The following is a 57,671-nucleotide window of genomic DNA, read 5'->3' as shown; positions in this document are numbered from 1 at the left end:
ACCCAATAGCCCCTCATACCGCAAGTGTTTACCTGAAACACAGCACCGTAGCGGACACCATTGGATACGCGGTCTTCGGTTCCAGGTTCAAGGAGATTGCCTTCGTTGAAAGAGGCGTGGAAATCTCGCTCAATGAGGTTGAGAGTAAGACACTGCTGGGTTTGCGCTACTGCCATCTCATCAAGAATGAGTTGAGCGGTGACATAAGGCGCCGCTACCTTGCCGCGCTGCGATCCGTTCAGGCTCAAGCAGTGGCTGATGTCCGCACGCACAACGCATCCATCAAGAGGCCCATTCCATCACAAATAGCACGGCTCGACTTTGACTATGCCGACAGCACTTCACTGCTGCCGGAACCGACGTTCAACCGCTCGGGAACATCAAAAGAGGAGGCCGTGACACTGCTGACGGCCGTTGCTGTGACAAACGTTATTGCTCCTTTCGAAATCACAATTTCGAGAGACATCGAACAGGCGGCGCTGGAAGAACTGGCCTCGGAGATGGGACTAAGACGGCAGTTCGGTTCCGATGTCCTAGAAGCCGGCAAACGTGCCCAAGGCATCCTGCGATACAGCCAGAATCTGCAATGGGTCAAGGTCGGGGCTTTGGTGGCCGGTACAGCGGCATTGGTCGTGGGAACGGGCGGGCTTGCCTTGGCAGCCGCCCCAGGCCTTGCAGGTGCAGCTGTTATCACAAGCGCTTTGGCCAGCTTTGGTCCCGGCGGGATGATTGGAGGGCTGATAACAGCTGGAGCCCTGGTGGGTGGCGGCGGGCTATTGGTCGGTTCCGGAGGCGGAACCATGGTGACCGGTCTCGCAGGGGACGAGACCAGCGTCGATCAATTTGAAGGATTCCTTGCCCTGCAAATGGCCGCTGTAACACTGCGGCAGCAACACAAGATCGACAACCATCCCTCCGTGTGGCAGTTACTGACAGAGATTGAAACCAGGGTCAGCCGGCAGCATGAACGTCTTGATGAAATTTCTGACCCAAAGGCCCCGTCTGTTACAGCCCTTGCCAAGAAACGGATCATAGTGAAACGGGCGCTCAAATACATGAGTGACAATGGCTTGGAACCAGGTGATCCTGAGATGGCTGAACCGGACAGCAACCCCATTGAAAGACGCGGGGCAAGGTTTATCCCCCAATTTCAGCGCACCAAGTAATATTCCCCTTCTCCAAGCTTCCTCCAAATTCAATTTGAACTTGGAGGAAGCTTGGAGAAACAACTTCGCTACCAATAGCGGCAGGCAAGTTGCGGCTGAAAGGCGAGTGCCGTCGTCGTACTTTCCTCAGAACCTCTCGGAAAGGATCTCGTCCACTCCGTCCTGGTCAAAGCTCTGGGGATCAAACGCTTCACCCTCTTCAGGCCCAGCCGTCCCCGGTATTCGCTGTGTTCCTCGTGGGAGGGATTGCTGACGGCCTCCACCATGGATTCCCAACCCCACACCCCGCCGCCATCCTCGGCAGGCCCGGCAGCCTCGTCAAGCGGCATCGGATCATCGAAATCAAACTCGGCCAGCGTCAGGTCGGAGCGGACCAGCAGTCGGCGCCACACGTGCGGTTTGGAGCCCTTCAGCATGACCTTCAGCTGCAGGATTTCCACCTTGGAACTATGTATGTATTCAAAAACGATACATTAATAACTTTTTGACTCAATGTACTCACTATCGAGTGCATTAGGATGATATTGTGATTGTGTACTTTGTATCGGGTACACAAAGACTCACGCAGCAAGGAACTCTGATGGTGACTACGCCAGCAACAGCCAGACTTGGTGCTTCGATTCGCAGCCGGCGAATCACCTTAGGCATGTCACAAGTGGAACTCTCAGAGCAGCTGGGCATCTCGCGGTCAAAGATCAGTGCCATGGAAAACGGTCGTTTCGGCAGTGCCAGGCTACTTTTTGAGGTGACTGAGGCCATTGGGCTCGACATATTCATGCTTCCCCGCGAAGACAGAAACGCTCGCGAGATACTTCAGGTCCAAGAGCATCAGCAAAGCTCGACCAAGGGAACTCGATTGAGGCGTTCAACCGATGGGTGACACCCTTGAGGTCTGGTTCAACAACGTTCATGTGGCCGAATTGACTTCGGATGGCCCAGGCGGCGGCGCGTCACTGACATACGCTTCTCAGGCACTGAAGGACTTTGGCCCCGGTTTCCCACTCTTGTCTGTGCGCCTGCCCGTCAGACTCGAAATGTACCCGGCGACGCAAACGCGAGCCTTCTTGGAAGGGCTGCTCCCTGAAGACCAGATCCGCGCGCAATTTGCCAACGCGGCCCGCGTAAGTACCGACAACACCTTTGAGCTGCTGCGCGCTTATGGATTGGACTGCGCCGGAGCCATCCAGATTGTCACCCCCGACTCTGCGGACACTTCAAGAACGCCGGGTGTCCGTTGGCTGAGCAGCGATGAGCTCGCTGAGGTCGTTTCAGATCTTCCGTCGGCTCCACTTGGTATTTCCGCTGCCCCCGGCGTCCGCTCCAGCTTGGGCGGGCTTCAGGGAAAGCTCGTGGTCGTCGTCGAAGGCGACCGTATTGGAATCCCACTTAACGGGCAAGCCTCGACTCACATACTCAAGCCCGCCAGACTCACCGAGAAGGGTCAGGAGCGTTGGCCTGGCATCGCCCAGCTGGAAACCATGGGACTTCGCCTCATCAAAGCTGTTGGCGACGCTGGGGGTTCCGTTAGAGCCTCGGATGCTCGGGTTATCGACATTTCCGGACGATCTGGCCTCCTTGCTACCCGGTTCGACCGGAAAAAAGATGAATCAGGGCTGCTGCAACGTATTCATCAAGAGGATTTCGCTCAGGCTCTCGGTATCAAGGAAAAATATCAGCAAGATGACCTCACTGCTCCCCGGCTTCTCGACTTTGCCACGTTACTGAGGGTCAATGCAACGACTCCTGCCGTTGCATTGACCCAGTTGCTGGAAACGGTGACGCTCAACGCCGCCATCGGCAACTGCGACATGCACGCAAGAAACCTGGCACTGCTTCTCGACAACGGAATAATCGGCCAGACACCAGCCTACGATGTGGTCCCCACAGCAGTCTGGCCCGACCACAACCGAGAATTGTCCCTGCGCGTTGGCGGCGAAGCCTTTCTTGACGACCTTAGGGGCGAGCACCTCCTCGCCGAGGCGACAAGCTGGGGCATGCGACGCCCCCTTGCGAAGAGGATCATCAACCGCGCACTGTCAACGCTGGAAGAAGCACTGCCCACAGTCCGGCAGGCCGCAATCGTCGAGGACTGGGATCATCCACTTCTGGATTCCGTGGTCGACGATTCCCTTGTCCGCATAGAGAGCCTGCAGGTTCTTTAGCCAACCCACCCCAGCGCAACCCCAGTTTGCGCTGGGGCTGGGGGCCCGGCGTCGTACCTTAACCAACCAGGACTGCCTCTACCCATTCCGCAGCCTCCGGTCCGGCGAGCGCCCACGCCGTTGCCAGTGTTAGTCTGCCGGGGTGACGAAGACACTGACATGGAACTACGTGGTCCAAACCATGGGCATGGACAGCCGCCTCCCAGCCTTGGCCGCCACCGCACTGACCCTTGACAGCCTTGGGCAATGGAATTCCGCTTCAGCCACCGTCAACTATGAAACCGACCAGTGGCACTTTCACGATGGAAAGCACACTTGGTCCCACAGCCGGGAGGACGGCTGGACCATCAGCAACGGCGTGATCACCATCCCGGTGTCCGGCGATCGCGAGGGTTGGAAACCGGAGGCCCTCAAGCTCTTCTTCCCGTCTGAGCTGCCGATTTGGGGCCGTGAATCGGACGAATGGCTGATCGCCGACGCCAGGGCCGACGGCGATGAAGTCCACCTGACGCTGTTGTTCCTGGCCGATCCAGACCTAATGGCCAGTGCCACCATCAGCCGACGCTGGCGCGTGGCCACCGCATTCATCACCCCCTGGGAAGAAATCGAGTTGGCGGACATCATGCCTGCACCGGCAGCCGCGGAACCCATTCAGGAAGCGCTCTTCGAAATGTAGGCTTTTCGGTCACCGGGATCAGTACATGCCGGCGAGTTCCTCGTTCAGCTCGTCCTTGTCGAATGCCTTCGGGTCCAACTTCTCTCCGGGCTCCAGTCCCAGCCATTCCCGGTATTCTTTGTGTTCCTCGTGGGAGGGATTGTTGACGGCCTCCACCATGGATTCCCAGCCCCACACACCTCCGCTGTCCTCTGCCGGACCGGCACCCCGGCCGCCGGTACAGCGCACGGCGGGGACGCCGTCGTCGTGCGGGAGGATCTTCTCCACGGTGATGGCGTGCTGCCAGTTGTCGCCAAAGTCGTAGACGTAGTCCATCTTGTCGTTCTCGGCGGACAGGATCGCGCCGAGGGACACAGCTGCCTCGTCGAGGGGCATCGGGTCGCCGAAGTCGAACTCGGGTCCCACCGGCCCATAGGCCGTCCCGTTCCAGCCACCCACGCGGAACTCGTGCAGGTGGGAATCCGTCCACGCAAACGACACCTGCAGGACACGGTGGAACTCGGCCAGCGTCAGGTCGGAGCGGACCAGCACGCGGCGCCACACGGGCGGCTTGGAGCCCTTCAGCATGATCTTCAGCTGCAAAATGGGCGCCGGGGCGGAGTTTTTCCGCTTGCGGGCTGGCTTCTTGGGCTGCGGCTGCGGCTGCGGCGCCCAAGGATCGTCGACACTGCCGTCCTCCTCAGGGAACGCCCCTTGCAGGACGGCCATGACCGCCGGCACCAGCGCGGGCGGCACCGCAATGACACCGTCCAAGGTGACCAGACCCAGTTCGGCCAGCTCATCCATCCGCTTCTGCACGGTTCTGGCCCCGAATTCGTCAAGGCCCAAGGCCTGCAGTTTGGCCGGGTCCGCCAGTGCGGCCACCGGAACCGGCGCCTGCGCGCACGCCGCGTACAGGATTGACGACTGGGCCATGGCAGCAGGCCTGACCCACGGAGCCCATTCCACCTCGCCCATGACGGCGATGGCCAGGAAGCGGATAATGAAGCCGCCCAAGACTTCACGCCGACAAGGACGCCCGGGCTCCAGAAATTGCCTGGCCAGCACAGTGGGCCACACCTTGGTGGAGCCAATGTCGATGAGCCCGGACGCTTCCAAGGCAATCCAGATCTTTGTCAACAAGGGGACTTCGGTCATGGACTTCACCGTGGGGACGGATTCCGCGGACGCACCGTCACCGCCAAATAAAGGCGCCTGCTCCTGCTTGGCATTGGGCATTGCACCCTTGGCAGCCACGCCCACGGCGGCCGCGGCGCCCTCCACTTCCTTCAACCGCAGTGCGCCCGTGGACGTCACCGTCCTGCCGTCGCCCAGCCACCTCAGAAATGCGTCCAAACGGCGCGAGAGTTCGGTGCCTTCAAGGCTGGCCAGCACCTCCTCCGGCGTCAGATTCGGAGCAACTACGTCCGGCAGCACCCTTTCCGCGCCCATGTGAAACAGCTCGTCGACGGCGTTGAAGTCCTCATCCGTGCCAGTCCAGGCGTCCGTTTTGCCGAGGAATTCGATGTACACGTGGATGGCGTCGAATGCGAAGTCGCGCCAGTCTTCTTCGTCGTCGTGTTCGGAGAGGGCCGCCTCCATGGCCAGCCCAAACGGGATGGGTTGGAACCTGGTGGGCTCCGACGAGGGTGATGCGTGGAAATATGCGGCAACCAGCACCTTGACCGGGCCGAGGAGCACCAGAGCGTCTTCGGCAGGTACGTTCTCCGTTTGTCGGCACCAGTCAACGAACGCCGGGGTGATGGCGTCCACGGCGCGGATTGCCCGCAGCTCACTGACCGAGGTCAGCTTGCGGCTGGTATTTTTTGGGCGTTTGGTTTTCTTGGCCATGGATCCTCCATGTTGCGAGTTGGTCACTGGTCTCGACGGTCCAGTCTAGCTTTTTCGGCTCTTCCACCCCATCCGCCGTCTTCCTTGTCAGACCCTCCGCGTATGAATGGAAGTGAACTCAACGTTGAGGAGGAACCATGACACGGGACCTAGCAAGCAATCTCCATGACCTCGAAGGGCCAGGCGCTTGGTTCCCGACGACGCCGGTACGCGGTGCGATACCGGGTTGGTATCCAGGCCTGTTGGACGCCGTGGCCGGACATGTTTTTGCCGGGCTTGCACGGGCCATTTCCACCGCAAACCAGGAACTTGTTGGCAGCTATTAGGCTATCGGCAAGGATCTCCTTGAGAGGGAAGGGTTGGAGGGATGGGGCGCAAAGGTTGTCTTGCGTCTCTCGGCGGACCTTGGAGAGAAGATCCCGGGCACCCGTGGATTCTCGCCCCGCAACCTGCGCCACATGAAGCCGTTTGCGTAAAACATGGCCCGATTTTCCAATGTTGCAAGCGCAGCTTGCAACATTGCCGTGGAGCCGCCTTGTCCTTCTTATGGAGAGGCTCTCCGACCAAGCAATTACGACTCTGGTACGCAGCGGCCACGGTGGAAATGGCTGGTCCAGGGATGTCTTGGCACACCAAATCCAGACGCGGCTGCACGAACGCTCCGGCCAGGCCGTCAGCAACTTCACGGCGACGTTGCCTTCGCAGGACTCCGACCTGGCCCAGCAACTCACCAAGTACCCCTACGTCTTAGATTTCGTGGCCATGACTGACAGGAGCCGTGAACGCGAGCTCGAGGCGCAGCTGGTCAAGCACGTGCAAAAGTTCCTGTTGGAATTTGGCCAGGGGTTTGTCTTCGTTGGCGAACAAGTTCGACTGGTCATCCGTGTCGAGGAATTCTACGCTGACCTGCTGCTCTGCCGGGCCACGTCCCTTCCGGCCGATATGTCGTTGTGGAACTAAAAGCCGGCAAATTCAAGCCCGAACACCTAGGCCCGCTAAATTTCTATGCCGCTGCAGTCAACGACTTGCTCCGGCTGCCCCGCCAAGCCCCAACTATCGGAATTCTCGTGTGCGGATCCAAGAACGACAGCGCCGTGCGCTGCGCACTGGAAGGTTCGACCCAACCCCTTACCGTGGCCTCCTACCCCTACGAAGCACTTCCTGCTGATGGGCAGGCCATCTGGCCATCTCCGTCCGCCATCAGCGCGGCCTCGGGGAACGACCCCTCGAGCACCCCCAAGACGTAGTACGGATGACTGCTCACCACCAAAATTTTGGGTAAATATGACCTGGTGTCGATTCTCCGCATCGGATGACACGCAGCAGATCGTAGTGTGCTGTTGACCTGTCGCATATAAGCCTTGCGTATTGAGCGTTCGATGTGACAGGGCAGGGATCTTTTTTGCGTTACGGAAGCATTTCTTTTTCGCAACATTCGCACGTCGCGTGCCGTCGCGACCACTTGCCCGCATAGCGTGGAGAAAAGTTCGCCTGTGAACGCTGTTGGGAGCCATCATGGAAGTACTGTTATCTAATTCCTACACCATGGTCTTTGTTGGGACCGTCATGGTCGGCGTACTTATGTTCGCCGTCAGTCTTGTGGCCTTTCTAGCGCTGGCTCTGGTTGCCTTCAGCATCCACGGGCTGGTCATCTTGTCCCGCAAGATCGTCACCTCGGTGTTTTCCCTCGCCGACCTGGCCTCCAAGCAGCCCGCTGCAGCCTCTAGTTCAGCCAACACCAGTGCAGGTTCCACCCGGCCCGCCGCGGTGAATACCGGGACGTCGAAGTCCTCCGTATCCACGGCCACCGCGCCCCAGACCATTTCGGGGAACGTGACTGCAAGCCCAGCTGGCACACGCCCGACAATCCCTGCGGTCCTGTAGCTGCCGTCCTTGTTGCCAAACTGCAATGCAGTCGAACTCCCGCAACGGCATCAACGACACTCGGGGCCAAGGGAACCTCAGACAGCCCCCAAAAATCCTGCTGTTCCTGAAAATGTCGTAAACCGTCCAGTTGGGGTGCCCACAAAAGGACGTAAGCCGGCGAACGACGACCTGCCGGGATCAAGCATTGTGGCTCGGACCAGTGAGGTGGCAAATGGCCTGATGAGGTGAGCCACCAACACCGCGGGGTCTGGTTCGTTATGAGTTCAATGGGCTTGGGTTTTTGACATGGCGGGCCGGGAAGTCTCGAGGTACCCCGATTGGGAGATGATGTACGCGACCGGCCTGACCGTGCGCGAATCAGTCGGCCGTTGCCACCATAAACGAATCACCGTCCACCGGCACCTCCAAATCTGCGAACACTACCAACCCGGGCACCGTGCCGAACATGAAGCAGCCCTCGCCGCTGGGAATCCCGACCGCCCCAGCACTGGATGCGCCGACATCGCAAGGAAGCCCAAGATTTTATAGCCACCCAAGGCTGGCGCAGCCGCGCATAAAACCATTCCCCACCAGGAGGAAACTGGACCATGGGGACCAAAGCTTCTCTCGTTTTCGACCTCGTGACGCCCCAATTTTCGAACAACATCCGATGGGTTAAAAGTCATGGGCAGCGTGCAACGCTCAACATACCGGGGCAATCCAACGCGAGTGTCAGGAAGGAGCAATCCCAGCAAAGGAACCATTGACAGGACTCCCGCTGTGTTCACCGTTACCTGCGTGTTTAGCGGATCTTCAGCACGTAGCTCTTCAGGTCTTTAAGGGTCTGAGCCATGTGGTTGTCCATGGCCACCCGCGCCAACCCTGGCTGACGCTTCGTGAGTGCTTCTAGGATCGCGGCGTGCATGCCAATGGCATTGGCCTGTATCTCGGGGATCCGAGAGGTTTCCATTCGGCGTTTTTCCAGAATCCGGTGCAGCGGTTCAAACAAAACCGCAACAAAGATGTTGCCCGAGGCCTGCAGGATGATGTCGTGATATGCAAGGTCCGCGTCCACGAAAGCCAGCACGTCATTGGCGGCATGGGCTGCTCGCATCCGTTCCAGCTGGCCACTCAACCGCCCGAGGTCCAGGTCCGAGATGCGTGTTGCGGCTAGTTCACAGGCGCCGGTCTCCAGCATGCGCCGCAACTCAATGAGCTGGATTGCCACGGCTGCACCGTCCTGGCCTTCGGAGACAGCCCGGAGAACCGCATGCAGTGAACCCCAGCTGCTGAAGGGATTCACGAACGTCCCCCGACCCCGCTCGACCCGAAGGATGCGCTGCGCCTCAAGCGTTTTCATTGCCTCGCGGACGGTCATGCGGCTCACTTCATGCTGCGAACTCAGTTCCAGCTCACCCGGGACCAAGGAGCCGGGCGGAAACTCGCCAGCGACAATCCTGTCCAGCAAATCATCCGCCACCATTTCGGTCAGCGACTTGCGCGCCATGCTTCCCCTTTCATCGCCTTCATGAAGCTCAAGCTTAGGGGCTTGCCACCGCGGCAATGGCCTCCCCTTGCGAACTTCGTGTGTCTCGTGCCACAATATCAATCATACATAAGATGTCTGACATCTGACATAAGTAAATCCACAATGAGGTGTGAAGAAATGATTCGTGAGTCCGAACTTCTCGAAAAGTACCCTGCCGAGGTCAGCGTGCCGGCAAGTCTGGTAGCAGCCAAGGTCGCCGCCGCCAATCGCGTGCTTATTGTGCTCGATGACGATCCCACGGGAACCCAGTCGGTGGCGGGACTGCCTGTCTTGACCCGCTGGGACGTGGAGGACTTCGATTGGGTGTTCGGGTACCGGATCGACGGCACCGTCGCCAAGGCTGTCTATGTCTTGACCAATACCCGCAGTCTGGACCCCGCCGAGGCACGGGTCCGGAACCGCGAGATAGTGGTCAACGCTCTCACCGCAGCCGGCAAGGCTGGCATCACTGTGGGCTTCACGAGCCGCAGCGACTCGACCCTGCGCGGCCATTTCCCGCTCGAGCCCGAGACGATCGCTGGCACACTGTTGACCGAATCAAGCACCACCGTGGATGGCGTTGTCATTGTTCCGGCGTTTCCCGACGCGGGCCGCATCACCATTGGCGGTGTCCACTACACGCGCGGCGTCGAAGGGACACTGATCCCTGTGGCCGAGACCGAGTTCGCCAAAGACGCGAGCTTCGGCTTCGCCAACTCCTCGCTGGCGGCGTATGTGGAGGAAAAATCCGACGGCCGAATTCCAGCCTCCAGCGTCATCACCATTGACCTGGGCCTAATCCGCCGCGGCACCCCGAAAGCTGGCGCTGCCGCCGTCGCCGACGCGATCGACGGTGCCAGCGACTCCACCCCAATCGTGGTGGATGCCGTCACCGAAAACGACCTGCGCGTGTTGGCCCTGGGCCTGGAAGAGGCCGAACACCGTGGCAAGACCCTGATCTACCGCGTCGGCCCTCCCTTCGTCCGCGCCCGTATCGGCCAGGAGATCCGCGAGCCGCTTGCCACCGCGGAAATCTTCCATGCTGGCCGCACAGTCGCTGCAGGCACCGCTCGCGGCGGACTGATCGTGGTAGGTTCCCACGTCGGGGTCACCACGCGCCAGTTGAAAGTCCTGACCGACGCTCACGCCTCTGCCAGCATCGTCGAGATCGACGTAGAAAAGCTGCTTTCCGACGACGGCGCCGCCCACGTCTCAGAGGTCGTCGCCACGATCGTGGCTGCCTTGGCCAACCGAGACGTCATCATCCACACGAGTCGGCTGCTCATCAAGACCGACGACGCAGCAGCGAGCCTGAAGATCGCCCGCACAGTCTCCGCCGCCGTCGTCGAAGTTGTCAACCGGACGTTGAAGGCCACTCCCCCACGCTTCGTCATTGCCAAGGGCGGCATCACCTCCTCCGATGTGGCCGCACACGGACTGGAGATCCGCCACGCCATTGTCCGCGGGCCCATGCTGCCCGGCATCGTCTCACTGTGGGAGCCAGTCGACGGCCCAGCAGAAGGCATCCCCTACATCGTCTTCGCCGGCAACGTGGGCGATGACCAGTCACTCGCTGACGTCACCCGCAAGCTCAGCAACACGTTCTGAATAACTTACCCATCCCACTGAAGGAGATTTCCATGTCCACCAACTACACAGTCACGGTTCTGGGCTTGGGCGCCATGGGGCTGCCCATGGCCACCCGCCTTGCCTCGGAGCTGACCGTCCATGGCTTCGACATTGCCGAGCCCCGCCTGGAACTTGCCAAGGCCGCCGGCATCGTCACATTCGACTCCGCCCAGGAAGCTGCGCAAGGCGCCGACGCCTTGCTACTGGCCGTGCGCAACAGCGAACAGCTTAACGAGGTGCTCTTCGGCGACAATGGCGTGGCCCCCGTATTGTCCAAGGGCTCAGTCGTCATCCTGACCAGCACCGTGGGCACCGACGCCATCCCCGCAGCGGTGGAACGCCTCGCCGAATACAGTGTGGAACTAGTTGACGCCCCGCTGTCCGGCGGCCCAGTCCGCGCCGGGCTGGGCGACCTGTTGATCGTGGTCGGAGCCACTCCCGAGGCACAGAAGCAGGCAGCTCCCGTGCTGGACCTGCTCGCCTCCACGCTGTCAATCGTCGGCGACAGGCCCGGCGATGGCCAAGCTTTGAAAACCGTCAACCAACTGCTGTGTGGCATCCACATTGCTGCCGCCGCCGAGGCCCTTGCCCTCGCCGATGCACTGGGGCTTGACCAGGCGAAAACTCTCTCCGCTCTTGAAGCCGGGGCAGCCGGCTCCTTCATGCTCTCCAACCGCGGCCCGCGCATTCTTCAGGCCTACACCGAAGAGGGCGCCGAGGTTCTTAGCCGTTTGGACATCTTCGTCAAGGATATGGGGATCGTCAGTAAGGCCGCCCGTGCCGCCCATCTTGCCACCCCTGTTGCCGCGGCCGCTGAACAGCTGTACCTGCTGGGCCAGGCGCAGGGCCTGGCCGCAGCGGACGACTCCGCCGTGATCAAAGTCCTCGCTCCGAAGAGGGCATAAGCCATGGGTACCGTCGCACTCCTTCTGATCGCTTTCGTCGCGGTCATTGTCCTCCTCGTGCTCGTCATCAAGTTCGAGCTCCCCGCGTTCATCTCGCTGCTGCTTGTGTCCATGGGAACTGCACTGGCGACCGGAATCCCCCTAGTCGATGTCGTACCCGTGATGGTTGCCGGCATGGGCAAGGTCCTTGGCTCCGTTGCGATTGTCGTCGGACTGGGCTCCATGCTGGGCCGGCTCATCGAAGTCTCGGGTGCCGCCGACAACCTCGCGCACCGGTTCACAGCCATCCTTGGCCCCAAGCGGGTCATCGTCGCGCTCACGATCGTCGCATTCATCCTAGGCATTCCCGTCTTCTTTGACGTCGGTTTCATCATTCTTGCGCCCATCGTTTTCGCCTTTGCGAAGATCGCCAACATCCACCCGCTGAAGATCGGGCTCCCCGTTGCAGCAGTTCTCCTGACGGTTCACGTTGCCGTGCCACCCCACCCGGGACCGGTCGCCGCGGCTGGACTGACAGGCGCGGACGTTGGGCTCCTAACGATCTTCGGCCTGTTGATCTCCGCTGGCGTGGGCGTGGTTGGCTTCTACGCTGCCAAAATGTTCAAGGTTAACAAGATCACCCTCGGCAACTCACCGGCCTCTGAGGCACTTGAGTCAGAAACGATTGTGCCCAAAACAGACGAAGCGACGCTGCCCGTCGGCACTGGCGCCACGGCCGTCCAAGTGCGCAGCAACGTACCCAGCGCCCTGACCGTCATTGTCCTTATCCTGCTGCCGATTGTGATGATCATGATCGGTTCCACGATGACGACCATTCTGTCCGAAGGCAACGCGGCGCGAGCCTTCTTCTCGTTCCTGGGAGCCCCGACGACAGCATTGCTGGTCGGTGTTGTCGTCGCTTACCTCGTCATCGGCCGCAAGGCCGGCTGGCCCAAGAAGAAGACCAGCTTGATCGCGGACTCCGCACTGCCCATGGTTGCCATCATCATTTTCGTCACGGGTGCAGGCGGCGTGTTCGCAAACGTACTCGTTGAATCCGGGATCGGGGCGGCACTATCCAACAGTCTTACCGCCCTCGGGATGCCCGTCATTGTCGCAGGATTCGTGATCGCATCCGCGTTGCGAGCCGCGCAGGGATCCGCCACGGTGGCCATCCTCACCACAGCCGGGCTGCTGAGTGAAGCGATCGCCGCAGGCGGCTACAGCCCCGTCGAAGTGGCGCTCATCACCTTGGCCATCGGTTTCGGTGGGCTCGGCCTCTCCCACATCAATGACTCAGGCTTCTGGATCGTCACCAAGTATCTGGGCCTTTCAGTCGCAGACGGGTTGAAGACCTGGACGGTACTGACCACTATCTGCGGAGTCTCAGGATTCCTGTTGACCTGGCTGGTCTTCCTGATCATCTAATGGCTCTGCAAGAGCCATTTCGGTACTCCAACGCGGGGGCAGCAACCTTACCAACCCACCCATGATGCCGATCCGTCGAGTGCAAACGCCACCAACGTCGAAACTAGAGAGAACCTGATGCCTCGAACGATCGAATAGGTCACTAGGAGATGTCCCCGGCACTGCGCTGCCATGGCGGCGAGTCTACGCATCCCCACGACGTTGGCTCGCCCGGGGATTTCATACGAGCACTGCTCCATGAAATCCCCGGGGCAAGGCCCAAGACTCCTGATATAACGATCTGATAGATCAGCCGCCATCTGGATGATCCAGCCAGTTTCGGACACAAAGAAAATCAAGATATAGAGGATTTCAGTTGGCTGAAAAGTCAACTGACCTTGCGATAATTATCTCGCAGAACCAGTCACTCCACAGCGGTGCCAGCTACCAAAAATGCCTAAAAATCAAGCGACTTGGTTACTGCCCGTCGGGCCGTGACCGCAGTCCTGACGCACTTACTAAATATATCGCCCATCGATTCAGGCTTCACAAACAGAACGTTCAAATAAAAATGGGTGACCCCATGGGAAAAAATAAAATCATCCAATCTGACCCACTCGAAGGCAGATGTGAAATCGGCTTCAGAATCAACGAATAGGGCGGCAAAGCTACGGGCCTGACAACCGACACTTAGCCGACTTTTTACATCATGGAATTCTCGAAACCCATAGAACTCTTCATAAAGCGCTCGACAATTCGATGTGCAACGTTGAAATAAAAGATATCAAATCAATGCTCCGAATCGGCGCATATCCTGCTATGTTGGCGTCGGAGGAAGCCGTGTCCCAGCTCATTTCAACAATCAGTTTCTAAGTCACTCAGAAACCCCACCCCCTAAGAAAGTAGAAGACTCATGCGTGCAAACCTGCTAGAAATTGCGACTCGTGCAGTAACGGATTCCCGGGCCATACCGGCGTTTAGCGTCTATGATTTTACAACTGCCCAGGCTGTAATCGCCGGAAGTGAAGAAGTAGAAAAGCCAGTCATCTTGTTGGTTCCTCCAAAAGCTGCTTCTGGAAAGCCAGGAATAAATTTTATCCGTGCATTGCGCCAGTTGGCCGACAGAGCAACAGTAGAGGCCTGCATTCAGCTCGACCATGCCACAAAACTGGACGTGATTCGAGATTCAGTCGATGCTGGAGTTGACGCTGTGCTGGCTGACGGGTCAGCATATTCAATAACTAAAAATGCTCAATTTGTGAAAAATGCAAGACTTCTTATTGGTCCTGATATTATCTTGGAAGCCGAAATTGGGGCCATTTCAGGGGACGAAGACATTTCAAGACAACAAGAAGTCGGAGAAAAGACCGATCCAAAGGATGTAGCTCCGTTTCTTGCGATGTCACAGGCCAATCTGTTGGCCGTCGCGGTGGGAAACGTGCACGGATCCTACCAAGGGGTCCCTGCTCTGGACTGGCCGCTCATTGACATGATCAGAAATCACGCAAGTTCCGTTCCCTTGGTATTACACGGAGCCTCTGGCCTTCCAGCATCCGACGTGGCTAAAGCGGGCAGCGCAGGAATAGGAAAAGTGAACTTCAACACTGAACTTCGGTCAGTGATATTTGACTACATTAAGGAAAATTCACATATCCACATGTCCGATGGCATGAACATGCTTTCCTTCCTAGATGGATGGAGTGTCTGCGCACAGCGATTTGCAGCTGAAACACACCGACGCTTAGCTTTTTCATCTACCGGAAACCCGGCTCTTCAGATTTGAGAGTGTCACCAGCGGTTCCGCGTGCAGAGTTCGAGGAGGTTTTTGGGCGTAGGTGAGGGCTCTGGTAGAGATTTGAATTGTCTAGATCGTGCTTTTTTCTACAGCATGGCCCTCATCTTCAACGCTACCTTCCAAGTGCCCTGACCTGACCACTTTCTGCCGCCTTGATAGTCTCGGTCTGGAAGTCACCGGGCAATGTTTCTACCCGGATCGTGCCGTTCTTGCAGGCCGGGTGGTGGAACCGGATGAGTGGTGTAAGAAGTGCGGATCCCAGGACGTTCCGGGGGCCATGTGACCCGCTAGATGGGCCATGAACCCTTCGGCTGGCGCCCGCGACCGTGCCGACCAGGCTCTACCCCTACCGCTGTGACGAATGCGGTCATGTGTGGCGGCAAGACACCTCCAAAGCAGCCGAGCCGAGGGCGAAGCTCTCCCGACGCGGGCTGCGCTGGGCGTTAGAGTGCATCGTCTGCCAACACCTCGCCGTTGCCCGTGTAGCTGAAGGTCTTGGCGTCACTTGGAACACCGCGAACAGGGCTGTCGTGACCGAAGGCTCAGGAGATCCTGACATAACCGATCCTGGCTGTCATAGGTACCTTGGATTGGCGGGGATTTTGGCATCAAGTGTGTGATGAATCAAAGCCCCTGCGTGAGAAAATAGATTTTGGTCGACAGTCGTCGCTGAGAGCAATGATCCTCGGATTCACGCGGAATCGTGCCGCCAAAGTGGTCTCAAACTGCAATTGACCCCACCGGAAGGGTTACGTCCCGTGGAGTGGAGCAACCCCCGTTGGGGATCAATATGGCCCCTGCAAGGGGCGCCGTCACCGTGGGTCCTTCAAGGAAACTCTCACACCCCACTCGAAAAGAAATCACATGATGACCGCTCCTGATGCAAAGAACGGTTCAGCTCCCCTCCACACGCTGACAATGAAAGCCGTCCAGTCAGGCGAAGTCATCTTTCAAAATACTTGGCAGGAATCCGAGCTCATCCAACTGCCTGATGATGAACGGCGTAAGTGGACCGGGCGCCATGACCAGCCGGTATGTTCTCTTGCCTTCAGCAATAGGTTGAATGAGCTTCTTCTCGACGAGCTTGCGGATCTGCTGGCTCCGTGTGGGAATCGAGCCAGGGAGCGCGGATGCCAAGTCGGCAGCTTTCACTTCGGTCAGATTGGCCACAACGTCGAGCACAGCAGCTTCATGAGCAGAAAAAGCGCCCACATCCATACCACGCTTGATAGCGGGTCTTAGCAACCTGTTGAGGACAAATGACTTGTCGCTGAGTTTATTGAATTTCTGCATGTCACCGAGAATGCCGTCCAACAGATCCTGACACCATCCGAGGATGGCATCCGGCAGGAGTGAATCAGCCTCCTCCAACATGCGGTAGTACCGTGACCCATCCGCACCAAACACCGATGTCGGATTGATAGCTCGGTACATGCCCGAGTCGCTGAATCCTTGAGAAACCATGATCGCGTACGTGAAAAGCCTGCACACACGCCCGTTTCCGTTGCCGAATGGATGTATCCACACAAATCGATGGTGTGCGATGGCAACCTTGAGCAGGTCGAAGCTTTGTTTGACCGGCTGGTTCGCGAAGTCCAACAGCTCACTCGTGTCGCCCTGAACTGCAACGGGCGACGGCGAAGTGTGAGTCGATCCACCGATAGCAACCTCGGTTGTCCTGTATGAGCCCGGAGTACTATCGCCCTCCCGCACCAGGCCTTGGACTGCGATCTTGTGAAGTTCCCTGACAAGGCTGTGTGTGATGGGACTACCCGGTTCCACCACCCGGTCGATGAAAGCAGTTGCTTCCTGCAGGTTAAGGATCTCTTGGACACCTTCAGTAGGAGATGACTTGTCTCCACTCGATGACGCAGCTGCTCCCTCGACAGCATCGACGATAGAAGTCCTGTTCCCTTCGATACGCGCACTCATAATGCTCGCCATAAGTTGGAATAGCGACTTCAATTGCGAAAACACCGCTGGATGGGTGGTCCCGCCTCCAAGGTCACTACGCAACCGCTCAAGGTCGATGATGGTTCCGGCCAACGGAGAGCTGAAGGAGAACTCCGGGAATTCAACGCTCTGCATGCCTCGACTTTAGCGCCAACGGCATGACAAGTAAGTCGCACTCATAGATTTCCTTATATATTCGACAGTTTTTGAACATGTACTTGTGGCAACAAGTAAGTTTCCGGTGTTACGGGAAGTAAGCATACGTCCTGTGGGAGTTGCTTCAACCATCCTGGCACGGCCATCGGGCAGCGCTGATAACCCTGCATACCGGTTCACGACAACACTTTGGAGACCACCGGCTGGTACGGTCAACATTGAATCCGAAAGCACGCTGGGGAGAACAATCATGGCATTGGCAGGAACAGGCTTTTCCGAGGCCGACTGGGAGGGCCTGGCCCTTGAGCAGCTTGCCGAGCCGCTGGGCTGGCGCCCCACCCAGGGAGACGAGATCGCTCCGGGCAGAGGAGAGCGCGAATCTTGGTCAGAACTGCTCATCCGCCCCCGCATGCTCGCAGCCCTGCAAATGCTCAACCCGACAGTTCCGCTGCAGTATGTGAAACAGGCGTTGGCGGAAATCACCTCCCCCAAATCCAACGATGCCATCACCGAAAACCAGCGCATCCACGCCTACCTGGTCAACGGCTACAAGCTCAGCTACATCGACACCGACGGCACGGACGTCAACGCCACCATCCACCTGCTCAGCGTCGATCCTGACCAAAACGACTGGCTCGCCGTCAACCAAGTCACCCTGGTGACCGGCGACTACAAACGCCGCTTCGACGTCGTGCTGTATTGCAACGGCATGCCCGTGAGCGTCATCGAGCTGAAGAAGGCCGGCAGTGCACAGGCCAATCTCACCGGCGCGCACGCCCAGCTGCAAACGTACCTGCGCGAATTCCCCATGGCCTTCCGCTTCTGCGTCTTCACCCTGGCCAGCGACGGCATCCAGGCCAAATACGGCACCCCCTTCACCCCGTTCAACCACTTCTCCCCCTGGAACGTGGACGACGACGGCGTGCCCGTACCGCCGGGACTCACCCTGGATGGGGAGGCCGTCACGGAAATGGAAACGGCCCTGCTGGGCCTGTACAACCAGGAACGGTTCCTGCAGCTACTCACCGATTTCACGGCGTTCGACGAAAACGCGGACGGGCTGAGCAAGCGCATTGCCAAGCCCCACCAGTACTTCGCCGTCACCAAGGCCGTGGGTAGCACCGTCCAGGCGGTGGAATCCAACGGCAAGGCTGGCGTCGTCTGGCACACCCAGGGCTCCGGCAAATCCATGGAAATGGAGCTCTACACCAACCGCGTGATCCGCCATCCCCGGCTGAAAAACCCCACCGTGGTGGTCATCACAGACCGCAACGAACTCGATGGCCAGCTCTTCGAGACTTTCCTGCAAAGCCAGCTGCTGCCCGAGACACCCCAGCAGATCCGGCGCCGGACCGAACTCCGCGACGAGCTAGGCAACCGCACCACCGGCGGCATCTACTTCACCACGTTGCAGAAGTTCGGCCGCAGCCAAGCCGAAAAAGAAGCCGGCACAGACCACCCGCTGCTCAGCGACCGCCGCAACATCATCGTGGTGGTGGACGAGGCGCACCGCAGCCACTACGACGACCTTGACGGCTACGCCCGCCACCTCCGCGACGCCCTCCCCCACGCGACCTTGATCGCGTTCACCGGCACACCCATTTCCTTCGCGGACCGCAACACCCGCGACGTCTTTGGCGACTACATCGACATCTACGACCTCACCCGCGCCGTGGAGGACGGCGCCACGGTGCCCGTCTACTTCGAGCCGCGGCTGATCAAGGTGGGCTTGGCCGGCTCCGTGACTGAGGAACAGCTGGACACCGCCGCCGATGACGCCACGGTGGGCCTGGACGTGACCGAGCGGGCGCGCATCGAGGCGAGCGTCGCCGTCGTCAATGCCGTCTACGGGGCTCCGGAGCGCATTGCCGCGCTGGCCGCGGATCTGGTGCAGCACTGGGAGGGCCGCCGGGCCGTCATGCACAAGTTCATCGAGGGGCCCGGCAAGGCCATGATCGTGGGTGGCACGCGGGAGATCTGCGCCAAGCTGTACACGGCCATCGTGGAGCTGCGCCCGGACTGGCACTCCGACGAGCTGGACAAGGGCCGCATCAAGGTGGTCTATTCAGGGGACGCCACAGACGCCCCTCCAGTGTCCAACCATGTGCGCCGTGACTCGCTAAACGCCGTGGTCAAGGCCCGACTCAAGAACGCCGAGGATGAACTGGAGCTGGTGATCGTCAAGGACATGATGCTCACTGGCTTTGATGCCCCACCACTGCACACCCTGTACCTTGACCGGCCATTGAAGGGTGCCCTGCTCATGCAGACCCTGGCCCGGGTGAACCGCACGTTCAAGGGCAAGGAGGATGGCCTGTTGGTGGCTTATGCCCCGCTGGCCGAGAACCTGGCCAAGGCACTGGGCGAATATACGAAATCTGACCGAGACAACAAGCCCGTGGGCAAGGACGTGGACGAGGCCGTGTCCATGACTGTCTCCGTCCTGGGGACTCTGCGCCAGCTGCTGGCTGGTTTCGATTGGAAGGCCGTGCTGCAGAAGGGTGGCCCCAAGGCGTGGATCAATGCCGCCACCGGGGCCACCTCCTACCTGCGCGATCCAGCGACACCGGGGAACGCGCCGTCGGAGGATGAAACGTTGGCCTCCAAGTACAGGAGGTTCAGCGGGCAGCTGTCCCGTGCGTGGGCCTTGTGTTCCGGCGCCGTGACACTGGCCGAGCTGCGGCCCGAAGTACAGATGTACGAGGAAATCCGCGTCTGGATGGCCAAGTTCGACGCCGCCGACCGGCAGGCGTCCGGGGAGCCCATCCCGGAGGAGATCCAGCGCCTACTGGGCGAACTCATCGCCGGGGCTACCGCATCCGGGGAGGTGCTGGACATCTATTCCGCCGCCGGCATGCCCAAGCCGTCGCTGGATGACCTCACCCCTGAGTTCATCGCCAAGACCAAAGCGGCCAAGAACCCGCAGCTGGCCATTGAGGCGCTGCGGAAGCTGGTGGCCGAGGAATCCGTGGTGACCACACGGAACAACATTGTGCGCCAGCGCGCCTTCTCCGAGCGGATCACGGAGCTGATGAAGAAGTACACGAACCAGCAGCTCACCTCCGCCGAGGTCATTGCCGAGCTCGTGGAGATGGCCAAGGAGATTGCCGCCGAGGCCAACCGAGGCAACGCCTTTGACCCGCCCCTGAACACTGATGAGCTGGCATACTACGACGCAGTTTCGGAGAACGACTCCGCAGTCGACGTCATGGGAGAGGGAAAGCTGGCGGAGATCGCCCGCCAGCTGGTGGGCGTCATGCGCCGCGACATCCGGACTGACTGGACCGTGCGCGACGACGTCCGGGCCAAGTTGCGCTCCTCGATCAAACGGCTGCTGGTCATTAATGGCTACCCGCCGGACAAGCAGCCTGAGGCCATCAAGCTGGTCATGGAGCAGATGGAATCCATGGCGCCAAGGTTTGCGGAGGCGCGGGGTTGACGGCGCTCAGCGACAGGGATCAACTGGCCAGCATCGCGGGACTTCGAGTGCAAGGCTTTGAGGGCTTCATCCGGCTCGGAGATCTGGCACTTCAAGACATTCCCGCCGAGTCCGGAATTTATGCCGTCGGGTGGGACCGTGAGGGGCGCCCGTCCACTGTGGCAGATTCAGGATCCCAGCCAACTCCGTCTTGCCTGGAAGCTTATTGAAAGATCCGACCCAGCGGATAAGGAAACAGCTTGGCTCAGGGACTTTAGGCACGAGTTCGGACACTTGCCCCAAGCCAACCTCCAACTCTCACAGTTGCCAGCCTCCGGACCATGATCGCTGACAGCCGCGGACCCGGGTTCCCCGCCGAATGCACCTCGCACTGTCTTGGTGCAACGCCACATCCGCGGTGCACGGTTCTTTGAAGACGCCACGCTGCTACCCGCCTTGACTATCCGGCTCAACCGCTTGACACAGCGGACAGACTGCGAGGACACCTCCCAAAAACCATAGCCAAGGGCACCCCTCGCGACTATGGTGGAGATCACAGTCGGCCGGAGCCTTTCAAACAGGGTCCGGTTGACGGCTACGTTGGGAGGGAACGTAAATATGCCAAAGACGAGTGCCGCCACGAATCGTGCAGGCGGGAAACGGCGAAGGCTTAGATCTCTGGCCTGGATTGCGGCGCTGGCAGTTGGCACCATGCTCTTGCCCGGATGTGCACCCTCCGACGGCGTCCCCACCCTCACTTGGTACATCAACCCGGACGACGGCGGTCAAGCGGACCTTGCTGCGGTGTGCACCACCGACGCCAAGGGCGCCTACAAGATCGAAACTTCCCTTCTCCCCAAGGATGCAGCTGCCCAGCGCGAACAGCTGGCCCGTCGCCTGGCGGCAGGTGATTCATCCCTGGACATCATGAGCATTGACCCTCCGTTCATTCCCGAACTTGCCGAACCGGGATTCCTGGCTCCCGTGCCCGCAGACGTGGCAAAACGGGCATCCAAGAACGTGCTGGACGGGGCCAAGGCAGGAGCCACCTGGAACGAGAAGCTGGTGACTGTTCCGTTCTGGGCCAACACGCAAATCCTCTGGTACCGCAAGTCCGTTGCCAAGGCCGCCGGGCTCGACATGACCAAGCCGGTCACCTGGGACCAGCTCATGAAGGCGGCTGGCGACGAGAAAAAATTCCTCGGAGTCCAAGGCGCCCAAGCTGAGTCCATGACCGTGTGGATCAACGCATTGATCGAATCCGCAGGCGGTCACATCCTCCTGAATTCGGGAGCCAAGGCTGATGAGATCAAGCTGGGCCTGACCAGCCCGGCCGGCAAGGAGGCCGCAACGATCATCGGCAACATCGGCAAGGAGAACCTTGGCGGCCCTGGCCTTCCCACATCCACGGAAAACGACTCCATGACCCTCTTTCAGGGAGACAAAGGGTCGTTCATGGTCAACTACCCGTTTGTTTGGCCCGCCACCAATGCAGCCGTGAAGGCAGGCAGCGTCAAACAAGACGTCCTTGACGACATCGGCTGGACGCTCTACCCGAGGGTGGATGCTGACAAGGACACTGCACCTCCGCTGGGCGGCATCAACTTGGGAGTCGGCTCCCACAGCCAGAACAAGGAGCTCGCCTACAAAGCGATCGAATGCATCACCACACCCAAGAACCAAGCAACCTACTTTGTGACAAACGGCAACCCTCCCTCAAACTCCACCGCGTACGACGACCCCCGTGTGGGAAAGCAGTTCCCGATGGCCAAAACAATCCGTGAATCTCTCAAGCTCGCTGCACCACGGCCACAGACCCCGTTCTACAACGAGATCTCCACCGGATTGCAGCAACGATGGACACCACCGGCCTCGGTGGATCCCACAACCACTCCGCAGGAATCCCAAGATTTCATCCTTGCCGTACTTAGGGGGGACAGGCTGCTGTGAGCACCACCTCAACCAAGGAGTCCAAGTCCGTCGCCCCAACCACGAGGCAGCGCCGCCGGGCCAATCTCAGTGACCGGGCCAAGTCCGAACGCCGGCTGGGCTGGTATCTTGCCGGCCCCGCGTTCATCGTGATGCTGGCCGTGACCCTCTACCCCATCCTCCAGGCCTTCTGGGACTCGCTGTTCTCCCTGCGACTGACCGCCCCGGATGACACGACGTTCATCTGGTTCGCCAACTACATCACGGTCCTTTCAGACCCCATCTGGTGGCGGGATCTGGGCGTCACTCTCATCATCACTGTTGTGACCGTCATTATTGAACTGATCCTCGGCTTTGCCTTGGCGCTGGTGATGGACAAGGCGATAAAATCCCTGCGCGGGCTGCTGCGCACCGCCATCCTGGTGCCCTACGGCATCATCACAGTGGTGTCGGCCTACGCCTGGTTCTACGCTTTCGACATCAACTCCGGCTACATCAACCATTGGTTTGATTGGATACCGGGCATCAGCCCGGACCTGAACTGGTTCGCCGAGTTCTGGCCCTCGCTCTCTGTCATCATGGCATCGGAGATCTGGAAGACCACCCCCTTCATCTCGCTACTGCTGCTGGCGGGACTGGCCCAGGTGCCCAGTGAACTGACGGAAGCCGCCCAAGTGGACGGCGCCACCTGGTGGGAGAGAATGCGCAAGGTCATTGTGCCCAACATGAAAGCCGCCATCATGGTGGCCGTCCTGTTCCGCACCCTTGATGCCTTCCGCATCTTTGACAACGTTTTCATCATGACCAACGGCGCCCACGGCACGGAAGTGTTGTCCCTGCTGGCCTACCGCACCTCCATCTCCCGGCTGGAGATCGGGCTGGGTTCTGCCATTTCAGTACTGCTGTTCGTGTGCGTGCTGATTATTTGCTTTGTCGCCATCAAACTCTTCAAGGTGGATCTCGCCGGAACTCAGGGAGACAAGTAATGACAAGCGGAAAACAAAAAATCACCTGGGCGGTCATCGCCGTGCTGGTGTTGCTGTACGCGCTGTTCCCCGTGGCGTCCATCCTGTCAACATCCTTCAAGTCCCCCAGTGATCTCACCTCGGGGAAATTCCTCCCGTCCTCCGGCGCAGGGACCCTGGATAACTACAAGCAGATCCTGGTTGGCGACGCGCAAGGGCTGTTCCTCTCGGCGCTGCGCAACTCCATTGGGATCGCACTGATCGCAACCTTCATCGCCGTCGTGCTGGCCACGCTGTGCGCCTACGCCATTGCCCGGCTGGATTTCCCCGGCAAAAAGGTGGTGCTGACAACCGCGCTTGCTGTTTCCATCTTTCCCGTTATCTCGATTGTCACCCCGTTGTTCAACCTGTGGCGCAACATTGGCTTGTATGACACCTGGCCGGGGCTGATCATCCCTTACCTGTCCCTCACGCTGCCCATCTCCATCTGGACGTTGGCAGCCTTTTTCCGCCAGATCCCTTGGGAACTTGAGCAGGCGGCTCAAGTTGACGGGGCCACCACGTGGCAGGCGTTCCGCAAGGCAATTGTCCCGCTGGCCGCACCCGGGGTCTTCACCACGGCAATCATCGCGTTTTTCATCGCGTGGAATGACTTTGTGTACGGTATTTCGCTAACCTCCACCGAAACGGCGCGCACAGTTCCGGCAGCGCTGGCATTTTTCACCGGCGCATCCCAGTTCGAGGCGCCCACGGGCGCCATTTCAGCCGCAGCAATTATCGTCACCATTCCCGTGGTCCTGCTGGTCCTGCTTTTCCAGCGCCAAATTGTCTCAGGCTTGACCCAGGGCGCCGTCAAGGGCTGAAACCCCTTACTCACAGAATAGGATCGCGAGCATGGCAGCTATCACCCTCAACAACATCGTGAAGAAGTACGGGGACGGGTTTCCAGCAGTCAACGATGTCAGCATCGACATCGCCGACGGCGAATTCGTCATCCTTGTGGGCCCCTCAGGCTGTGGCAAGTCCACCATTCTGCGCATGATCGTGGGATTGGAAGACATCACGTCGGGGGAACTGCTGATTGACGGGGAGCGCTCCAATGACAAAGCTCCCCGTGACCGCAACCTGGCCATGGTCTTTCAGAACTACGCGCTCTACCCGCACCTGACCGTCTTTGAGAACATCGCCTTTCCGCTGCGCTTGGCCAAGGGCAAGCACAAGGAGGAAGACGTCCAGAAGCTGGTCACTGAGGCAGCAACCATGCTGGAGCTCACGGACCATCTCCAACGCAAGCCGGCCAACCTTTCCGGCGGACAGCGACAGCGCGTTGCCATGGGCAGGGCCATTGTGCGCCAAGCAGACGCGTTCCTCTTCGACGAGCCGCTTTCCAACCTAGACGCCAAGCTGCGCGGGCAGATGCGTTCGGAAATCTCCCAGATGCAGCGTCGGCTGGCCACCACCTCGGTCTATGTCACCCACGACCAAACTGAGGCCATGACGCTCGGCGACCGGGTGGCCGTGCTCAAAAAGGGCGAGCTGCAACAGATCGCTTCTCCCCGCGAGCTGTACGAGCAGCCCGTCAACCTGTTCGTGGCCGGGTTCATCGGATCACCGTCGATGAATTTCCTGCCGGCGAGCTTGGAAGGCAACACCCTCAAAACTACTCTCGGGAACATCGAAATCTCCCCTGAGAAAGCCGCCAAGGGCAAGGACCTGCCTGTGCTGCTGGTCGGCGTGCGGCCGGAGTTCTTCGAAGACGCTTCCCTCGTGGAGGAACACAAGCTGCAATACGGTTCCACCTTCACCGCCGAACTGACGCACACGGAATGGCTGGGCAACGAGCAATACGGCTACATCAATTTCGATCCCGCCCCGGAAGTCCGGGAAATGCTCAACAGCCTGGCACGCGACATGGACGCCGACGAGTTGCGTCCCCAAGTGGTGGTGACGCTGGACGCCGCCAGCAAAATTCGCGGCGGCCGACCGGCAGATCTGTGGCTGGACACCCGGCGGCTGCACCTCTTCGATCCCAAAACAGGGGAGAACCTGACCCTGGATGCGGCCGAAGGGGCCCGCCTGACTGAGGAAGCCAACGCCGAACGGGCCGAGGAAATCGAGTCGGCGCGCCAGGAGGCGTAAGCGGGAACAGGCTTTTCCGAAGCCGGCGGGAAGGGACTGACCCTGGATCAGCTTGCCACGCCATGGGATGGCAGCTCGCCCAGGAAGATGAGATCGCCCCGGCCGGGATGAACGCGAGTCCTGCTCCGAACTTCCGATCCGCCCCGCGTGCTCGCCGCACTGCAAACGCTCAACCCATTTGAGCTGAAGCTTGTCCGAGAACGGCTCCAACCGAGCCCTGTTGCGCCGAGCGTCCGCCCCAAGAAGTCGCCGATCCCTCGCTAAAAGTCCTGATGGCGATGACCGAGCGGTCGAGCGGGGATGTTGACACCCAGAACCTGAAGCGCCTGCTCGGCAACAGAGTGGTGCGGCCGGCTCCTGAGGTCCCCGGCTTTGGGACCCGAACTGGGAAGCCCCCAACTGAAGTTCGGGGGCTTCAGCTGATCTTGGATTTCTTCGTCCGGTCCAGCTATGGCGATTTCTTTCCATCAAATGTGAGCCGGCCTCCGCGCGGACGACGAAAATCAAAGATTCAAGAACTTCCCGGAACTGCACCGGAGGCTTGCCCCCGGATGAAAGTGGGCATTGTGTGGGTCCCCGCCCGCGGGGGATACCGCCCGCTTACGGTACGTTCCTTCTACTACCGTGAGCCCGGCTTCTCACTCAATGCGCGCCGCACTGTCTTGGGGCGCAGTCATATCCGCAGAGCACGTTTCGCTGAAGGCGCCACACTGCTGCAATCGTCCATCTGAGACTCCACTCCGAGCACTTTCACAGTTGTCAACATTGGCATAAACTGTGCGTAAGGAGGTTTGGACACCATGGACGTGAAGGAAATCAAGCCCAACAACAAGAGGATGCCGGGCGAGGGTTCCGTGTCTGCTTGGATTGCGGCACGCGAACCCGCTTTTACCGAAGCTGACCTCACCGATGCCCTCGACGACCAGCTGCGGGGCTCCGGCACAGTCAGTCTCTCGGTACGGGACCGCTCATTCTGGGATGCCAACTCGGGCGTCACTGCCGAAAATGAAGGCGCGGCCGCTGCTGCTGCTGCTGCCAATGTCGTGTCGGTTCTGGTTTCCGACGCGTCTGCCCTGACCGCCGAGGAAGTAGGGCAACAATTGAATTTGTCGTCCTCGACCATCAGGCACTATAAAACCGCGGGGAGGCTCTACTCGTATGAGCGCCAAGGAAAGTTGAACTTTCCAGCATGGCAATTTTCGGTCTCCACAGGCCGAGCCATCCCCAGCCTTGCAGCCGTCCTTGCGGTCCTCCCCCGGGATGCACACCCGCAAACCATTGCAGGTTTCTTTCAAACGCCGCAGCCAGACCTGGTCATCGATGGGCAAGCAACTTCGGCCAAGCAGTGGCTGGAGTCCGGCGGTGACGCGGAGCCGGTTGTTTCAATCGCCAACGACGTCTCATCCGGTTTCTGACTGTGGACCAGTATCCGCCTGCCATCCATGAGTTGCGTGCGCTCGACATCAAGACCCATGCAGTCCCCCAGGGCTCTGTGATGTGGCGAATCCACCAGACCGCGTCCCTCCACACCCTGCCGTGGAACCAGATCCGGACGTGGGGTCCGCTTCCCACGGCACGGTGGGACCCACATCCGCTGCGCCAAGGCAACCATGCACAGCTGGGCGCAGCCTATCTTGGCCGCGACGTGCCCACCTGCCTCGCTGAGACTTTTCAGCTCACCCGTTTCGTCGATGTGGACGCAAACGCACCTTACCTCACCGCCTTCCTGACACGGCAGGACGTGGTCCTGGCGGACTTCACCGGGGAGTGGTTGCTGAAGGCGGGTGGCTCAGCCCAAGTGATTTTCCAGGAAAAGGCACGGACAAGGGCTTGGGCGCGGGCCATCCATGCTGCTTGGCCCGACCTTGGCGGGATCGTCGCCCCGTCGGCTGTCCTCGGCGGACACGACGTGCTCGCGGTCTGGTCCACGGACGCCTTCCCTTCGGCCCCCGAGCTCTCGGTGCCGCTGAACTCCCCAGCCATCCTCGCCGACATTGCGGCTGCGTCTGCCCAGATTGGTTTCGGCAGCAACATCGTCATTTGAGCGCCAAGCCCCCAGGCTGGCCACTCCCGTCAAGCGAAACGTGAGCTGCTGCTCGAAGGCAACGCTCCGGCGTCGTGCGTGGGAAACGATGCAGGCCGCAGCAGGTCAGAAGAGATAGGTCAGGTCCTCATTCAGCTCGTCCTTGTTGAACTCCTTGGGATCCAAGTGCTCTCCTGGAACCATGCCCAGCCAGTCCCGGTATTCCTCGTGCTCCTCATGGGCGGGATCGTTGACGGCTTCAACGACCGTCGACCAGCCCCACACGCCCCCGCAATCTTCGACCGGACCCCGGCCGCGACCACCCGTGCAACGCACAGCGGGGGCGTTCGCATCGGCGGGAAGGACCTTCTCCACCGTGATGCCGTGTTCCCAGTCGTCACCAAAGTCATAGGTGTACGCGACAGTGTCGCGCTCGGTGGCCAGGAGTTCCCCGATGGCGGTGCCGGCCTCGTCCAGGGGCGGGTCGTCAAAGTGGTTCGCCTCGCCCACGACTCCGTAAACGGTGCCCGGATAGCCGCCCACGCGGAACTCATGCAGGTGGTAGTCCAGCCATTCAAAGGACGCCTGGATGATGTGGTGCAGTTGTCCGAGGGAAAGGTCCGTGCGCACCAGCAGCCTGCGCCAGACGGGCGGGCTGGACCGCTTGATCGACACCTTCAGCTGCAGGATCGGAGCCTTGGGGTTGGGCTTGAGCGTGCTGGCGGAGGCAGGGCTGACACCGAAGGGATCGAAATCCTCATCATCGTCTTTCCCGCCTTCCATGCCGTCCATGGTTTCGGCGAGCGCATCCGCCATGCAGATGACCAGCGCCGGAGGCACTTCCACCTGTGTTCCCACCGTGATCAGGCCCAGTTCGGCGAAATATGCCAAGTCCTCCAGCACCAGCGTTCCAGTGTGTTCGTCCTCAACCGGCCCAACGCCAACGGTCAGCATCGTGTGAATGCTCTCCATCTGCGGAGGGGTGTCAGTGGTGGCGGCCACCAAAATGGCGGTCTTGACGGACGCAGCCTCGATCACGGCCGGGTCCCAGAGTTCCCCTGGCTGCATGGACACGGCAACGAACGCCGTGGCGAACGCACGCAACACTTCGCGCCCCTCAAGCTCCGGCTGCTCCAGGAAAGCCTCCGTCCACGGGGTGGGCCATGCCCGGGTGGCCCCGACGTCAATCAGCTGCGCAACTTCCAGGGCCGTCCAGAACAGCGCTAGCTTGGGCTCCTCGTGCATGGACTTCACGCTGCGGACTGCATCGCCGGGCACTTGCCCACCGCCGAAGAGTACTTCAGGCAGGTACTTGTCTGACGGCTTGACCCCCTTGACGCGGACGCCGATGGCAGCCGCGGCTCCCTCAATGTCCTTCAGCCGCAGGGCACCCGTGGAGGTGACATCCTTCCCCGCTCCCAACCAGCCCAGCAGCGCCTCCATGCGGCGTGCCAGTTCCGTTCCGGCGAGCCCTTCCAATTCCTGCGCCGGCGTCAGCTCCGGGGCAATGATCTGCGGGATGCCGCCTTCCTCCGATTCCCCATGGAATAGGGAGTGGACGGCAAGCAGGTGCTCTTCGGGTCCCGTCCAGGCCCCGGTCTCGGCAAGAAACTCGATGTACAGGTGCACGGATTCAAAGATGAAGTCCAGCTCATCTTCGTCTTGGCCATCCACGCCTGCCATCAGCTGCGCAAAGGCAAGCCGGAAGGGAACCGGCTCAAAGCTCGTCACGTCAGACGACGGCGTGGACTCAAAGTAGGCGGCAGCAAGGGTCGCCACGGGTTCCAGTAACGCGAGCCCGGTTTCAGCCGGGAAATCATGCTCTTTCACGCACCAGTCAACAAAGTCCTTGGTGACCGAGCTGGTTGCCCGCTCGGCACGGAGTGCACTGACGGAGGTGCCGCGGTTCTGGGCTTTGCCCGTCCGCGTGGTCTTCTTTGCCATTGCTTCCTGACTTCAGTTGGGGAGCCGTTCACTTTTCCCCACCAACTCTAGCCAAAGTCGCCGCGGCTGCGAAGGACCATGCCCGCTGCTTGGAAAGTCATGGCCGGTGGCGAGTTGGGCGGGCTGGGCTGAAAGCCAAGCCATGGCGAAGACATCGGCCCGGGAACGGGAGTCGTGGGCGGAACTGTTGATCCGGCATCGTCTGCTCATGGTCTTGGGCAAGTGCAGCCCCGCCGTCCCGGGCAGTGAATTTCGTGCGCAACGTGTTGACGCCGGGCAGGAGACTTTGGCTGGTGCGTATCGCCGGGGTTCTTCCCTGCCCGCGCAGGCGTGCGACTTCACCCCATTCATTGCGGGGCCTCCCAGTCAGCCACGCCGAACCACAACGGAATAATCTGAGCGGGGGAAAACGGCTCGACTCCTCTTGAGGCTCGACTGCTGCGAACACTCCACTGCTTGAATCTTCGCTCCGACATTCCGTGGCAAACAGTGAACTCCCAACTCCCAAAAAAATTGGGGATTCGTTGGGGGTTAAGATGAAGTTGCCAATGCCCGCACCAAGTTTCGACGTGGCATTCGATGCCATTGCCAGTGCTGGCGACACCGAAAAGCTCACACGCATTCTTCGCACACCCTTTGACGACTCCGCATATCTGCACTGGGACCAGCTCCGTTACCGGACGCCGCCGGAGGGATGGAACCACGAAGACCGGTGGCTAGGCATCAAATTTCAGCGCCGTCAGCAGCGGCGCGTGGTTGGCTTGCGGGACAAGCACGGAAACCCGTTCTCGTTCGTCCTGACCGACAAAATATTGAAGGCTTGTGAAGAGATTTCCAGCCGCGCCAGCGGGCAGGTGGGAGCAGCGGAGCGTGTCCTGTCAACACAAGGACGCAATCAGTACATCGTAAAATCATTGGTGGAAGAGGCCATTACCTCAAATCAGCTCGAAGGTGCGTCCACCTCACGACGAGCCGCCAAGGAATTGCTGGAAACCGGACGGGCGCCTTCCGACAAGTCCGAGACCATGATCCTTAATAATTATGTCGCCATGGCCCATATCAAGGAGACAGCCGAGGAGCCCTTGACCCCCGATCGGGTTCTTCACCTGCACCGGCTCGTGGCTGAAGGAACCCTTGACGATCCCAATGATGCCGGTCGCTTGGAGACATCCGAACACACTCGTGTTTCCGTCCGGGACCAGGACGTCCAGGTTCACATGCCACCACCCGCCGGGGAGTTGCCGCAACGCCTTCAGGAACTCTCCGATTTTGCCAACGACCAGGACAGCACTACCGGCTATCTGCCACCTCACGTTCGCGCCATCATCATCCACTTCATGTTTGGCTATGACCACTACTTTGCTGACGGGAACGGCCGCACTGCCCGGTCACTTTTCTACTGGAGCATGCTGCAGGAAGGATATTGGCTCTCGGAATATGTGACCATTTCCCGGATTCTTCGGAAAGCGCCGTCCAAGTACGCCATCAGCTACTTGTATACGGAGGACGATGAGAGTGACCTGACGTATTTCATTCACTACCAGCTGGAAGTGTTTCTCCGCGCCCTCAACGACTTGGATGCGCATTTGGCCGCGAAGTCCCAGGAGCTCCGGTCCGTACGGATGGCGTTGCGCTCTGAAGGCCTCAGCTTGAACCATCGCCAAATCGACACTCTGGAATGACTGGCCCGAGACGACTCCCACAGCACGTCGGTTTCAAGCTATGCCCACAGATACCTCATAGGCGACCAAACAGCCAGAAATGACCTGAATGAGCTTGCCGCGCTGGGACATGTCACCCGCATCAAGAACGGGCGTGCCAATACTTGGCAAGCCAACCCCAACTTGCCACACACTCTCGGAATCTAGTGAAGTCCCAACTCCTAAAAAATTGGGAATTCTTTGGGAGTCTGGCGTTGCAGCCTGCCATCCGGCCTGAACACCACTTGCCACACCGTCATCGATGACCGTTTGTCTGCCCCTGCGCCTACCATTGACATTGAGGCAATAGCCAACTTTTTGGAGCGTTTCGTCATGGACTACTTTGCGATCAACTCCCTGCGTGAGAACCACGCTGGATGGTCCCTGTTGCGCGCCCAAAACGCACCCCTGGCCCTGACATTCTTCATGACGGCCTTCACTGACCCCAACCAGCGCAACTTGGGCCGCCAGGACTTGATCGAAGTCCTGGACGATGTTCTGTTCAGCTTGAGGGATTCCCTGGGCGAGGACAGGTTTCCACGCTCAGCGGGGGAATATCTCGATGACTGGGCCGAACCTGGCAAGGCGTGGCTGAGAAAATTCTACGCAGACAACCGGGACGAGCCCGTCTACGACCTCACTGCCTCCACCGAAGACGTGATCCGCTGGGTTGAATCGTTGCGTGGACGCGACTTTGTCCCCACCCAGTCACGCCTGTCCAGCATCTTCACTCTCCTCAAAACCTTGGTCCACGGTTCAGAAACCGACCCCGAAGCACGGCTTGCTGAACTGCAGAGCCAGCGCGATGACATTGATGCGCAAATGGAACTGATCCGTTCCGGCACCGTCCCTGTCATGTCCGGTCCCGAAGCCGTGGACCACTTCCACCAGTTGAGCACCCAAGCCAAGGACCTGCTCTCAGACTTCCGTGAAGTGGAGGCGAACTTCCGCAAGCTTGACCGCAAGCTGCGCGAACAGATCTCCCGCTGGGAAGGCGGCCAGGGCGATCTCCTCGAGTCAATCTTCTCCTCTCAGCAGGACATCAGTGGTTCCCTGCAGGGGCGCACCTTCCAGGGCTTTTGGGATTACCTGATGTCCCCGCAGCTACGCACTGAGTTGCACGAACTCTTGGAACGCGCCACCCAAATCGAAGCACTCGCCACGCAGGAAGGCCTGCAATCCATCACGTCCATGCAGAACGACTGGCTGCCGGCCGTGGAGCAGACACAGTCCACGGTTCGCCAGCTGTCGGCCCAAATCCGGCGCCTGCTCGATGACAAGGTGTTCCTTGAAAACAAGCGCATCATGGCGTTGATCCGCAACATTGAATCAAGCGCCGTCGCTGTCCGCACCACCCCTCCGCAGGGCGCCTTTGCCGACCTGGCTGGACACAACGTACCCGTCTCGCTACCCTTCGAGCGCCCACTCTATGAACCCAGCCGCCAAACACCGATCAACGACGCCGTCGACGTCGCCGAGGACCTGGATGTGGACGCCCACGCACTCTTTGACCAGTTCCATGTTGACCCGCAAAAGCTGGAATCCAACATCGATTCGGTTCTGGCCGACGCTGAACAAGCCACACTCTCTGACGTCACGGACGCTTTCCCGCTGAGTCAGGGACTGGCTGAGCTTGTCACCTATTTCCAGCTTGCCACCGAGTCACAGTCGGCACTCATCGACTCCGGCTCATCCCAAACCCTTTCCTGGACGCTCCCCGACGGCAGCCTGCGGGAAGCCACCGTTGAAAAAATCATCTTTGTGAGGCCATCATGACAGCCGTCCGCGACGACACCCGGGAACCCGATGAAAATCAGGAACCTGCCACACGAACCCCCGACGGGTTGCCCCTTGTTGTCACCAAGCTGTTCAAGGGCGTTGTCTACCGGGAAGGCGATGAAAAACTGTGGCAGCGGCTCATGGAGTTGTCTGCCCAGGCCCGCGACTACGTGGCAGTGCTGGGCCTGGAGCTTGTCCTTGATGACAGCGAAGGCTACGCATTCCTGCGTTCACATCCCGACGCCGACACGGAGCTTCCCCGCCTCATTCCCCGCCGCCAGCTGACCTTTCACGTCAGCTTGCTCCTAGCCTTGTTGCGCGCCCGGCTGGCAGAATTTGACCAACAGAACAGCGAAACCCGGCTCATCATGACCACCGAGCAAATTGCTGACATGGTCTCCGTGTTCCTGCCCGAATCCAGCAACGAGGCCCGAGTACTGGACCAGCTGTCCAGCAACATCAAAAAAGTCACTGAGCTGGGCTTCCTGCGCAAACTCCGGGGCCAGGAACAGACCTATGAGGTGGCCCGCATTCTCAAGGCCTATGTGGACGCCCAGTGGCTCGAAGAGTTCGACGCCCGACTCTCCGACTACCACTCCGCCCTCGAAGGCGACAAAACACCCGGCAGCATGGCAAAGGCGGCCACCACATGAGCGCACAAACCCAGACAGGCCTCTTCAGCCTGGATGACCTCACCGCAGACGACGCCGGCACCCGGCCAGGCTTTCGGCTGCACCGTTTGGAGCTGCTCAACTGGGGCACTTTCAACAGGGACGTTCGAACGTTCCGGCTCGACGGGGAAAACAGTCTGCTCACCGGTGACATCGGATCCGGCAAATCCACTGTGGTGGACGCCATCACCACCCTTTTGCTGCCAGCCAACCGGATTGAATACAACAAGGCTGCCGGCGCGCAAAAGAAGGAACGCAGCCTCATGTCGTACGTGCGCGGCTTCCATAAAAGCGCACGCAGCGGCATCGGAGACGCCTCCCGCCCGGTGGCGCTGCGCGGGCCGGGCACGTTCACAGTGGTGCTGGGCGTCTTCCACAACGCCACCTTGGACAAGACCATCACCTTGGCCATCACCCTGTGGGCCACACAGGAGGCCGGGCAGCCCACCCGCTTTTACTCCATTGCCGAGGGCGAGCAGTCAATCAAGGGCGACTTCTCCGATTTTGGCACCGACCTGGCCAAGCTGAAACGGAGGCTGCGCGCTGACGGCGTCGCTGTCTTTGATGTGTTTGAAAAGTACGGAGCCGCCTTCAAACGCCACTTTGGCATCGGCTCCAACCAAGCCATGGATTTGTTCCACCGCACCGTCTCCATGAAACAGGTGGAGAACATCACCCACTTTGTGCGCACCAACATGCTTGAGGAGGACGATGTAGAAACCCGCGTCAAGAACCTGCTGCACCACTTTGACGATCTGAAGAAGGCCCATAACGCGGTCTTGCGCGCCAAGGACCAGATCCGCATGCTGGAACCGGTCAGGGACAATGCCGCCCGCCACCAGGCCCTCACGGTGGACCACGCCAACTCGCACCAACAGCGCGAACAGCTCTCCCCTTGGTTCACCTCCCGAAAACTGCAGCTCAGCGAAGCGCACCTGCTGGAATTGGAGCGTGCCGCAGCCAAGGTGGCCGAACAGCAAACCTCGCTGACGGCCGAGCTGGGCAACTTCAACCGGGAGTTGGCTGATCTCCGCGATGACATTCGCACCAGTGGTGGCGGACGGATTGCCGCCATCGAAGCCGAGCTGGCGCGCATGTCCATTGAATCCGGCGCCCAGCGCGAGCGCTACGCCACCTACTCAGACGCCGCAACAGTACTTGGTCTGTTTGAACCGGCTGACCAGGTGGTTTTTGACGCCAACGCCGCCGCTCTGCCGGGGGTGGAGAAGGACCTTGTTGAAGCCAACACCGAGCTCCAGGGACAGCGCACTGCCCTTGACCGCCAGCGTTCCGAGGCTGCGGATCAGGCCAAGGAACACAAGGACGAACTCAAAAGCCTGCTGAACAGGGCGAACCTGCTGCCGGGCTGGCTGATCGCTCTGCGCAAGAAACTCTGCGATGGAACAGGCATCGCAGAAACAGAGTTGCCCTTTGCCGGCGAGCTGCTGAAAGTGCGTGAATCCGAGGCTGCCTGGGAAGGCGCCGCCGAGCGCACCCTGCACGGCTTTGCACTGTCCTTGCTGGTCACCGGCCGGCACTACCCCGCCGTCAGCGATTGGGTTGATTCAAACAACTTGCGCGCCCGGCTGGTCTATCTCAGGGTTGGGGAGAGTCCCTCCCCGCGTCCTGCAGCTCCCGACACGCTGGCCGGAAAAATCGGCATCAAACCGGGCACCCCCCTGCGTGAATTCCTGCTGGATGAACTGGGCCGCCGTTTTGACCATCAGTGCTGCGAAACGATGGCAGAGTTCCGTCGTTACCCAAAGGCACTGACCAGCAACGGCCAGCTTAAAAGTGGCGGCGGACGCCACGAAAAGGACGACCGCAAGGCCCTGACTGACCGTTCCACCTACGTCCTTGGCTGGGACAACCATGACAAAATTGCCCGGCTGCGCACAGCCCTGGAGCAGGCCGAGGGGAAAGTTCGCACAGCAGGGGACGGGCTGGGCCGCGTCGACAACCAGCTGGGCAACCTGGGTCGCCAGCAGCGGCTCATCGGCACCATTTCCACCGTCGCAAATTTCGCCGACCTGAACTGGCAGGCCACGGCGCGCGCCATGGCCAGCCTGACGGAGGAGAAAGCCGCGCTTGAAACCTCAAGCGACATTCTGCGCGAGCTCACCCGCAGGGAGGCTGAAACCGCCACGCGCGTGGAGAAGGCCAACGAGAAGCTGCGCACCTTGATGGAGCGGATCGGCTCCAACAAGGCGGACATCCGAACCCTCACCGAGCAGATTGCAGACTGCCGCGAGTCGCTCGCAGAAATGCCGTTGACGTCCGACGCCGGGCTGTTGGCCGAACTGGGCAGGCTCACCGCGGCGGCACTTGAGTCAGGGGTGCTGACGTACAAGAACACGGGCAAAATTGAGAGCAAGGCAAGAGAAACCCTCACAAGGAGCATCGACGGCCTGAGCCGGCGGATGAGCACCGCCGAAGGAATCACGATCAGGTTCATGACGGATTTCCGCAACAAGTACCCATCCGAGACCACGGATCTTGACGCCTCACTTGAGGCCGCGGGAGAGTTCAACAAGATCTTGGCACAGTTGGTGGAGAATGATCTGCCCCGCTTTGCCGAACGCTTCAAGGAATCGCTGACACAAAACACCATCCATGAGATCGTGGCGTTCAACGCGTTTTTGGATGCCCGCAAGCAAGACATCGTTTCCCGCATTGGCGAAATCAATGAGTCGTTGGCTCGGATTGAATACAACCCAGGACGGCACATCCAGCTTGAACCACAAGCGACCCCCGACCCCGAAGTACGCGAATTTGGCACCGACCTGCGCGCGTGTTCCGAGGGCTCCATCGGTGCACAGGAACAATATTCGGAACAAAAATTCCTACAGGTCGAGGCACTCGTTGAGCGTTTTCGGGGGCGTGAAGGCCGCACCAACTTGGATGAGCGGTGGACCGCGAAGGTCACCGACGTGCGCAACTGGTTCACCTTCTCCGCATCTGAAAAATGGACTGAAACAGGCGAGGAGCACGAACATTTCACGGATTCAGGCGGTAAATCGGGCGGACAAAAAGAAAAGCTGGCCTACACCATCCTTGCCGCAGCCCTGGCCTTCCAGTTCGGGATAGCGGCAGGACCTGGCAACCAGCGCAGCTTCCGCTTTGTGGTCATTGATGAAGCGTTCGGGCGCGGATCGGACGAGTCGGCCAAGTACGGGCTGGAATTGTTCAAGCGCCTGAAACTCCAGTTGCTCATCGTCACACCCCTGCAAAAGATCCATGTCATTGAACCCTTCGTGGCCAATGTGGGATTCGTAGCCAACGAGTCTGGCGCAGATTCCCAACTGCGCAACATGACAATTCACGAATACCGGGCCGAACGGGACAAACGTGGCCGCTAAAACACCCGGATGGACCAGCACGGCCGACGTGCGCACCGCAGCACTGCGGTCCTGGAACAACGGGGAGCTGCTGCGGGAGACGGCCCAGCCCACAACGCTGTACCCCCGGCGTCGAACCATAAAACATCCCAGTGCCACCCAGTTGCGCAGCGACTACGCACTGGCCGCCGTGTGGGCCCAAACGTGGGCACCGGCGCCGTCAGGCGCCGCGCTGGAGTACGTCACCATCGGTGCCACCACCATTGGCGCCAACTCGCTGCCGTGTGCGGCCGTGTTTGGCTCGGCCGCGGATGAAATTGCGTTTCTGGGGCGCGGACGCGAGGCCGCCACGTTCACGGCGTTGGCCCGGAACGTGACCGAACTGGATACAAGGCTGGAGGCTTGGACGCTTGCGCGGCCGCTGGATCTGCTCAAGCACGGTGCGGACGCGTTGACCGCCGCCAGGGTGGCCATTTGGCTGGACGCCAATCCTGCTCCCGGGATTTACCTGCGCCAATTGTCCCTGCCCGGGGTCCACACAAAGTTCGTGGAAACACACCGGCGGCTCATCGACACAATGCTGGCAGTATTGGCCCCTGGACGGGTCATGATGGGTAAGAACTACTCACTGCGGCACGGATTTCTCGCTGCCCCGGAACGCGTTAGGATCCGTTTTCTTGATGCCTCAACCGCACCGTTCCCTGCATTGGCTGACATGGAAATGACAGCGGCGGCCTTTGCTTTGCTGAATCCCGGGGTGGACCGCGTGATCACCACCGAAAACCTCGTCAACTTTCTGGCGCTCCCGTCCATGCCCGGCACCATGGCTGTTTTTGGGGATGGCTACGGCTTTGCAGCTCTTCGTGAAGCCCACTGGCTGCGAAACATTGACGTGCTGTATTGGGGGGACATTGATACGCACGGGTTTGGCATTTTGGCCCAGCTCAGGTCCCATCTTCCGCAGGTTCGCAGCGTCATGATGGATGAACAAACGCTGCTGGCCCACCGCGAATTCTGGGGCACCGAACAAAAGCAAAGCCGTGCCGATTTGAAGCATTTGGACGCCGCCGAGAGTGCCTTGTACACCAATCTGCAAAACGGCATTCCGCAGCCGTTCTTGCGGTTGGAGCAGGAACTGCTGAATTGGGAATACGTGCTGCAACAGCTGCCTGCATCATTTCCCAGGTAGCCCTCGGCCTCCACCAACCGCAGTCCTGCCCACGGCGGTTGGTGGGGGAACTCCCAAAAGGGAGCGTGGCGTCGTCGTGCCTACCGGGCGCTCTCCATGAAGATCTGTACTACAGAAGGCCGGGGACCGCTGACCTGACCGGACGCAGGTTTGTCTCCGTGCGGCACATAGTCGGGGAACATCGATGTTGGGGCACCGTAGTCGCCATCTTCACCCGGGTGCTGGACGGCAACGTACACCATCGACTCGTCGTCGTGGATGATGGGTCCGCACGTTTCCGCTTCTCGCGGCATGGAAGCGAACTGCTGGACGTTGCCGCGGTTCGCGCCATTCAGCCCCACTTTGAAAAGCCCGTCGTTGTAGCCAATCACCGAGGGCGCACCATCCGTGGATACCCAGAGATTTCCTTCAGCATCAAACGCCAAGTTGTCAGGGCAGGAAATAGGGCTGACCTGCTCCGCCGGGAATCCGCTGAAATAGGCGCTTTCGTTCGTGGCTGGATCCCCACACAGCAGCAGGATATTCCAGTTGAAGACCGTGGCCGTGGCGTCATCGCCTTGCTCGGTGATTTCAATGACGTGGCCGTCCCGATTTTCGGTGCGCGGGTTGGCTTCATCGGCTTTGGCGCCCTGCTCCACACCGCGCTTGGAGTTGTTGGTGCACGCCACATACACCTTGCCGGTCTTCAGGCTGGGCTCCACGTCTTCACAACGGTCCATCTTTGTGGCCCCGGCAATGTCGGCGGCGAGACGGGTGTACACCAACACTTCCTGCACGCCCATGCCGCTGATGGCGCTCTTTCCCTTGACAACCAGCGGCAGCCATTTTCCGGTTCCATCAAATCCGCCATCTGCCGGCGCCTTGCCTGTTCCGTCGATCTCCGCCTCGGAATTGCCGGCGAACTGGGCCACGTACAGGTCCCCTGCGGAGAGCAGGGTCATGTTGTGGGCCTTGTCATCCTTTTTGTACTTGTTCTTGGAAACAAATTTGTACAAGTAGTCAAAGCGCTCATCGTCGCCGGAGTAGGCCACCACTTTGCCGTTGTCGGCAACGATGACGTTGGCGCCCTCGTGCTTGAAACGGCCCATGCTGCTGTGTTTCTTGGGCACGGAACCAGGATTTTCCGGATCAATTTCAACAATGTAGCCAAACCGGTTCGGTTCGTTGCGGTAATCGTCGCCGCGTGCGTCAAAGCGCGGGTCATCCAATTCCCACCCCATCTTGGTTGCTTCGTCTCCCAGCCCGTAACGGCGGTCCTGCGCAGAGCTGCCGTCAGTGCGGAAGAAGCCATTGAAGTTTTCTTCACCCGAGAGAATCGTGCCCCACGGTGTGCTGCCGCCGGAACAGTTCCCTAGCGTGCCCAACACAAAACGGCCTTGCGGATCCGCCGTGGTCTTCACCAGATCCGAGCCTGCAACTGGTCCGGTCAGCTCAAATTTCGTGTCCAAGGTGACGCGCCTGTTCAGTTTCCCGCCACGCACATAGCTCCACGGAGCGCCCTTGTTCGCACGCTCCAGCTCCACCACGCTCATACCCACGGCGTTGCGGAAAATCTTGCGGCGCGCAGCGATTTCAGCGTCATTCACCGCTGCCGCAGGGAACATGATCGACGGATTGACGTATTCGTGGTTGCACACCAGCAAGCCCCCTTTACCGTCAGGCTGTCGCAGAATCTCCAAGTAGTCATTGTTGTAGCCGAACTGGCCGGCCTGCGCGGCGGACGTCTGCGCAGCAAAGTCAAAGTCAGGCGTGTCTGCAAACAAGGGATCGCCCCACCGCAGAATCGGTGCCCAGCTGTAGCCCTGCGGAACATCGAACCTGTCCACAGCGGCATCCACGGCCTTGATCGGGGTGAACTCCAGCTTTCCGGAAGCTGTGGGGCCGGCCGTGCCACCGTGGGTATTGGGCCCACAGCCGGTCAGTACGACTGCGGCGCTCAAGGCCCCGGCCAAACCCAGTCCCAGCGCGGCCCGCCGGCTGAACTGGAAGGAGGCAATGTCGCGGAAATAATTGTTCTGTGAGGTGTTGCAAACAGCCTTCGAACACGCGTTGTCGCATTTGAGGCTGCACGTGACGGGGCTGCGCTTGCCTCGGGTGTGGCCGAGCATGGGCAGAAACTTCTTCGTTGCGTTCATCGTTGACCTTCCTTGTCATTGTACGGTGCAGCCACAATGGCAAGGACAGAAAACCAACTGGGTTGGAAGTGGTGAACGGCAAATGAACGGGCCGCCAACCCTTGTCCAGAGCTTTTTGTTGCCCATTTCTTGGGTCTAGCTTGCCTTTGCACCGGCGCAATGGTGGGCTGAACCCATGAAAAGAACTCTGGGGATTCTCGCTTTGATACTCATGGCCATTGTGGGAATCGCTCCTGCAGCCACGGCAACAACACCCACGAACGTGGTCATTGAAGACACCGCGGGGGTGCTGTACCAGCCACAACTGCTGCCGGCATTGGAAAAGATCAGCTTCCACGAACCCACCAAGGTGGCCGTCTACACCCGCAACGGCATGAGCAGCGACAACTTCAATGAAGAAGTCCTGCGCTACGCGCGTGCAAACCACCCGGAGTGGATCAGTGCCGACGGGCAGAAATGGGCTGACGGGCTGTTCATCTTTGCCTTCGATCCCGTCGGTCGCCAGGTGGGCACCTACATGGGCGAAGACCGCAAGGTGACGCTACAAAAACGCGAGGCCATCCAAGATGCCGCCAGCAAACTTTTCACTGAAGCCCAGTGGACGGATGGGACCATCGCGGGAGTAAAAAAGGGTGCCTCCCTGATCAACCAGCCGTGGTACCTCTCGCTTGGTTTCATCATCACCGCAAGCATCGTCGGCGGCATTGCCATACTGGGTTTCGGGGCCCGTGCCGTCATACGGGCCAACAACCGCAAGAAGGCCACCGAGCACCTCAAGCGCGGGGATGCCGCCTATTCCAGCGTGAGCCTGGACCTGGATGTCACCGAGCTGAATGCGAAGACCATTCCGGAATCGTCCTCCTACGGCACTCTTGTGTTGGAGAAATACCGCAACTTCAGCACCCGCTACCACGAAGCCGGCGCCTTGAACCAGCAGTCCCACGACTTCACGAAGAAGGAACTATCCAAGGCCACCAACGTCAAGCGTGTGGGTCAATACGCCGATCTCGCGGAAGAACTGGATGACCTCGACGACGTCATCGCAGACACCAACACGCTGCTTAACAGGTTTTCCGGTTGGGAAGGAGCCTGGGACAGGCAGGCCCAGACGCTGGTCGAGGATCTTGCGCAGCTGCCCGGCTTGATCGCCCAACCTGAAGCCCAGGGAATGCCCACGACAGGTGCGCTGGCCTCGCTCCACACCCAAAGAATCCAAGGCCTCCAGCAGCTGGCGGCCGACTTCCACGCCGGACTCATCTCCCCGGAAACAGCCCTCGACAACCTCAAGGAGATTCGTGACGAGCTGACGGCACTGCTGCAACAGCACGCCGAACTCATGATCGGCAAGTACGCCAAGACCAGCGCCGAGAAGACGGACATGCGCAAAACCATGGACCGCAACCGCCGGCACGACGCACAGCTGGGCCGAGCCACCATTCTGGGGTCCGTCTACGGCTGGAACATGTTCTATTCGGTGCATTCCTTCAACGCCGGATACAGCACTGCCCGCCAGCAGGTCGACACCTCACGCAGCAACGCCGGTTCGGGCGGCAGCAACAGCGGCTACGGTTCAAGCGGCGGCAGCTTTTCCGGTTCCGGCAGTTCCTCCAGCTTTTAGACCGACGCCGGGTGCCCGGCCGGGCTCCAGCACCCGGCGCCCGTTACCGCCACCTGCGCCCCACACCGGCCGGAGGCCACCCTGCCCGGCCGGCGCTAGTTGGCGCCGCGGAACGCTTCCGGGTTGACTGCGAACTCCGGCATCTCGCCCTTGCCAATGGCGATGGCATTCCTGGCTGCCAGCACGGCCATCTTGCCCCGAACGGGGTCTGTGGCACTGCCAATGTGCGGCAACAACACAGTGTTGGGAAGTTCGGCCAAGCCGCGAGCCAACTCCGGCTCGTTCTCATAAACGTCCAGCCCCGCCCCGGCAATCACGCCGTCGCGCAGGGCCGCGACAAGAGCTGTCTCGTCCACCACCGGACCGCGGGAGGTGTTGACAAGGAAAGCCGACGGTTTCATGGCGGCCAGCACCGAGGCATCCACCAAGTGCCGGGTTTCATTGTTCAAGGGCACGTGGATGGACAGGAAATCTGCCCGCGTCACCACCTCTTCCCACGGCAGCTGCGCTGCCTTGCCGGCGAACTCGCCCAGCTCCTCTTCGGTTACCAACCGCTCCGCCGGGGGCCTGGGCGAGAACACGACGTCCATGCCAAAGGCCAGCGCACGGCGTGCCGTGGCGCGGCCGATCCTCCCAAAACCGGCCAGGCCCAGCACCTGCCCTGACACGTCGGCCCCTATGAGCAGTTCCGGGTTCCACCCGGCAAACTGCCCTGATCGCACAAAGTTGTCGCCTTCCACGACGCGGCGGGCCGTGCCGAGCATGAGCAGCATCGCGACATCGGCCGTGGCATCGGTGAGCACGCCGGGAGTGTTGCCCACCAGAATGCCGTGCTCGGTGGCTGCGGCAACGTCGATGTTGTTGAAGCCCACGGCATAGTTTGAAACCCCTCGAACCTTGGCCACCGCCAGCAAATCGGCATCCACTGTGTCGCCCAGCCGTGCCAGCAGCACGTCAAAATCCCCGCTGGCGCACAGCGTCTTCAGCGCGGCGGCGTCGGGGACTTCGGGCAGCAAGGTGACCTCACCGGCGTCGTACAACAACTTCATTCCCGGCTCCGGGATGCTCTCCGTAACCAAAATCCTGGGTTTCATTCTTTCACTGCTCCTTAAGCTCAACGACGTGTTCCTTGAGGGCGGGCGCCAGGGGAACCTCTGCGGAATCCTCAATGTATCGCTTGGCGTTGATCATCACGGCACCGGTCAGCATGACCAGCAGGCAGCCGCCCAGCATGGCGAAGGACGTGGTCCATGAGCCGGTGGATTCGTGCAGGATGCCAAAGAACAGCGGGGCAATGCCGGCTCCCCCGTAGCCCAGGCCCTGGCTGAACCCGGACAGCACCGCCGAGCCATGGGTGGTCCGCGAGCGCAGGTTCACCATGAGCAGGGCCATGGCGAAGGTGCCTTGGCCGAGTCCGGCAAACGTCACCCACAGCCAGGTGCCATCCAGCGGGGCCAGGTACAAGCCAAGGTGCCCGGTGGCCCAGAACACGGCAAAGACGCACACGGCGATGATCGGATTCTTCATTCGCGGCACCCATAGCGGCACGAGCAGGCTCACCGGAAGTCCCAGGATGGCGAAGTATGCCAGCGCCGACCCCGCGGCAGCGACGTCCAGCCCCTCTCCCGAAAGGTAGGGCGGCAGCCAGGTGAAATACACATACGTTTGCGCCGAGTTGCCGGCGAGGAAGATGGCCAGCCCCCACGACACCGGCGAGCGCCACGGCCGCAGCTTCGGCACGTCGCCCTGCCCGGCCGGCATGCCCGGGCGAGGTGCCTGCCCGGGGAGGTGGCCGGCGTCGTTCCTCCGGCTGCGGTCGCGCAGGAATTGCATGATCCACGGGAGCAGGACCAGCATGCTCAACGACGCCCACATGCCCATGGAAACGCGCCAATTGCTGGCGTGGGCGACCGGCACTGCCAGCTGCGGGCTGATGGCTGTGCCCACCGCCAGGAGTGTGACGTAGCCGGCGGTCACCAGTCCCACGCGGTCGGGGAAGTACTTTTTGACCAGCGGCGGGAGCACCACGTTGCCGATTCCGTACCCGGCCATAATGACGGCGGTCAACCCCAGAAAGGGCCAGACCTGGTCGGTGACGGCACGGAGCAGCTGGCCCAGCACCGCAAGCACGACGGCGGCCACCAGCACCTTTTCGAGGCTGAAGCGGCGAATCAGCACGGGGGTCAAGAGCCCAAAGATGGCGAACACGAGAGGGGGAAGCATGGCGAGCAGGCCAATGGTGCCGGCGTCAAAGCCGAGTTCGCCGCGCAATTCATCCAGCAGCGGCGGCACCACCGATACGGCAGCGCGCAGGCTCAATGCCATGACCAGAATGCCCAGCAACGCTCCGATGCGGCCGGTCCATGGTTTCTTCGCCAAATAGATACTCACTGCTCAACACTAGCGAATGAAGGATGGCTGCCTTGACCCGACTTCGGCACAAGCGTGGCATGCGGGTGTGCCGAAACCGGGTCCACCGCGCATGTGACGTGTCAGGGAAGGACCGTGCAACGGCGTTCCCGCGTCTGGCCCGCGAAACAGCTGTGGGCCGGCACCGTTTTCGCGGGCCGGACGCGGTCGTGCGGCGCAGGCGCGGTCAGGTGCTGCCCGACAGCGTTTTCGGCAACAGCCCAGACGCGGTCATGCGGCGCAGACGCGGTTTCGAGCAGCAGTCCAGGCCGCGTTGCGGGGGTCCGGCTGCACTACCACGAATATTCGGCATGATCGTGCCGAATATTTAGTTTCCGGGCATAGAATGGAGCCACGTGGCGGCCACGCTGCGCCCCGAATTTGCTGCAAGCTGCGCGGAAGGCGGAAGCCATGAATGTTGCCGAACTGGGCGCCACCTTGCGGTCCCGGCGCAAAGCGCTCAACCTCACGCAGAGAGAAACAGCGGACCTGGCCGACATTTCCACCCGGGTCCTCAGCGACTTGGAGAACGGCAGGGAAACGGTGCGCCTGGACATTGTGAACGCCGTGGCAACGGCGTTGGGCATGAGCCTGAGTTTGCAGGTGCAGGGTCCGTGAAGCAGCTTGACCAGGCAAAGTCGGTAACCCAGGCAGTGATCTACAAGAAGGGCCGCGCTGCGGGGACCCTCACCCGCCATCCCGGCATGGGCGTCGTTTTTTCGTATCTTCCCAGTTATCTCAGCGGCGGCGGACCCGCGATCGCTTCCACACTTCCCACCCTCGACGTTCCCGTGGCAATGGGCCACGGCGGTGTGCCGGCGTTTTTTGTCGGCCTGCTCCCGGAAGGTGAGCGCCTGGCCAAGCTGCGTTCGGCTGCAAAAACCACCATCACCGACGAATTCTCGCTATTGCTGGCGGCGGGCGAAAACCCCGTGGGCGATGTCCAGATCGTCCCGGCCGGCGAGAAGCCGCAGACCCTTCCCGCCATGCTGACCGTCGCCAAGACCATGGGCAACGTCAACTTTGCCGATTTCGCCGCCGTTCCCGGCCCCGTGGACCGTTCGGCACTGGCCGGCTTGCAGGACAAGGTCACCGCCTCCTACCGCCACGACAAGGACCCCACCCGGACCTACATCCTCAAATTCAACGACGGCAGCCACGCCCGCCAGGTCGAAACGGAGTTTATGCTCCTGCACAAGGCCCGGGCACTGTCCATCCCGGTCGCGGAAGCACGCCTGGTGCACGACGGCGCAGGCCAGGCAGCGCTGCTTGTCTCACGTTTTGACCGGTCCCCCGCCGGAATGTTGGCCGTTGAGGATTGCGCCCAACTCCTGGGCCTGGGGCCGAGCCGCAAATACTCCGTCCCCAGCGAGGCTGTGGCTGCTGCGGCCATCAGCATCTGTTCGGCCAAGGCCTTGGCCGCCCGCAACATCTTCTTGCAGTTTCTTTTCGCTTGGCTAACGGGCAATGGAAACCTGCATGCCAAGAATATTTCAGTGGTTCAACAACCCAACGGTGAATGGCTGGTGGCTCCGGCCTATGATCTACAGTGCACCCTTGCAGCAGAGATTGAACAAGGTTTTGCCGCCGGCGTGCCCGGTGGCATCCTGACCGATCTTACCGACGGCGACCCCTCGCGCGACCCCGGCATGGCACTTCCGGTGGGCGGCAGCGCCGGCATCCGGACGGGGCTGAACCGCAATGACTGGCTGCGCTTTGGCCGGGAGCTGCACCTTCCCGAACGCCTTGTCGCAAAGTGCATCGACAAGGCCTTGGACGCCTCTGCCGTGACCGCGGCGGAACTGCCGTTTGAGCGCCACGTCAGTGCCGCCGTCGTGCGTGTTTTGGGGATTCGGCGCACCGCCATGCAACGCTGAAACCGCGAGCGAGGTGCCATTTTACTTTTACTGACGAATTGACGCTAAAATGTCCCTATGCCACGAATAGCCGCCCCTACGAACGCGGCGCAGCGCGAGCAGACGCAGCGCAAAATCCTCGACGCCTTCGGTGAACTTTTGTTCACCCATGGCCTGCCGGGCCTGACCATGACCGATGTCGCCCGGACAGCAGGGGTGGGCAGAACCGCCGTCTACAACTACTTCGCCGACCTCGAACAGCTTCTGGTGGCTTACGCGTTGGATGAAACCGGCAAGTTCGTCACCGATTTGAAGGCCCAGCTGGACGGGCTCGAAAACCCGGTGGACCGGCTCTCCGTGTATGTGCGCGCCCAGCTTGAAGACCTCACCCGGCGCCACCTTCCGCCCGGGCCGGCCATGCGGTCGGTGCTCTCCAGTGAATCGTTCGCAAAACTGGGCATCCACGTGGGCGAACTCAACTCGCTGCTGATGGGTATTCTGCGCGACGGCATGGACCAGCGTTTTCTGCCCGGGGCCGACGTCGAAGGGCTGGTGCAGCTCATTCACGGCTCGCTGACGGCAAGTGCTTCACGGCGCAACACAGACATCCCCGACGAGGAACACATTGCCGCGGCCGTCAGGTTCATCCAGGCCGGAGTGGGCGCCTCCTTTGATGCAGAGGGCCGGCCGGTCGCCAGGAACTAGCTTCCAGGCTTGGCGACCTGGCTCGCTGAATCGGGCACGGCACTCGGCGGCGGGCTCGGCTGCGGGCTCAGCCGCGGGCAGGAAAGCACGCCTGGTTTTTTCTCCACCTTGGCGGCATCGACAAGTCCGTTGAATTGGCTTGTCACGATGACGTCCACCGTGCTGTCCTCGCGGTCGTCCTGCACATATTCGGAATTGGGGAAATTGCGCTGCATGTTCAGCGCTGCGCCGTGGCCGCCGGGCCCCGAAACAACCACGGTGGGCGCGCCATATTCGGTGGCCTTGTTGGCAACGTTCTTGACAACGAAACCGCGTTTCTTCAGCTCTTCGGCCACCTTGCCGGCTTGGCCCTCTGTGCTGCCAGCATTGAAAACGTTGACGGTGACGCTCTTGCTGCCAGGCATTTCAAGGGTCTCGGCGGGGCAGGTCACAGGCGTGGGCGTTGGTTTCCCGGCTCCGAGCGTCAGGTGCAGTTCCCCGCGCTGCACCATGGCGGCGAGGACCACGCCAGCCACCACCAGGGCAAGCAACAGCACCAACACCACGCCGTGAGTGATCCGGCGACGCACTGTGACGGGGTTAAGCTCCGGGGTCTCCGGCTCGGGAAATGCGTCGGCCAATCCACGCTCGTCCACAATATTGTGCCCGCGCCAGGACGTTCCATCCTTGGCTCTCTTGCGTGCTTGGCGCAGGTCGTAGGCGGCGTCCTTGGCTTGCCTGCGCTCTTCCCTGGCAGCACGGCGTTGCTGCCGTGCTGTCAGCAGCACCTCCTCGCCAGACAGGCGGTCAGGCTTCTCCGGTCGCTTGCCGCCGTCTGGCTTTCCGGGCGGAACCGAGGGCTTGCCGCCGTCGGCCTTCCCTGGCGGGTGGTCAGGCTTCTCCGGGGGTTCGCCCGACGACGGGCCCCCGGATGGCCTAGTCATCTATCACCAGGACTCGGGCATGCATGACGGTTCGCTGGTGCAAGGCGGTGCGCACAGCCCTGTGCAATCCGTCTTCCAAGTACAGCGATCCCTGCCATTGCACGACGTGCGGAAACAAGTCGCCAAAAAACGTCGAATCCTCAGCCAAGAGCGCCGCAAGGTCAAGTTGAGCCTTGGTCGTGACCAATTCTGCAAGCCTAACTTGGCGCGGGGCAACGCCGGCCCAGTCCTTGGGCGTGACGTAGCCGTGGTCCGGGTAGGGGCGGTTGTCGCCAATTGCTTTGAATATCACTTCCTCAGACTAGGGACTCCACGGGGCTATGGGAACTTCCTCGCCGTCGCGCCTGAGGGTGTGTTGCCAAATGGTTATGGAAAATGTCCCTCCGGCCGGGATTGCTGGGAGCATGGTTCCATGACTCTTCAACAACCACCCTTGGCTCTGCTACTTGATGTGGACGGCCCGCTGGCCAGTCCGGTAACCCGTCGCGTGTCGCCGGACATCATCGCCAGCTTGATTGAGCTTGTCGACCGCGGCATCCCGGTAGTGTTCAATACCGGCCGCTCCGATACGTTCATCGCCGAACAACTCATGGTTCCCATGCTGCAGGCCGGACTGCCCGCGGACTCCTTGGTCCACGCCATTTGTGAAAAGGGTGCCGTGTGGTTCAGCTTCTCCCCCGATGGCCCGGGCCCCGTTCACGTGGACAAAAGCCTTGCCATGCCCACCGCGTATGGCGATGACATTCGGGATCTTGTCAGCCGCTCCTACTTTGGGCACATGTTCTTTGACGAGACCAAGCGGGCCATGGTGTCGGTGGAACAGCACATCGAAGTGGAGAACAGCAGTTATTTGGCCCAACAGTCAAAGTTCGACGCCGATGCGCTGGCCCTGCTGGCCAAGCACGACTTGGGTGCCGTGCGGCTTGAGCACAGGGCTCCGGCGTCAACGGGCCGCGTTGACTACCGGGTGGATCCGTCCATCATCTCCACCGACATTGAATCGATCCGGCTCGGCAAGGACTTGGGTGCCAGCCGGGCCGTGGAGCTGTTGGCCGCACAGGGCATCGTTCCCCAAGCGTGGCGCACGGTGGGCGATTCCCGCACTGACTATGCCATGGCCGACTGGCTCCACCACCAGGACCACCCGGTCAAGCATGTGGACGTGCGCCCGGCCGACGGCGTCCCCGAGAAGCCGTACCCGGTCAAGACCGCAGCCGACCTGGAACTTGGCGATGACCTTGTCAATGACTTTGCCGGGGCGGCGTTCCTGCAATTTTGGCTGGCCGGGCTCGAAAAGTAGCCCAGGCCGGCAAAGTGGCGGTGCTGGCGGGAAATGACACAGATGCGGTGATCCGCTGCCGGTATTTTCGACAGCGGATCACCACACCGGCATCGGTTGCCATGGGCGCGGCCCTAGTTAAACGACGAAAGGTCCGGAATCTCAACGATTCCGGACCTTTCACTGGCGGAGGATGGGGGATTTGAACCCCCGAGGGCGTTAACCCAACACGCGTTCCAGGCGTGCGCCATAGGCCGCTAGGCGAATCCTCCAGCTTGTCGTGCGAAACACGGCAGGTTCAAGAGTACCTGACGAAGTGCCCAACTCACGAATCGAGAGTTGGGGCGACCGAACAGGCTTCTTGAACTGGCTGTTTTTTCGCAAGAAGTAAGGGCAGTACGGCCCCGTTCAAGCCCTACTGCCCTTATTTCCCATGCGTTCGTTGCGGAAGGCAGACAACGCATCAAGAGTGGACGCTCAAGGCGCCCTGCAGTGCAGATGGCGGCGCTCCCACTGCCTCCCGCACTACGCAAGCAACTTTACAACATTGTCACATCGCCACGGAATTCCCCGCGACTTGGGCACGTCATGTGTAATTCCCGCTGCCATTGCGGCTCCGAAATTGAGCAGTGCAGCCCGGGCCACCCGGGCCGCCCAGACCGTTCAGGGCGGCGTCGCAGGCCGAACAGCTGCAGCAACACCAGCCCGGCGGTCAGAACCCTGCGCGCAGTGCCAAGGCTGCCGTGACGAATCCTGCCAAGGCAAAGGCGATCGTCATGATCCACAGCAAGATCTGCTGGCCCGCATGACGGCGCACCCGCTGGCTACTGCCGGTTGAAAACACTTCACCGCGCAACAGTGCCAAAACTCCACAGCCAAAGGCCAGCACCCAAAATATCCATTCAAAGACTCCAAACCACATGCTCTAACGCTCCTTCAGTGGGTCCGTCAAACGCAGGGGCGGGAGCGCTGTCGGACCGGCTTGGCAATCATGTCAATGCCCCCTTCTCGTGAACGTACCATCGCGGACGAGAAATTGATATTCCCCTGCTGCGACCGGCTGATTCGCACCCGCCGCCCCAGTCGGGTAAGCTAATTCCCGGCCCCTCATGTGGCGTCACCCTGTGAACTCCCCCAGGACCGGAAGGTAGCAAGGGTAAGCGGGCTCTGGCGGGTGCATGGGGGGTCTTTATTTATCCCCAGATATGCCGGATTTGCAGCATCGAGGCGGCAATTTGTCAGGCGGATTAGGTAGGGTTTCAACTGTGAGCGCACCAACAGCCCTGTATCGCCGGTACCGCCCGGATTCGTTTGCCGACGTGATCGGACAAGAACACGTCACGGCACCCTTGATGACTGCCCTGGAGAAGAACCGCGTCAACCACGCGTACTTGTTTTCCGGCCCCCGCGGGTGCGGCAAGACCACTTCCGCCCGCATCCTGGCCCGCTGCCTCAACTGTGCACAGGGCCCCACTTCACACCCGTGCGGCAAATGCGACAGCTGCATCGAACTGGCCCGTGGCGGCCCCGGCTCCCTCGATGTCATTGAAATTGATGCCGCCAGCCACGGCGGCGTCGACGACGCACGGGATCTGCGCGAACGCGCCACCTTCGCCCCCATCCGCGACCGCTACAAAATCTTCATCATCGATGAGGCCCACATGGTCACCTCGGCCGGCTTCAACGCGTTGTTGAAAATTGTCGAAGAGCCGCCGGAACACATCAAATTCATCTTCGCCACCACCGAGCCCGACAAGGTCATCGGGACCATTCGCTCACGCACCCACCACTACCCTTTCCGTCTGGTGCCGCCGGAACCGCTCATGGCGTACTTGGCGCGGCTATGCGAACAGGAGAATGTTTCGGTTGCGCCCGGCGTTCTCTCGCTGGTGGTCCGTGCCGGCGGCGGGTCCGTGCGCGATTCACTTTCCGTGCTTGACCAGCTGATGGCCGGCGCCGGAGCCGCCGGCCTGGATTACGACCTGGCCGTTGATTTGCTCGGTTACACCCACGCCTCGTTGCTGGATGACGTTGTCGAAGCGCTGGCCGCCAACGATTCGGCCACTGTTTTCAAGTCCGTTGACAGGGTTATCCAGACCGGCCACGATCCCCGCCGCTTCGTCGAAGACCTCCTCGAGCGTTTTCGCGACCTCATCATTGTCCACGCCATGCCCGAAAGCGCGCATGCCATTCTGCGCGGCACCCCCGATGAGCTCATCGGCCGGATGCAGTCCCAGTCCGCCCAGCTCGGTGCCGCCGAGCTCTCACGTGCTGCCGACATCACCAACGCCGCGTTCAACGAAATGACTGGCGCCACCTCCCCGCGCCTGCACCTTGAGCTGCTCGGCGCACGCCTGCTCCTGCCCGGCGCGGATTCCTCCGTCCGCGGCATGGCCACACGGCTCGACCAGCTCGAGCGCCGCCTCAACTACGCTGCTCCCCCCACTGCCGGCAACGCCCCCGCAGCGGTTTCCCCCATCCCCTCCCCGGAGTCGGTTGCTTCCCAGCAAAGTTCGACGCCGGACTCCGCCCACGCCGAGCCCGGGACTTCCGGCGGTGGGCTGGCTGCAGTCCGTGCCCAATTGGCTCGTGCCAAGGCTGAGGCCGGAGCCGAAGTTGCTGCACGGCAGACCCCGGCATCCTCCGCACCGGAGTCCGCTGCTGCCGTCAACCCCGGCCCAGCACCAGAGGCAACTTCTCAGTCAGCCCCTCAGTCAGCACAGGGCAGCCAATCGGCTCGCACCTGGAACGACCTCCCCACACCCGCCAGCACGCCTGATTTCAGCGGCACGCCTGATGCGTCTCCGCAGCCCGATTCGCAACAGCCCGCACAGCAAGTCGCTGCCCCCGCGCAACCGACCACACCCGAGCCGGCACCGTCCCAGCCAGCACCCTCCCAGCCAGCATCTTCCCAGGTTGCGCAGCCGCAAGCATCCCAGCCCGTCGCCTCCGGCAATCCCGGGCAGGCCGTCCCCTCCCGCGACTCTGCACCTGCCGGTCCGCCGGCCGCAAGCAACTCACCTGCGGACAGTTCACCTGCCGCAAATGCGTCCGGCATTGAAGTCATCCGCCGTGCATGGCCGGAAATTCTCGGCTCGCTGCGGGGCATCCGGATGGCGTCGTGGGTCATTGTGAACCAAAATGTTGTGCCACAAACTTTCGACGGCCGTGAACTGCGCGTGGGACTGCCCTCCGACGGCTTGATCGGCACGTTCAGCAACAGCGGCCACTTGGAAAATCTCCAACGCTCCATCCACGAAGTGCTGGGCATTGCGGTGCAAATCCTCCCCGTTGCAGGAGACGCCCCGAAAGCGAGCTCTGAGCCAAACCCAAAAGTTCGAACTGGTAATACAACACCGGTGCGGGAGGCACCCGCTGGAAACAGCACTGCCCGGCAGGCGCAGAACACCCGTGGAACTGCTACCGGCCCCGAAGATACGGTGGTGTCCGACGCAGCGGCGGCTCCCCTAGACTCGTGGGGCTTGCCCGCGGAAGCAGCCGCCCCCTCGTCCTCCCAGACTGCGCCGGCTTCCACACCGGCCTCCACCCAGCCGGCGGCAACGCGTGAAGCCGCTTCCGCTGAGGTTCCCGCGGCCCAGACGGCAGCTACCTCAGCACAGCCGGCGGCTCACGCAGCCGAGCCGGCAGCCGCCGTCCCAACGGCCACAGCCGCTACGCGCGAAACCCCCGACTACTGGGACGGCCCCACCGAGCCCAGCGATCCTTGGGACGAGCAGGGCACCGACGCCTACCCGGCTTCCGACCCCTACCAAGATCAGCAGTCGGGCCCGCCTGCCAGTCACTCCGATCAAGAAGCAGTTCCGGCTGCTGTGGCCCACATTCCCCCGCGGGTCTCTCCGATTGCCGCATGGACCACAGGCTGGGACGTCCCGGCCAGCGCTCCACAAACAGCTGCCCCCACCGCAACTGACCCGGCAACTCCGGAAGCTCCGGAAGCTCCCAAGCGAAGCGCTCGGTTGGCCGAACAAATCGCCCAGCAGGCAAGCCACGGAACGCCTCGGCAACCACCACAGGACTGGGGTGTTTCACTGGGACAAACAGATCGCTCAAACGTGGCAGATCCTGGTTGGGGCAGCATCGCCACCGCTCCGGACTGGGCGCAGCCGAGCGACATGGCACCAGCTGCCGCATCGGCAGCTGCGGCCGCATCCACGTTGTCCGAGACAACGGAAGCAGTTCCGCAGGCTGCGGACAATCCAGGGACTTCCCCAGTGGAACCGTCATGGCACAGCCCGGACAGTTCCACTGCTGCCACCCCCGCAACAACATCCACAGCGCCAACAGCTGAACCAGCGCCAACAGCTGAACCAGCGCCTGCAGCTGAGCGAGCGCCAGCGCCTGCAGCTGCAAGCACTGCCTCTGACGCCGAGCATGGAACTGATTCCGCGCAAGGGTTCGGGTCGGCGGCAGAGTCCCCTTTGGGCACTTCGCCGAACTACCCCACACCTGTCCAGCACGCACCGGCACGAGACACGCAGACCCAAAACACACAGGCACCGCATGCTCCGGCACAGTCAGCCAACGGACAGTCATCCGCCCCGGCAGCCAAGGGCGCTCCGGCGTCGGATGATCCCGTGGGCGGGGCCAAGCTGAGCATGTATCAGCGCATGGCCAACAGTTCAGCAGCCCAGGCCGCGCGCACGCGCGCTCCAGGAATCGCAGCGAAAGCCGCGCTCGTGGAGGACGTACCCAGCCCGGACGACGTCACCATCGAGGAATCGGGCAAGGCTGGACAAGCCGCCGTCGAGCGCATTCTGGGCGGCGTGCTGATCGAGGAACGCCCGCTAAACTAATCGCACTGAGCCAAGCAGGCCGCCCAGCTGCACGGAATCGCAGCAAGGCAGCATTCACCATTTTCACGTCAAAAGACAAGAGGCATTGTGTACGAGGGAGCAGTTCAGGAGCTCATCGACGAGTTGGGGCGCCTGCCGGGCATTGGGCCCAAGTCCGCCCAGCGGCTGGCCTTCCACATTCTCGAGGCCGACGCAGAAGACATGCAGCGCCTCGTCAAGTCCATTGTCACCGTCAAGGAACGAGTGAAATTCTGCACTGTGTGCGGCAATGTCACTGAGTCGGAGCTGTGCAATATTTGTCGCGACCCGCGCCGGGATCCCGGCGTTATTTGCGTCGTGGAGGAATCCAAGGACGTGCTCGCCGTGGAGCGCACCCGCGCCTTCCACGGCCGTTATCATGTGCTTGGCGGCGCCATCAACCCCATTGCCGGAATCGGCCCGGACCAGCTGCGCATCCGTGAACTTCTCACGCGCCTGAACGACAGCCAGATCCAGGAAATCATCATCGCCACCGACCCCAACCTCGAGGGCGAGGCCACCGCCACGTACCTCTCGCGGATGCTCAAAACCATCGGCATCACCGTGACGCGCCTGGCCTCCGGCCTGCCCGTGGGCGGCGACTTGGAATACGCCGACGAGGTGACCCTCGGCCGAGCCTTCGAGGGCCGCCGCAACGCCCTGACCTAAAAATCGAAAGCTGAGTAGTTGCCTATGTTGACGGGCAACATTGGCATCTACTGCGCACTCGAATCATGAACCGCGGCAAGCGCTGCCAGCCGGTCCCTGGTGGGCGTGCCTGGGGTTGGCACGTAGAGCACAAAGTGCAGCTCGGGGGCGTCGGCGGCCACCAGCCGGTGTTGCTCAAACGTCAGCTCGCCCACGGTCGGGTGGACAAATACCCGCTGTCGGGAGGCGAAGCCCTGCACACCGTGCTCGGCCCAAATTCCGGCGAACTCTTCGCTGGCAGCAGCCAATTTCGCCACGAGCGCGGTGTGCGCCACCGACCCCAGCCGGGGACCTGCCTCTGCCCTGAATTCAGCCACGAAATAGCGTGAGGTCTCCTCCCAGTCCGGGAGCATGCGGCGCAGCTGTGGGTCGGAAAAGACCAGCCACAACAGGTTCCGCTCGGCCGGATTCACTTCCGCGATGCGTGAATACAGGCACGCATAGGCGTTGTTCCAACCGGCAATGCCCCAGTCCGGCGCAACGGCAAACGCCGGAAAGTCCAGCGCATCCAGCAACGCTTGCAGGTGTGGCGGCACAGCGTCAATGGGGGCCACTTCCGCCATGGGCAGCGGCGCGTAGCCGCCCATGGCCAAAAGGTAGGCGTTTTCGGCGGCGCTCAGCCGCAGCACCCGGCCGATCGCTTCGAGCACCTGGCGGGAGGCGTTGATGTCGCGGCCCTGTTCAAGCCAGGTGTACCAGGTGACGCTGACGGCGGCGAAGGCCGCTATTTCCTCCCGGCGCAGACCCAAGAGGCGGCTGCGGCCAATCGGCGGCAGGCCGTGTTCGGCGCGAACCAGATGGGCGCGGCGGTCACGGAGAAACTGACCCACCTCCCGACGTCGTTCTTCATTCATTCCAACAAATCTAGCACTGCCACTACTAGTAGCAGCACCGTCTTCCGAAGCGTGCAAAAAAGCTGGTTAACTACTCTTATGCCTCCATTACGTTCAAGAACAGTCACCCACGGCCGCAACATGGCGGGAGCCCGGGCCCTCATGATGGCCTCCGGCGTTGCCAAGTCAGACATCGGCAAGCCGATCGTCGCCGTTGCCAACTCCTTCACCGAGTTTGTCCCCGGCCACACCCACCTCGCACCCGTGGGCCGCATTGTCTCCGACGCCATCCACGAAGCCGGCGCCATCGCCCGGGAATTCAACACCATCGCCGTGGATGACGGCATCGCCATGGGCCATGGTGGCATGCTCTACTCGCTGCCCTCCCGCGACCTGATCGCCGACTCGGTGGAGTACATGGTCAACGCGCACTGCGCCGACGTGCTGGTATGCATCTCCAACTGCGACAAGATCACCCCCGGCATGCTCATGGCCGCGCTGCGCCTCAACATCCCCACCGTGTTCGTCAGCGGCGGCCCCATGGAAGCCGGCCGCGTCACCATGACCGACGGCTCCATCCGCACGCTGGATTTGGTCAACGCCATTTCCGACGCCGTGGATGATTCCGTGTCCGACGCCGACATCGACCTCATCGAGGCGAACGCCTGCCCCACCTGCGGTTCCTGTTCAGGCATGTTCACCGCCAACTCGATGAACTGCCTCACCGAAGCCATCGGCCTGTCCCTGCCGGGCAACGGCTCGCTGCTCGCCACGCACACCGCCCGCAAGGAGCTGTACCAGCGCGCCGGCGCCACCGCCGTCGCGATCGCCAAGCGCTACTACGAGGACGACGACGAATCCGTGCTGCCGCGTTCCATCGCCAGCTTCGAGGCATTCGACAACGCCATGGCCCTGGACATCGCCATGGGCGGCTCCACCAACACCATTCTGCACCTGCTCGCGGCGGCGCAGGAAGCAGGGCTGAAGTACGACCTCGAGGACATCGACGCGAAGTCTCGCCTGGTGCCGTGCCTGGCCAAGGTGGCCCCGAACGTGGCTGGGGACAAGACGTTCTACATGGAGGACGTGCACCGCGCCGGCGGCATCCCCGCCCTTCTGGGGGAGCTTAATCGCGGCGGGCTGCTTCACACCAACGTCAACTCGGTCCACTCGAACGACCTCACGGGGTGGCTTGACGACTGGGATATCCGTGGCGGCAAGGCCACCGAGGCGGCCATGGCACTGTGGACTGCGGCACCCGGCGGCCAGCGGTCCTCCACTGCGTTCTCGCAGTCTGCCGAGTGGACGTCGCTGGACACCGACCCCGTGGAAGGGTGCCTGCACGATGTGGAGCACGCTTTCTCCAAGGACGGAGGCCTCGGCGTGCTGCGCGGCAACATTGCCCTCGACGGCGCCGTAGTGAAGACGGCAGGAGTTGACGAGTCGATCTGGACGTTTGAGGGCCCGGCCGTGGTGTGCGAGTCCCAGGACGAGGCAGTGGAAAAGATCCTGAGCAAGGTTGTCAAGGCAGGAGACGTGGTTGTCATCCGCTATGAGGGCCCGCGTGGGGGCCCTGGCATGCAGGAGATGCTGTACCCCACCTCGTTCCTGAAGGGCCTGGGCCTGGGGAAGGTCTGTGCGCTGATCACCGACGGCCGCTTCTCCGGCGGAACTTCGGGGCTCTCCATTGGCCATGTCTCCCCCGAAGCGGCCTCCGGCGGAACCATTGCCCTGGTGCAGGACGGGGACCGCATCCGGATCGACATCCCCAACCGGTCCATGGAACTCCTGGTCGACGAGGACACACTTGATGCGCGGCGCGAGCTGCTTGAAACAACCACCGGCTACCAGCCGGTGGGGCGTGTTCGCGAAGTCTCCGCCGCGTTGCGGGCCTACGCCTCCATGGCCACCAGTGCCGACAAGGGCGCCATCCGCCAAATCCCGGACGACGCGGTCATGATGAGTGCACCGCGGGTGCCGGTGCCGGTCTCGTAACAGCGCGCTGCCCATCCGCCTGTCGATGCATCGAGAGTGCAGCAGTTGATGTCCCACCCCCAGTGGCCAGACCGGAGTGTGAGTGTCAACGTAAAAAACCGTGACCATGACGATGGCTCAATTGTAAGTTGAGTAGGTGCCGGTTTGTGCCGAACGCCCACCCAGGGGGACCGTTTCAAAACCTACCCCCCAGTAGAACTCAAAGCCCCCAGCGCGAGGGGGCGGGTTATG

The 57,671-nt window shown here is 61.1% G+C and carries 47 protein-coding genes, 1 tRNA gene, 1 other RNA gene and 1 pseudogene (1 of these 50 only partly in view); 37 read left to right on the top strand and 13 right to left on the bottom strand.

What is annotated here, in order from left to right; translation table 11 throughout:
• On the top strand, nucleotides 1-1,166 hold the 3' portion of the coding sequence (locus QMG25_RS05585; protein ID WP_283458085.1) for a lipase family protein. The gene continues 748 nt to the left of window position 1, outside the view; the window shows 1,166 of its 1,914 coding nt (coding positions 749-1,914); its start codon lies off the left edge, out of view; the stop codon is at nucleotides 1,164-1,166.
• Between the two features lie 68 nt (nucleotides 1,167-1,234).
• Here the strand turns inward: QMG25_RS05585 and QMG25_RS05580 are convergent, their stop codons facing one another.
• Nucleotides 1,235-1,606 (bottom strand): IS1096 element passenger TnpR family protein, encoded by a 372-nt coding sequence (locus QMG25_RS05580; protein WP_283458083.1) that lies wholly within the window; start codon nucleotides 1,604-1,606, stop codon nucleotides 1,235-1,237.
• Between the two features lie 86 nt (nucleotides 1,607-1,692).
• Here QMG25_RS05580 and QMG25_RS05575 point away from each other — a divergent pair, with 86 nt between their 5' ends.
• The 3 genes from QMG25_RS05575 to QMG25_RS05565 all read left to right on the top strand — a co-directional run bounded on the left by QMG25_RS05575 (nucleotide 1,693) and on the right by QMG25_RS05565 (nucleotide 4,004).
• The gene (locus tag QMG25_RS05575; protein WP_283458081.1) at nucleotides 1,693-2,046 is read left to right on the top strand and encodes a helix-turn-helix domain-containing protein; all 354 of its coding nucleotides are present in this window, start codon (nucleotides 1,693-1,695) and stop codon (nucleotides 2,044-2,046) included.
• Nucleotides 2,039-3,328 carry a HipA domain-containing protein gene (locus QMG25_RS05570; RefSeq protein WP_283458079.1) on the top strand — a complete coding sequence of 430 codons (1,290 nt, stop codon included), beginning with the start codon at nucleotides 2,039-2,041 and terminating at the stop codon, nucleotides 3,326-3,328. Before QMG25_RS05575 ends, QMG25_RS05570 begins: the two co-directional genes overlap by 8 nt.
• A gap of 142 nt (nucleotides 3,329-3,470) precedes the next feature.
• A complete protein-coding gene (locus QMG25_RS05565; protein ID WP_283458077.1) occupies nucleotides 3,471-4,004 on the top strand; it encodes a hypothetical protein in 534 nt (177 codons plus the stop codon).
• Between the two features lie 18 nt (nucleotides 4,005-4,022).
• On the opposite strand, the gene QMG25_RS05560 is transcribed toward QMG25_RS05565, so the two are convergent.
• Nucleotides 4,023-5,834, bottom strand: coding sequence for a plasmid pRiA4b ORF-3 family protein (locus QMG25_RS05560; RefSeq protein WP_283458074.1), 1,812 nt, complete (start codon nucleotides 5,832-5,834; stop codon nucleotides 4,023-4,025).
• 137 nt (nucleotides 5,835-5,971) lie between these two features.
• Here QMG25_RS05560 and QMG25_RS05555 point away from each other — a divergent pair, with 137 nt between their 5' ends.
• The 5 genes from QMG25_RS05555 to QMG25_RS05540 all read left to right on the top strand — a co-directional run bounded on the left by QMG25_RS05555 (nucleotide 5,972) and on the right by QMG25_RS05540 (nucleotide 7,718).
• The gene (locus QMG25_RS05555) at nucleotides 5,972-6,160 is read left to right on the top strand and encodes a hypothetical protein (RefSeq protein ID WP_283458072.1); all 189 of its coding nucleotides are present in this window, start codon (nucleotides 5,972-5,974) and stop codon (nucleotides 6,158-6,160) included.
• A 3-nt stretch (nucleotides 6,161-6,163) separates the two neighbouring features.
• A complete protein-coding gene (locus tag QMG25_RS20500; protein ID WP_502866361.1) occupies nucleotides 6,164-6,310 on the top strand; it encodes a DUF1016 N-terminal domain-containing protein in 147 nt (48 codons plus the stop codon).
• Between the two features lie 148 nt (nucleotides 6,311-6,458).
• Entirely contained in the window at nucleotides 6,459-6,794 is a 336-nt protein-coding gene (locus tag QMG25_RS05550; RefSeq protein ID WP_283458070.1) for a PDDEXK nuclease domain-containing protein, read from the top strand.
• On the top strand, nucleotides 6,785-7,081 hold the full coding sequence (locus QMG25_RS05545) for a PDDEXK nuclease domain-containing protein (protein WP_283458068.1): 297 nt from the start codon (nucleotides 6,785-6,787) through the stop codon (nucleotides 7,079-7,081). Before QMG25_RS05550 ends, QMG25_RS05545 begins: the two co-directional genes overlap by 10 nt.
• Before the next feature lie 268 nt (nucleotides 7,082-7,349).
• The gene (locus QMG25_RS05540; RefSeq protein WP_283458066.1) at nucleotides 7,350-7,718 is read left to right on the top strand and encodes a hypothetical protein; all 369 of its coding nucleotides are present in this window, start codon (nucleotides 7,350-7,352) and stop codon (nucleotides 7,716-7,718) included.
• A 784-nt stretch (nucleotides 7,719-8,502) separates the two neighbouring features.
• Here QMG25_RS05540 and QMG25_RS05535 read toward each other — a convergent pair.
• Nucleotides 8,503-9,207 (bottom strand): FadR/GntR family transcriptional regulator, encoded by a 705-nt coding sequence (locus QMG25_RS05535; protein ID WP_283458064.1) that lies wholly within the window; start codon nucleotides 9,205-9,207, stop codon nucleotides 8,503-8,505.
• A 159-nt stretch (nucleotides 9,208-9,366) separates the two neighbouring features.
• On the opposite strand from QMG25_RS05535, the gene QMG25_RS05530 reads away from it, so the two are divergent.
• The 6 genes and pseudogenes from QMG25_RS05530 to QMG25_RS05505 all read left to right on the top strand — a co-directional run.
• Complete coding sequence (locus QMG25_RS05530) at nucleotides 9,367-10,836, top strand: four-carbon acid sugar kinase family protein (RefSeq protein ID WP_283458062.1); 1,470 nt, start codon at nucleotides 9,367-9,369, stop codon at nucleotides 10,834-10,836.
• Between the two features lie 32 nt (nucleotides 10,837-10,868).
• A complete protein-coding gene (locus tag QMG25_RS05525; RefSeq protein WP_283458060.1) occupies nucleotides 10,869-11,762 on the top strand; it encodes an NAD(P)-dependent oxidoreductase in 894 nt (297 codons plus the stop codon).
• Between the two features lie 3 nt (nucleotides 11,763-11,765).
• Nucleotides 11,766-13,169, top strand: coding sequence for a GntP family transporter (locus QMG25_RS05520; RefSeq protein WP_283458059.1), 1,404 nt, complete (start codon nucleotides 11,766-11,768; stop codon nucleotides 13,167-13,169).
• Nucleotides 13,170-13,524: 355 nt separating this feature from the next.
• A complete protein-coding gene (locus QMG25_RS05515) occupies nucleotides 13,525-13,806 on the top strand; it encodes a hypothetical protein (RefSeq protein WP_283458057.1) in 282 nt (93 codons plus the stop codon).
• A 255-nt stretch (nucleotides 13,807-14,061) separates the two neighbouring features.
• Nucleotides 14,062-14,931: a class II fructose-bisphosphate aldolase gene (locus tag QMG25_RS05510; RefSeq protein WP_283458055.1), complete on the top strand. Its 870-nt coding sequence runs from the start codon at nucleotides 14,062-14,064 to the stop codon at nucleotides 14,929-14,931.
• Nucleotides 14,932-15,019: 88 nt separating this feature from the next.
• Nucleotides 15,020-15,485, top strand: a pseudogene (locus QMG25_RS05505) (hypothetical protein); the annotation flags it as partial.
• Nucleotides 15,486-15,876: 391 nt separating this feature from the next.
• On the opposite strand, the gene QMG25_RS05500 reads toward QMG25_RS05505, so the two are convergent.
• Complete coding sequence (locus QMG25_RS05500) at nucleotides 15,877-17,031, bottom strand: Fic family protein (RefSeq protein ID WP_283458052.1); 1,155 nt, start codon at nucleotides 17,029-17,031, stop codon at nucleotides 15,877-15,879.
• Nucleotides 17,032-17,302: 271 nt separating this feature from the next.
• Here QMG25_RS05500 and QMG25_RS05495 point away from each other — a divergent pair, with 271 nt between their 5' ends.
• The 7 genes from QMG25_RS05495 to QMG25_RS05465 all read left to right on the top strand — a co-directional run bounded on the left by QMG25_RS05495 (nucleotide 17,303) and on the right by QMG25_RS05465 (nucleotide 27,547).
• Entirely contained in the window at nucleotides 17,303-20,491 is a 3,189-nt protein-coding gene (locus QMG25_RS05495; protein ID WP_283458050.1) for a type I restriction endonuclease subunit R, read from the top strand.
• A 597-nt stretch (nucleotides 20,492-21,088) separates the two neighbouring features.
• Nucleotides 21,089-22,420, top strand: a complete 1,332-nt coding sequence (locus QMG25_RS05490) for an extracellular solute-binding protein (RefSeq protein ID WP_283458048.1) — start codon at nucleotides 21,089-21,091, stop codon at nucleotides 22,418-22,420.
• Nucleotides 22,417-23,385, top strand: coding sequence for a carbohydrate ABC transporter permease (locus QMG25_RS05485; RefSeq protein ID WP_283458046.1), 969 nt, complete (start codon nucleotides 22,417-22,419; stop codon nucleotides 23,383-23,385). The genes QMG25_RS05490 and QMG25_RS05485 overlap by 4 nt, the downstream gene beginning before the upstream one ends.
• Nucleotides 23,385-24,227 (top strand): carbohydrate ABC transporter permease, encoded by an 843-nt coding sequence (locus QMG25_RS05480; protein WP_283458044.1) that lies wholly within the window; start codon nucleotides 23,385-23,387, stop codon nucleotides 24,225-24,227. The genes QMG25_RS05485 and QMG25_RS05480 overlap by 1 nt, the downstream gene beginning before the upstream one ends.
• Nucleotides 24,228-24,258: 31 nt before the next feature.
• A complete protein-coding gene (locus QMG25_RS05475; protein WP_283458042.1) occupies nucleotides 24,259-25,503 on the top strand; it encodes an ABC transporter ATP-binding protein in 1,245 nt (414 codons plus the stop codon).
• An 800-nt stretch (nucleotides 25,504-26,303) separates the two neighbouring features.
• On the top strand, nucleotides 26,304-26,918 hold the full coding sequence (locus QMG25_RS05470) for a hypothetical protein (protein ID WP_283458040.1): 615 nt from the start codon (nucleotides 26,304-26,306) through the stop codon (nucleotides 26,916-26,918).
• A 2-nt stretch (nucleotides 26,919-26,920) separates the two neighbouring features.
• Complete coding sequence (locus tag QMG25_RS05465; RefSeq protein ID WP_283458039.1) at nucleotides 26,921-27,547, top strand: RES family NAD+ phosphorylase; 627 nt, start codon at nucleotides 26,921-26,923, stop codon at nucleotides 27,545-27,547.
• A gap of 105 nt (nucleotides 27,548-27,652) precedes the next feature.
• Here the strand turns inward: QMG25_RS05465 and QMG25_RS05460 are convergent, their stop codons facing one another.
• Nucleotides 27,653-29,470, bottom strand: a complete 1,818-nt coding sequence (locus QMG25_RS05460; RefSeq protein WP_283458037.1) for a plasmid pRiA4b ORF-3 family protein — start codon at nucleotides 29,468-29,470, stop codon at nucleotides 27,653-27,655.
• A 548-nt stretch (nucleotides 29,471-30,018) separates the two neighbouring features.
• Here QMG25_RS05460 and QMG25_RS05455 point away from each other — a divergent pair.
• The 6 genes from QMG25_RS05455 to QMG25_RS05435 all read left to right on the top strand — a co-directional run bounded on the left by QMG25_RS05455 (nucleotide 30,019) and on the right by QMG25_RS05435 (nucleotide 38,147).
• Nucleotides 30,019-31,152: a Fic family protein gene (locus QMG25_RS05455; protein ID WP_283458035.1), complete on the top strand. Its 1,134-nt coding sequence runs from the start codon at nucleotides 30,019-30,021 to the stop codon at nucleotides 31,150-31,152.
• Nucleotides 31,153-31,338 (top strand): DeoR family transcriptional regulator, encoded by a 186-nt coding sequence (locus QMG25_RS20495; RefSeq protein WP_502866360.1) that lies wholly within the window; start codon nucleotides 31,153-31,155, stop codon nucleotides 31,336-31,338. It begins immediately after the preceding gene.
• Nucleotides 31,339-31,503: 165 nt separating this feature from the next.
• Nucleotides 31,504-32,946, top strand: coding sequence for a DUF3375 domain-containing protein (locus tag QMG25_RS05450; protein ID WP_283458033.1), 1,443 nt, complete (start codon nucleotides 31,504-31,506; stop codon nucleotides 32,944-32,946).
• Nucleotides 32,943-33,602 carry a DUF4194 domain-containing protein gene (locus QMG25_RS05445; protein ID WP_283458030.1) on the top strand — a complete coding sequence of 220 codons (660 nt, stop codon included), beginning with the start codon at nucleotides 32,943-32,945 and terminating at the stop codon, nucleotides 33,600-33,602. Before QMG25_RS05450 ends, QMG25_RS05445 begins: the two co-directional genes overlap by 4 nt.
• Complete coding sequence (locus QMG25_RS05440) at nucleotides 33,599-36,979, top strand: ATP-binding protein (RefSeq protein ID WP_283458028.1); 3,381 nt, start codon at nucleotides 33,599-33,601, stop codon at nucleotides 36,977-36,979. Before QMG25_RS05445 ends, QMG25_RS05440 begins: the two co-directional genes overlap by 4 nt.
• A complete protein-coding gene (locus QMG25_RS05435) occupies nucleotides 36,969-38,147 on the top strand; it encodes a Wadjet anti-phage system protein JetD domain-containing protein (protein ID WP_283458026.1) in 1,179 nt (392 codons plus the stop codon). Before QMG25_RS05440 ends, QMG25_RS05435 begins: the two co-directional genes overlap by 11 nt.
• 80 nt (nucleotides 38,148-38,227) lie before the next feature.
• Here the strand turns inward: QMG25_RS05435 and QMG25_RS05430 are convergent, their stop codons facing one another.
• Complete coding sequence (locus tag QMG25_RS05430; RefSeq protein WP_283458024.1) at nucleotides 38,228-40,282, bottom strand: PhoX family protein; 2,055 nt, start codon at nucleotides 40,280-40,282, stop codon at nucleotides 38,228-38,230.
• Between the two features lie 175 nt (nucleotides 40,283-40,457).
• Between QMG25_RS05430 and QMG25_RS05425 the strand changes: the two genes are divergently transcribed.
• On the top strand, nucleotides 40,458-41,900 hold the full coding sequence (locus QMG25_RS05425; protein ID WP_283458022.1) for a DUF5129 domain-containing protein: 1,443 nt from the start codon (nucleotides 40,458-40,460) through the stop codon (nucleotides 41,898-41,900).
• A gap of 95 nt (nucleotides 41,901-41,995) precedes the next feature.
• Here QMG25_RS05425 and QMG25_RS05420 read toward each other — a convergent pair whose 3' ends face one another.
• Together QMG25_RS05420 and QMG25_RS05415 are read right to left on the bottom strand one after the other, a co-directional pair.
• Entirely contained in the window at nucleotides 41,996-42,994 is a 999-nt protein-coding gene (locus QMG25_RS05420) for a 2-hydroxyacid dehydrogenase (protein ID WP_283458020.1), read from the bottom strand.
• Nucleotides 42,995-42,998: 4 nt separating this feature from the next.
• Nucleotides 42,999-44,291: an MFS transporter gene (locus QMG25_RS05415; protein ID WP_283458018.1), complete on the bottom strand. Its 1,293-nt coding sequence runs from the start codon at nucleotides 44,289-44,291 to the stop codon at nucleotides 42,999-43,001.
• A 429-nt stretch (nucleotides 44,292-44,720) separates the two neighbouring features.
• Here QMG25_RS05415 and QMG25_RS05410 point away from each other — a divergent pair, with 429 nt between their 5' ends.
• From QMG25_RS05410 to QMG25_RS05400, 3 genes are read left to right on the top strand one after another with little or no spacing between them, the layout of a single operon-like run.
• Nucleotides 44,721-44,927, top strand: coding sequence for a helix-turn-helix domain-containing protein (locus QMG25_RS05410; protein WP_283458016.1), 207 nt, complete (start codon nucleotides 44,721-44,723; stop codon nucleotides 44,925-44,927).
• Nucleotides 44,924-46,186, top strand: coding sequence for a type II toxin-antitoxin system HipA family toxin (locus tag QMG25_RS05405; protein WP_283458015.1), 1,263 nt, complete (start codon nucleotides 44,924-44,926; stop codon nucleotides 46,184-46,186). The genes QMG25_RS05410 and QMG25_RS05405 overlap by 4 nt, the downstream gene beginning before the upstream one ends.
• Before the next feature lie 57 nt (nucleotides 46,187-46,243).
• Complete coding sequence (locus tag QMG25_RS05400; protein ID WP_283458013.1) at nucleotides 46,244-46,870, top strand: TetR/AcrR family transcriptional regulator; 627 nt, start codon at nucleotides 46,244-46,246, stop codon at nucleotides 46,868-46,870.
• On the opposite strand, the gene QMG25_RS05395 is transcribed toward QMG25_RS05400, so the two are convergent.
• Both QMG25_RS05395 and QMG25_RS05390 read right to left on the bottom strand, forming a co-directional pair.
• A complete protein-coding gene (locus QMG25_RS05395; RefSeq protein ID WP_283458011.1) occupies nucleotides 46,867-47,793 on the bottom strand; it encodes a LytR C-terminal domain-containing protein in 927 nt (308 codons plus the stop codon). The genes QMG25_RS05400 and QMG25_RS05395 overlap by 4 nt on opposite strands.
• Nucleotides 47,786-48,085 (bottom strand): type II toxin-antitoxin system VapB family antitoxin, encoded by a 300-nt coding sequence (locus QMG25_RS05390; protein ID WP_283458009.1) that lies wholly within the window; start codon nucleotides 48,083-48,085, stop codon nucleotides 47,786-47,788. The genes QMG25_RS05395 and QMG25_RS05390 overlap by 8 nt, the downstream gene beginning before the upstream one ends.
• Nucleotides 48,086-48,205: 120 nt before the next feature.
• On the opposite strand from QMG25_RS05390, the gene QMG25_RS05385 reads away from it, so the two are divergent.
• Complete coding sequence (locus QMG25_RS05385) at nucleotides 48,206-49,093, top strand: HAD family hydrolase (RefSeq protein WP_283458007.1); 888 nt, start codon at nucleotides 48,206-48,208, stop codon at nucleotides 49,091-49,093.
• Between the two features lie 163 nt (nucleotides 49,094-49,256).
• Here the strand turns inward: QMG25_RS05385 and QMG25_RS05380 are convergent.
• Nucleotides 49,257-49,344: transfer RNA gene (locus QMG25_RS05380), tRNA-Ser, on the bottom strand.
• 440 nt (nucleotides 49,345-49,784) lie between these two features.
• Nucleotides 49,785-49,994, bottom strand: coding sequence for a hypothetical protein (locus QMG25_RS05375; protein ID WP_283458005.1), 210 nt, complete (start codon nucleotides 49,992-49,994; stop codon nucleotides 49,785-49,787).
• A 176-nt stretch (nucleotides 49,995-50,170) separates the two neighbouring features.
• Between QMG25_RS05375 and ffs the strand changes: the two genes are divergently transcribed.
• From ffs to recR, 3 genes are all read left to right on the top strand, one after another.
• Nucleotides 50,171-50,266: signal recognition particle sRNA small type (gene ffs, locus QMG25_RS05370), an RNA gene on the top strand.
• A gap of 71 nt (nucleotides 50,267-50,337) precedes the next feature.
• Complete coding sequence (locus QMG25_RS05365; protein WP_283458004.1) at nucleotides 50,338-53,886, top strand: DNA polymerase III subunit gamma and tau; 3,549 nt, start codon at nucleotides 50,338-50,340, stop codon at nucleotides 53,884-53,886.
• 87 nt (nucleotides 53,887-53,973) lie between these two features.
• Nucleotides 53,974-54,573 (top strand): recombination mediator RecR, encoded by a 600-nt coding sequence (recR, locus tag QMG25_RS05360; protein WP_283458002.1) that lies wholly within the window; start codon nucleotides 53,974-53,976, stop codon nucleotides 54,571-54,573.
• A gap of 47 nt (nucleotides 54,574-54,620) precedes the next feature.
• Here recR and QMG25_RS05355 read toward each other — a convergent pair whose 3' ends face one another.
• Entirely contained in the window at nucleotides 54,621-55,466 is an 846-nt protein-coding gene (locus QMG25_RS05355; protein WP_283458001.1) for a helix-turn-helix transcriptional regulator, read from the bottom strand.
• A 78-nt stretch (nucleotides 55,467-55,544) separates the two neighbouring features.
• On the opposite strand from QMG25_RS05355, the gene ilvD reads away from it, so the two are divergent.
• Nucleotides 55,545-57,440: a dihydroxy-acid dehydratase gene (ilvD, locus tag QMG25_RS05350; RefSeq protein WP_283457999.1), complete on the top strand. Its 1,896-nt coding sequence runs from the start codon at nucleotides 55,545-55,547 to the stop codon at nucleotides 57,438-57,440.
• Nucleotides 57,441-57,671: the final 231 nt, after the last annotated feature.

Origin of the sequence: Arthrobacter sp. H35-D1 (genome assembly GCF_030063185.1) — a bacterium.
GTDB lineage: Bacteria > Actinomycetota > Actinomycetes > Actinomycetales > Micrococcaceae > Specibacter.
The sequence above is the reverse complement of the archived record's forward strand: the minus strand, read 5'-3'. Positions and strand labels throughout refer to the sequence as shown.

Excerpts from the sequence above, each read along its gene's own strand:
- QMG25_RS05555 (WP_283458072.1), top strand. The coding sequence starts at position 5,972 with ATGACACGGGACCTAGCAAGCAATCTCCATGACCTCGAAGGGCCAGGC.
- QMG25_RS05455 (WP_283458035.1), top strand. The coding sequence starts at position 30,019 with ATGCCCGCACCAAGTTTCGACGTGGCATTCGATGCCATTGCCAGTGCT.
- QMG25_RS05560 (WP_283458074.1), bottom strand. The coding sequence starts at position 5,834 with ATGGCCAAGAAAACCAAACGCCCAAAAAATACCAGCCGCAAGCTGACC.
- QMG25_RS05420 (WP_283458020.1), bottom strand. The coding sequence starts at position 42,994 with ATGAAACCCAGGATTTTGGTTACGGAGAGCATCCCGGAGCCGGGAATG.
- QMG25_RS05395 (WP_283458011.1), bottom strand. The coding sequence starts at position 47,793 with ATGACTAGGCCATCCGGGGGCCCGTCGTCGGGCGAACCCCCGGAGAAG.
- QMG25_RS05400 (WP_283458013.1), top strand. The coding sequence starts at position 46,244 with ATGCCACGAATAGCCGCCCCTACGAACGCGGCGCAGCGCGAGCAGACG.
- QMG25_RS05510 (WP_283458055.1), top strand. The coding sequence starts at position 14,062 with ATGCGTGCAAACCTGCTAGAAATTGCGACTCGTGCAGTAACGGATTCC.
- QMG25_RS05520 (WP_283458059.1), top strand. The coding sequence starts at position 11,766 with ATGGGTACCGTCGCACTCCTTCTGATCGCTTTCGTCGCGGTCATTGTC.
- QMG25_RS05525 (WP_283458060.1), top strand. The coding sequence starts at position 10,869 with ATGTCCACCAACTACACAGTCACGGTTCTGGGCTTGGGCGCCATGGGG.
- QMG25_RS05530 (WP_283458062.1), top strand. The coding sequence starts at position 9,367 with ATGATTCGTGAGTCCGAACTTCTCGAAAAGTACCCTGCCGAGGTCAGC.
- QMG25_RS05425 (WP_283458022.1), top strand. The coding sequence starts at position 40,458 with ATGAAAAGAACTCTGGGGATTCTCGCTTTGATACTCATGGCCATTGTG.
- QMG25_RS05535 (WP_283458064.1), bottom strand. The coding sequence starts at position 9,207 with ATGGCGCGCAAGTCGCTGACCGAAATGGTGGCGGATGATTTGCTGGAC.
- QMG25_RS05355 (WP_283458001.1), bottom strand. The coding sequence starts at position 55,466 with ATGAATGAAGAACGACGTCGGGAGGTGGGTCAGTTTCTCCGTGACCGC.
- QMG25_RS05385 (WP_283458007.1), top strand. The coding sequence starts at position 48,206 with ATGACTCTTCAACAACCACCCTTGGCTCTGCTACTTGATGTGGACGGC.
- QMG25_RS05490 (WP_283458048.1), top strand. The coding sequence starts at position 21,089 with ATGCCAAAGACGAGTGCCGCCACGAATCGTGCAGGCGGGAAACGGCGA.
- QMG25_RS05445 (WP_283458030.1), top strand. The coding sequence starts at position 32,943 with ATGACAGCCGTCCGCGACGACACCCGGGAACCCGATGAAAATCAGGAA.
- QMG25_RS05495 (WP_283458050.1), top strand. The coding sequence starts at position 17,303 with ATGGCATTGGCAGGAACAGGCTTTTCCGAGGCCGACTGGGAGGGCCTG.
- QMG25_RS05470 (WP_283458040.1), top strand. The coding sequence starts at position 26,304 with ATGGACGTGAAGGAAATCAAGCCCAACAACAAGAGGATGCCGGGCGAG.
- QMG25_RS05440 (WP_283458028.1), top strand. The coding sequence starts at position 33,599 with ATGAGCGCACAAACCCAGACAGGCCTCTTCAGCCTGGATGACCTCACC.
- QMG25_RS05475 (WP_283458042.1), top strand. The coding sequence starts at position 24,259 with ATGGCAGCTATCACCCTCAACAACATCGTGAAGAAGTACGGGGACGGG.
- QMG25_RS05450 (WP_283458033.1), top strand. The coding sequence starts at position 31,504 with ATGGACTACTTTGCGATCAACTCCCTGCGTGAGAACCACGCTGGATGG.
- QMG25_RS05540 (WP_283458066.1), top strand. The coding sequence starts at position 7,350 with ATGGAAGTACTGTTATCTAATTCCTACACCATGGTCTTTGTTGGGACC.
- QMG25_RS05375 (WP_283458005.1), bottom strand. The coding sequence starts at position 49,994 with ATGTGGTTTGGAGTCTTTGAATGGATATTTTGGGTGCTGGCCTTTGGC.
- QMG25_RS05460 (WP_283458037.1), bottom strand. The coding sequence starts at position 29,470 with ATGGCAAAGAAGACCACGCGGACGGGCAAAGCCCAGAACCGCGGCACC.
- QMG25_RS05480 (WP_283458044.1), top strand. The coding sequence starts at position 23,385 with ATGACAAGCGGAAAACAAAAAATCACCTGGGCGGTCATCGCCGTGCTG.
- QMG25_RS05410 (WP_283458016.1), top strand. The coding sequence starts at position 44,721 with ATGAATGTTGCCGAACTGGGCGCCACCTTGCGGTCCCGGCGCAAAGCG.
- QMG25_RS05570 (WP_283458079.1), top strand. The coding sequence starts at position 2,039 with ATGGGTGACACCCTTGAGGTCTGGTTCAACAACGTTCATGTGGCCGAA.
- QMG25_RS05500 (WP_283458052.1), bottom strand. The coding sequence starts at position 17,031 with ATGCAGAGCGTTGAATTCCCGGAGTTCTCCTTCAGCTCTCCGTTGGCC.
- QMG25_RS05430 (WP_283458024.1), bottom strand. The coding sequence starts at position 40,282 with ATGAACGCAACGAAGAAGTTTCTGCCCATGCTCGGCCACACCCGAGGC.
- ilvD (WP_283457999.1), top strand. The coding sequence starts at position 55,545 with ATGCCTCCATTACGTTCAAGAACAGTCACCCACGGCCGCAACATGGCG.